This window comes from Leifsonia sp. Root227, from assembly GCF_001428745.1.
Taxonomy (GTDB): Bacteria; Actinomycetota; Actinomycetes; order Actinomycetales; family Microbacteriaceae; genus Leifsonia.
Map to the genome: position 1 here is coordinate 170,783 of NZ_LMIO01000001.1, position 55,729 is coordinate 226,511.

General features: G+C 70.1%; 55 protein-coding genes and 1 pseudogene (2 of these 56 cut by a window edge). 25 read left to right on the plus strand and 31 right to left on the minus strand.

Annotated elements, in window-relative coordinates; translation table 11 throughout:
- Positions 1 to 940: the 3' portion of a nucleoside hydrolase gene (locus tag ASE16_RS00800; protein ID WP_055889370.1), read on the plus strand. 32 nt of this gene lie to the left of the window's left edge; 940 of the gene's 972 nt are visible here — the last part of the coding sequence; the start codon falls outside the window, past its left edge; its stop codon occupies positions 938 to 940.
- Positions 941 to 993: 53 nt separating this feature from the next.
- Here the strand turns inward: ASE16_RS00800 and ASE16_RS00805 are convergent, their stop codons facing one another.
- From ASE16_RS00805 to ASE16_RS00830, 6 genes are read right to left on the minus strand one after another with little or no spacing between them, the layout of a single operon-like run.
- Positions 994 to 1,830 carry an inositol monophosphatase family protein gene (locus ASE16_RS00805; RefSeq protein WP_055889374.1) on the minus strand — a complete coding sequence of 279 codons (837 nt, stop codon included), beginning with the start codon at positions 1,828 to 1,830 and terminating at the stop codon, positions 994 to 996.
- Positions 1,827 to 2,540: a glycerophosphodiester phosphodiesterase gene (locus tag ASE16_RS00810; RefSeq protein WP_055889379.1), complete on the minus strand. Its 714-nt coding sequence runs from the start codon at positions 2,538 to 2,540 to the stop codon at positions 1,827 to 1,829. Before ASE16_RS00810 ends, ASE16_RS00805 begins: the two co-directional genes overlap by 4 nt.
- Positions 2,537 to 3,619: an ABC transporter ATP-binding protein gene (locus ASE16_RS00815; protein ID WP_235500141.1), complete on the minus strand. Its 1,083-nt coding sequence runs from the start codon at positions 3,617 to 3,619 to the stop codon at positions 2,537 to 2,539. The genes ASE16_RS00810 and ASE16_RS00815 overlap by 4 nt, the downstream gene beginning before the upstream one ends.
- Positions 3,620 to 3,630: 11 nt before the next feature.
- A complete protein-coding gene (locus ASE16_RS00820; RefSeq protein WP_055889385.1) occupies positions 3,631 to 4,452 on the minus strand; it encodes an ABC transporter permease in 822 nt (273 codons plus the stop codon).
- Complete coding sequence (locus tag ASE16_RS00825; protein ID WP_055889390.1) at positions 4,452 to 5,399, minus strand: ABC transporter permease; 948 nt, start codon at positions 5,397 to 5,399, stop codon at positions 4,452 to 4,454. The genes ASE16_RS00820 and ASE16_RS00825 overlap by 1 nt, the downstream gene beginning before the upstream one ends.
- Entirely contained in the window at positions 5,399 to 6,550 is a 1,152-nt protein-coding gene (locus ASE16_RS00830) for an extracellular solute-binding protein (RefSeq protein ID WP_055889393.1), read from the minus strand. The genes ASE16_RS00825 and ASE16_RS00830 overlap by 1 nt, the downstream gene beginning before the upstream one ends.
- A gap of 207 nt (positions 6,551 to 6,757) precedes the next feature.
- Here ASE16_RS00830 and ASE16_RS00835 point away from each other — a divergent pair, with 207 nt between their 5' ends.
- Positions 6,758 to 7,534, plus strand: coding sequence for a DeoR/GlpR family DNA-binding transcription regulator (locus ASE16_RS00835; protein ID WP_235500143.1), 777 nt, complete (start codon positions 6,758 to 6,760; stop codon positions 7,532 to 7,534).
- Positions 7,535 to 7,547: 13 nt separating this feature from the next.
- On the opposite strand, the gene ASE16_RS00840 is transcribed toward ASE16_RS00835, so the two are convergent.
- Together ASE16_RS00840 and ASE16_RS00845 are read right to left on the minus strand one after the other, a co-directional pair.
- Positions 7,548 to 8,027 (minus strand): hypothetical protein, encoded by a 480-nt coding sequence (locus ASE16_RS00840; protein WP_055889396.1) that lies wholly within the window; start codon positions 8,025 to 8,027, stop codon positions 7,548 to 7,550.
- 9 nt (positions 8,028 to 8,036) lie between these two features.
- Positions 8,037 to 8,249 (minus strand): hypothetical protein, encoded by a 213-nt coding sequence (locus ASE16_RS00845; protein WP_055889400.1) that lies wholly within the window; start codon positions 8,247 to 8,249, stop codon positions 8,037 to 8,039.
- A gap of 135 nt (positions 8,250 to 8,384) precedes the next feature.
- Between ASE16_RS00845 and ASE16_RS00850 the strand changes: the two genes are divergently transcribed.
- The 6 genes from ASE16_RS00850 to ASE16_RS00875 all read left to right on the plus strand — a co-directional run bounded on the left by ASE16_RS00850 (position 8,385) and on the right by ASE16_RS00875 (position 14,720).
- Complete coding sequence (locus ASE16_RS00850; protein WP_055889403.1) at positions 8,385 to 9,227, plus strand: mechanosensitive ion channel family protein; 843 nt, start codon at positions 8,385 to 8,387, stop codon at positions 9,225 to 9,227.
- Position 9,228: 1 nt separating this feature from the next.
- Positions 9,229 to 9,948, plus strand: coding sequence for a GAP family protein (locus ASE16_RS00855; protein ID WP_055889407.1), 720 nt, complete (start codon positions 9,229 to 9,231; stop codon positions 9,946 to 9,948).
- A 96-nt stretch (positions 9,949 to 10,044) separates the two neighbouring features.
- Complete coding sequence (locus tag ASE16_RS00860) at positions 10,045 to 11,241, plus strand: AI-2E family transporter (protein WP_055889411.1); 1,197 nt, start codon at positions 10,045 to 10,047, stop codon at positions 11,239 to 11,241.
- 113 nt (positions 11,242 to 11,354) lie between these two features.
- The gene (locus ASE16_RS00865; protein WP_055889414.1) at positions 11,355 to 12,122 is read left to right on the plus strand and encodes an SDR family oxidoreductase; all 768 of its coding nucleotides are present in this window, start codon (positions 11,355 to 11,357) and stop codon (positions 12,120 to 12,122) included.
- A 23-nt stretch (positions 12,123 to 12,145) separates the two neighbouring features.
- Entirely contained in the window at positions 12,146 to 13,117 is a 972-nt protein-coding gene (locus ASE16_RS00870) for an RNA polymerase sigma-70 factor (protein WP_235500144.1), read from the plus strand.
- A gap of 88 nt (positions 13,118 to 13,205) precedes the next feature.
- On the plus strand, positions 13,206 to 14,720 hold the full coding sequence (locus tag ASE16_RS00875; protein WP_082581116.1) for a cytochrome b: 1,515 nt from the start codon (positions 13,206 to 13,208) through the stop codon (positions 14,718 to 14,720).
- Here ASE16_RS00875 and ASE16_RS00880 read toward each other — a convergent pair.
- On the minus strand, positions 14,710 to 15,096 hold the full coding sequence (locus tag ASE16_RS00880) for a hypothetical protein (protein WP_157479961.1): 387 nt from the start codon (positions 15,094 to 15,096) through the stop codon (positions 14,710 to 14,712). The two genes, ASE16_RS00875 and ASE16_RS00880, sit on opposite strands and share 11 nt — an antisense overlap.
- Before the next feature lie 52 nt (positions 15,097 to 15,148).
- Here ASE16_RS00880 and ASE16_RS00885 point away from each other — a divergent pair, with 52 nt between their 5' ends.
- Both ASE16_RS00885 and ASE16_RS00890 read left to right on the plus strand, forming a co-directional pair.
- On the plus strand, positions 15,149 to 16,186 hold the full coding sequence (locus ASE16_RS00885; RefSeq protein ID WP_235500159.1) for an alpha/beta fold hydrolase: 1,038 nt from the start codon (positions 15,149 to 15,151) through the stop codon (positions 16,184 to 16,186).
- Positions 16,187 to 16,259: 73 nt separating this feature from the next.
- Positions 16,260 to 16,919 carry a class I SAM-dependent methyltransferase gene (locus tag ASE16_RS00890; protein ID WP_055889422.1) on the plus strand — a complete coding sequence of 220 codons (660 nt, stop codon included), beginning with the start codon at positions 16,260 to 16,262 and terminating at the stop codon, positions 16,917 to 16,919.
- 64 nt (positions 16,920 to 16,983) lie between these two features.
- On the opposite strand, the gene ASE16_RS00895 is transcribed toward ASE16_RS00890, so the two are convergent.
- The 4 genes from ASE16_RS00895 to ASE16_RS00910 form a co-directional block, all read right to left on the minus strand.
- Positions 16,984 to 18,576 carry a SulP family inorganic anion transporter gene (locus ASE16_RS00895; RefSeq protein WP_055889425.1) on the minus strand — a complete coding sequence of 531 codons (1,593 nt, stop codon included), beginning with the start codon at positions 18,574 to 18,576 and terminating at the stop codon, positions 16,984 to 16,986.
- A gap of 9 nt (positions 18,577 to 18,585) precedes the next feature.
- Positions 18,586 to 19,257 carry a GAP family protein gene (locus ASE16_RS00900; protein WP_055889430.1) on the minus strand — a complete coding sequence of 224 codons (672 nt, stop codon included), beginning with the start codon at positions 19,255 to 19,257 and terminating at the stop codon, positions 18,586 to 18,588.
- Between the two features lie 15 nt (positions 19,258 to 19,272).
- Positions 19,273 to 20,904: a SulP family inorganic anion transporter gene (locus ASE16_RS00905; protein WP_235500164.1), complete on the minus strand. Its 1,632-nt coding sequence runs from the start codon at positions 20,902 to 20,904 to the stop codon at positions 19,273 to 19,275.
- Positions 20,905 to 21,050: 146 nt separating this feature from the next.
- Entirely contained in the window at positions 21,051 to 22,439 is a 1,389-nt protein-coding gene (locus tag ASE16_RS00910; RefSeq protein WP_235500172.1) for an APC family permease, read from the minus strand.
- Between the two features lie 386 nt (positions 22,440 to 22,825).
- Between ASE16_RS00910 and ASE16_RS00915 the strand changes: the two genes are divergently transcribed.
- A complete protein-coding gene (locus tag ASE16_RS00915) occupies positions 22,826 to 23,737 on the plus strand; it encodes a formylglycine-generating enzyme family protein (protein ID WP_055891385.1) in 912 nt (303 codons plus the stop codon).
- A gap of 111 nt (positions 23,738 to 23,848) precedes the next feature.
- On the opposite strand, the gene ASE16_RS00920 is transcribed toward ASE16_RS00915, so the two are convergent.
- The 4 genes from ASE16_RS00920 to ASE16_RS00935 form a co-directional block, all read right to left on the minus strand.
- Positions 23,849 to 24,472, minus strand: a complete 624-nt coding sequence (locus ASE16_RS00920) for a response regulator (RefSeq protein ID WP_055889435.1) — start codon at positions 24,470 to 24,472, stop codon at positions 23,849 to 23,851.
- Complete coding sequence (locus ASE16_RS00925) at positions 24,469 to 25,620, minus strand: sensor histidine kinase (protein WP_055889439.1); 1,152 nt, start codon at positions 25,618 to 25,620, stop codon at positions 24,469 to 24,471. Before ASE16_RS00925 ends, ASE16_RS00920 begins: the two co-directional genes overlap by 4 nt.
- A 9-nt stretch (positions 25,621 to 25,629) precedes the next feature.
- On the minus strand, positions 25,630 to 26,073 hold the full coding sequence (locus tag ASE16_RS00930; RefSeq protein WP_055889443.1) for a hypothetical protein: 444 nt from the start codon (positions 26,071 to 26,073) through the stop codon (positions 25,630 to 25,632).
- A 102-nt stretch (positions 26,074 to 26,175) separates the two neighbouring features.
- Positions 26,176 to 27,057, minus strand: coding sequence for an SDR family NAD(P)-dependent oxidoreductase (locus ASE16_RS00935; RefSeq protein ID WP_055889447.1), 882 nt, complete (start codon positions 27,055 to 27,057; stop codon positions 26,176 to 26,178).
- A 59-nt stretch (positions 27,058 to 27,116) separates the two neighbouring features.
- Between ASE16_RS00935 and ASE16_RS00940 the strand changes: the two genes are divergently transcribed.
- Complete coding sequence (locus ASE16_RS00940) at positions 27,117 to 27,782, plus strand: TetR/AcrR family transcriptional regulator (RefSeq protein WP_055889451.1); 666 nt, start codon at positions 27,117 to 27,119, stop codon at positions 27,780 to 27,782.
- Here ASE16_RS00940 and ASE16_RS00945 read toward each other — a convergent pair.
- The 8 genes from ASE16_RS00945 to ASE16_RS00980 all read right to left on the minus strand — a co-directional run bounded on the left by ASE16_RS00945 (position 27,755) and on the right by ASE16_RS00980 (position 34,984).
- Positions 27,755 to 28,168 (minus strand): hypothetical protein, encoded by a 414-nt coding sequence (locus ASE16_RS00945; protein WP_055889455.1) that lies wholly within the window; start codon positions 28,166 to 28,168, stop codon positions 27,755 to 27,757. The two genes, ASE16_RS00940 and ASE16_RS00945, sit on opposite strands and share 28 nt — an antisense overlap.
- 81 nt (positions 28,169 to 28,249) lie before the next feature.
- Positions 28,250 to 29,911 (minus strand): hypothetical protein, encoded by a 1,662-nt coding sequence (locus ASE16_RS00950; protein ID WP_055889458.1) that lies wholly within the window; start codon positions 29,909 to 29,911, stop codon positions 28,250 to 28,252.
- The gene (locus ASE16_RS00955) at positions 29,911 to 30,684 is read right to left on the minus strand and encodes a RibD family protein (RefSeq protein ID WP_082581117.1); all 774 of its coding nucleotides are present in this window, start codon (positions 30,682 to 30,684) and stop codon (positions 29,911 to 29,913) included. Before ASE16_RS00955 ends, ASE16_RS00950 begins: the two co-directional genes overlap by 1 nt.
- Positions 30,681 to 31,733: a lysylphosphatidylglycerol synthase transmembrane domain-containing protein gene (locus tag ASE16_RS00960; RefSeq protein ID WP_157479963.1), complete on the minus strand. Its 1,053-nt coding sequence runs from the start codon at positions 31,731 to 31,733 to the stop codon at positions 30,681 to 30,683. Before ASE16_RS00960 ends, ASE16_RS00955 begins: the two co-directional genes overlap by 4 nt.
- Positions 31,733 to 32,551 (minus strand): hypothetical protein, encoded by an 819-nt coding sequence (locus tag ASE16_RS00965; protein WP_055889461.1) that lies wholly within the window; start codon positions 32,549 to 32,551, stop codon positions 31,733 to 31,735. The genes ASE16_RS00960 and ASE16_RS00965 overlap by 1 nt, the downstream gene beginning before the upstream one ends.
- Entirely contained in the window at positions 32,548 to 33,615 is a 1,068-nt protein-coding gene (locus ASE16_RS00970) for a glycosyltransferase family 4 protein (protein ID WP_200949519.1), read from the minus strand. The genes ASE16_RS00965 and ASE16_RS00970 overlap by 4 nt, the downstream gene beginning before the upstream one ends.
- Positions 33,612 to 34,007 carry a 6-pyruvoyl trahydropterin synthase family protein gene (locus tag ASE16_RS00975; protein ID WP_055889463.1) on the minus strand — a complete coding sequence of 132 codons (396 nt, stop codon included), beginning with the start codon at positions 34,005 to 34,007 and terminating at the stop codon, positions 33,612 to 33,614. The genes ASE16_RS00970 and ASE16_RS00975 overlap by 4 nt, the downstream gene beginning before the upstream one ends.
- The gene (locus ASE16_RS00980) at positions 34,007 to 34,984 is read right to left on the minus strand and encodes a zinc-dependent alcohol dehydrogenase (RefSeq protein WP_235500174.1); all 978 of its coding nucleotides are present in this window, start codon (positions 34,982 to 34,984) and stop codon (positions 34,007 to 34,009) included. The genes ASE16_RS00975 and ASE16_RS00980 overlap by 1 nt, the downstream gene beginning before the upstream one ends.
- A 79-nt stretch (positions 34,985 to 35,063) precedes the next feature.
- Here ASE16_RS00980 and ASE16_RS00985 point away from each other — a divergent pair, with 79 nt between their 5' ends.
- The gene (locus tag ASE16_RS00985) at positions 35,064 to 35,834 is read left to right on the plus strand and encodes a CDP-alcohol phosphatidyltransferase family protein (RefSeq protein ID WP_055889469.1); all 771 of its coding nucleotides are present in this window, start codon (positions 35,064 to 35,066) and stop codon (positions 35,832 to 35,834) included.
- On the opposite strand, the gene ASE16_RS19910 is transcribed toward ASE16_RS00985, so the two are convergent.
- The gene (locus tag ASE16_RS19910) at positions 35,779 to 36,519 is read right to left on the minus strand and encodes a hypothetical protein (protein WP_055889471.1); all 741 of its coding nucleotides are present in this window, start codon (positions 36,517 to 36,519) and stop codon (positions 35,779 to 35,781) included. The genes ASE16_RS00985 and ASE16_RS19910 overlap by 56 nt on opposite strands.
- 79 nt (positions 36,520 to 36,598) lie before the next feature.
- Here ASE16_RS19910 and ASE16_RS00995 point away from each other — a divergent pair, with 79 nt between their 5' ends.
- A complete protein-coding gene (locus ASE16_RS00995; RefSeq protein WP_055889473.1) occupies positions 36,599 to 37,042 on the plus strand; it encodes a MarR family winged helix-turn-helix transcriptional regulator in 444 nt (147 codons plus the stop codon).
- Between the two features lie 95 nt (positions 37,043 to 37,137).
- A complete protein-coding gene (locus ASE16_RS01000; protein ID WP_055889476.1) occupies positions 37,138 to 38,577 on the plus strand; it encodes an MATE family efflux transporter in 1,440 nt (479 codons plus the stop codon).
- On the opposite strand, the gene ASE16_RS01005 is transcribed toward ASE16_RS01000, so the two are convergent.
- Positions 38,499 to 39,536: a DMT family transporter gene (locus ASE16_RS01005; protein WP_055889481.1), complete on the minus strand. Its 1,038-nt coding sequence runs from the start codon at positions 39,534 to 39,536 to the stop codon at positions 38,499 to 38,501. The genes ASE16_RS01000 and ASE16_RS01005 overlap by 79 nt on opposite strands.
- A 70-nt stretch (positions 39,537 to 39,606) precedes the next feature.
- On the opposite strand from ASE16_RS01005, the gene ASE16_RS01010 reads away from it, so the two are divergent.
- Positions 39,607 to 40,170: a CGNR zinc finger domain-containing protein gene (locus tag ASE16_RS01010; RefSeq protein ID WP_082581119.1), complete on the plus strand. Its 564-nt coding sequence runs from the start codon at positions 39,607 to 39,609 to the stop codon at positions 40,168 to 40,170.
- 10 nt (positions 40,171 to 40,180) lie between these two features.
- Here the strand turns inward: ASE16_RS01010 and ASE16_RS01015 are convergent, their stop codons facing one another.
- The 3 genes from ASE16_RS01015 to cls all read right to left on the minus strand — a co-directional run bounded on the left by ASE16_RS01015 (position 40,181) and on the right by cls (position 43,145).
- Positions 40,181 to 41,068, minus strand: coding sequence for a hypothetical protein (locus tag ASE16_RS01015; protein ID WP_055889483.1), 888 nt, complete (start codon positions 41,066 to 41,068; stop codon positions 40,181 to 40,183).
- A gap of 57 nt (positions 41,069 to 41,125) precedes the next feature.
- A complete protein-coding gene (locus tag ASE16_RS01020; protein WP_157479965.1) occupies positions 41,126 to 41,620 on the minus strand; it encodes a hypothetical protein in 495 nt (164 codons plus the stop codon).
- Positions 41,621 to 41,690: 70 nt separating this feature from the next.
- Entirely contained in the window at positions 41,691 to 43,145 is a 1,455-nt protein-coding gene (gene cls / locus ASE16_RS01025) for a cardiolipin synthase (RefSeq protein WP_055889489.1), read from the minus strand.
- A 175-nt stretch (positions 43,146 to 43,320) separates the two neighbouring features.
- Between cls and ASE16_RS19210 the strand changes: the two genes are divergently transcribed.
- From ASE16_RS19210 to ASE16_RS01045, 4 genes and pseudogenes are all read left to right on the plus strand, one after another.
- On the plus strand, positions 43,321 to 45,060 hold the full coding sequence (locus ASE16_RS19210) for a cell wall-binding repeat-containing protein (protein ID WP_235500193.1): 1,740 nt from the start codon (positions 43,321 to 43,323) through the stop codon (positions 45,058 to 45,060).
- Between the two features lie 23 nt (positions 45,061 to 45,083).
- Positions 45,084 to 45,737 (plus strand): annotated as a pseudogene (locus tag ASE16_RS01035) (NADPH-dependent F420 reductase); the annotation flags it as partial.
- Positions 45,738 to 45,857: 120 nt separating this feature from the next.
- Positions 45,858 to 47,315, plus strand: a complete 1,458-nt coding sequence (locus tag ASE16_RS01040; protein ID WP_235500194.1) for an ATP-binding protein — start codon at positions 45,858 to 45,860, stop codon at positions 47,313 to 47,315.
- A 42-nt stretch (positions 47,316 to 47,357) separates the two neighbouring features.
- Entirely contained in the window at positions 47,358 to 48,527 is a 1,170-nt protein-coding gene (locus tag ASE16_RS01045) for a hypothetical protein (RefSeq protein ID WP_235500195.1), read from the plus strand.
- 62 nt (positions 48,528 to 48,589) lie between these two features.
- Here ASE16_RS01045 and ASE16_RS01050 read toward each other — a convergent pair whose 3' ends face one another.
- Positions 48,590 to 50,641, minus strand: coding sequence for a beta-galactosidase (locus ASE16_RS01050; protein WP_055889496.1), 2,052 nt, complete (start codon positions 50,639 to 50,641; stop codon positions 48,590 to 48,592).
- 138 nt (positions 50,642 to 50,779) lie between these two features.
- Between ASE16_RS01050 and ASE16_RS01055 the strand changes: the two genes are divergently transcribed.
- The 5 genes from ASE16_RS01055 to ASE16_RS01075 form a co-directional block, all read left to right on the plus strand.
- Complete coding sequence (locus ASE16_RS01055) at positions 50,780 to 52,081, plus strand: ABC transporter substrate-binding protein (protein ID WP_055889499.1); 1,302 nt, start codon at positions 50,780 to 50,782, stop codon at positions 52,079 to 52,081.
- Positions 52,082 to 52,196: 115 nt separating this feature from the next.
- A complete protein-coding gene (locus ASE16_RS01060; RefSeq protein WP_082581243.1) occupies positions 52,197 to 53,066 on the plus strand; it encodes a carbohydrate ABC transporter permease in 870 nt (289 codons plus the stop codon).
- Between the two features lies 1 nt (position 53,067).
- Entirely contained in the window at positions 53,068 to 53,979 is a 912-nt protein-coding gene (locus ASE16_RS01065) for a carbohydrate ABC transporter permease (RefSeq protein ID WP_082581121.1), read from the plus strand.
- Positions 53,980 to 54,008: 29 nt separating this feature from the next.
- Positions 54,009 to 55,025: a LacI family DNA-binding transcriptional regulator gene (locus tag ASE16_RS01070; RefSeq protein ID WP_055889507.1), complete on the plus strand. Its 1,017-nt coding sequence runs from the start codon at positions 54,009 to 54,011 to the stop codon at positions 55,023 to 55,025.
- A 140-nt stretch (positions 55,026 to 55,165) separates the two neighbouring features.
- On the plus strand, positions 55,166 to 55,729 hold the 5' portion of the coding sequence (locus ASE16_RS01075) for a fatty acid desaturase family protein (protein WP_055889511.1). The gene runs 549 nt beyond the window's last position; the window shows 564 of its 1,113 coding nt (coding positions 1-564); its start codon is at positions 55,166 to 55,168; its stop codon lies off the right edge, out of view.

Below are 55,729 nucleotides of genomic sequence, written 5' to 3' on the forward strand. Positions count from 1 at the left end.
CTACTTCGACTGCGACACCGGCATCGACGACTCGCTCGCCCTGGCGTACCTTCTGGCGTCGCCCGAGATCGACCTCGTCGGCATCGGCACGGTGAGCGGCAACGTGAGCGCGGCTCAAGCCGCAGAGAACACGCTGCGCATCCTCTCGCTCGCCGGTCGTCACGACATCCCGGTCGCCGTCGGCGCCCACGACGCCCTCACCCGCGCGTTCGAGGGCGGCGCGCCCCACGTGCACGGCGCGAACGGGATCGGTGACGTCGAGCTGCCGGCCTCCGGCCTCACCGCGATCGACGAGGACGCCGCCCACCTGCTCGTGCGCCTCTCGCACGAGTACGACGGCCGGCTCGAGGTCATCACGGTCGGGCCGACGACGAACATCGCCCTCGCTCTGCGCCTCGACCCGACCCTGCCGACGCGCGTGGTCGAGCTGACCGCGATGGGCGGAGCGGCGCACGCGTCCGGCAACGTCACCCCGGTCGCCGAGGCCAACATCTGGAATGACCCTGAGGCGGCGGCCGAGCTGCTCGCCGCGCCGTGGCCCGTCGTGCTGGTGCCGCTCGACGTCACGGTCGAGAACACGTTGGAGGAGTCGCACCGCGCGCAGCTCCTCGACTCCGACCGCCCCCTCGCCCGCGCGGTCGGCCAGATGCTCGACTTCTACTTCGACTTCTATGTCGAGCTCTACGGCCACCGCAGCAGCGCGCTGCACGACCCGCTCGCCGCCGCGATCGCGGTCGGCGGCATCACGGCCACCAACGCGCCGCTGGTCGACGTGGTGGTGGATGCGACCCACGGCCCCGGCCGCGGCCAGACGATCTGCGACCTCCGCGGCCAGCGCCTCGGCCCCGTGGACCAGCCGGGAGCCCACGTCCGCGTCGTCCTCGGCACCGACCGCCCGCTCGACGCGCACCTGGTGGGGCGGCTCGTCGGGGCGGAGTGACCCGCTCGCTGTATTGAGATCGCGGGCGATCGGGCGAGCAGGCGATCAGGCGGTCAGGCGGTCACCTCGACCGCCAGCAGCGCCGCCTTCCACGTCCCGTACAGTTCCTCCGCCGCAGCCGGCGCCGCGACCAGCACGCCGCCTCCGGCCGGGAACAGCGTGCTGCGGCCGTCCTGTCCGAGGACCACGGCGCCGGCCTCGTGCGCGATGAGGGTCGCGGCGAGGTGGTCGATCGGGCTGAACCGGTGGATGATCGCCCCGGTTCCGCGTCCGGCGGCCGGGCCGAGCAGGGTGAGGGTGCCGGAGCCCATCACGCGCAGCGTGCAGTACGCGTCGGTCAGGCGGTGCGCGAGCTCGCGCATCCCCGGCCACGCCCTGTGCCCGGCGAGCTCGCTGCCGACCACGCCTCCACCGAGCGAGGACCGGCCAGTGGATGCGCCAGCCTCCACCCGGAGCACGTCCCCGTTCCGGCGTGCGCCCTGACCGGCCACCGCGTCGAAGACGGCGCCGTGCCACGGGTCGGCGACCACGCCGACCAGCGGGCGGTCGTCGATGGCCAGGGCGAGCGAGAAGGCCGTCCACGGGATGCCGTTGGCAAGGTTCGTCGTACCGTCCACCGGGTCGAGGTACCAGGTCGGGTGTCCCGGCACCGCTGCGCCGCCGTACTCCTCGCCGACGAACGCGTGGCCGGGGAAGCGGGCGAGCACCTGTTCGCGCACCCGGAGCTCGATGGACCGGTCCAGTTCGGTGACGAGGTCGGCGGGGTCGGCCTTGGTGGAGATCGAGGTGACCCTGTGCGAACGGGTCTCCTCGGCCGCCCAGGCGCCGAGGTCGAGTGCCAGCGTTCGAGCCGCGAGCAGTTCGTCCGCGTGCAGTTCCCCGGGCGTCATCGCAGCACCTCCGGCATCCCGGCGTTCGTCGCGTGTGCCGCGATCATGGCCTGCAGCCTGTCCAGCCGGTTGGTGGTGATGGTGTCGACGCCGAGCTCGAAGGCGCGGGCGAGGTCGTCCGGGTCGTCCAGCGTCCAGACCGTGACGGGCAGGCCGAGCTCGTGTACGCCGCGGACGAAGGTGTCGTCGGCGATGGGGAACGGGACGTTGACCGTCACCGGCGTCAGCTCGGCGAGCTCGGCCGCCGTCGGCACCCGCAGCGCGCGCCAGGGCAGCCAGATGCGCGCCTGCCGGTCGAGTGAGCGGATCACGCGCATCCCGTCGAGGTCGCCGCACCAGTCGACCAGCACGCCGGATGCGGCGACGACCGCGTGCGCTGGAGCGGCGAACCGGACGTCGTCCATGTCGATCACCAGCCTGCTCCCCGTCCCGGTGAAGAGCGGCAGCACCTCGGCTAGCAGGGGAGGTCGGTCGTCTGCGCCGCCGAAGGAGGCGAGGACGGTCGTCGGCACCTCGTCGATCGGGCGGTGGTCGTTCCACAGCCGCTCGAGGGTCGGGTCGTGCAGCACCACCACGTCGCCGTCGGCCGTCAGCCTCACGTCGATCTCGACTATGTCGGCGCCCTTGGCGATGGCCGAGCGGACGGCGGGGAGGGTGTTCTCGCGGAAGACGGAGGAGTCGCCGCGGTGCGCGGAGGCGTGCGGGATCATGCGACGCCCGCCTCTGCGCGCTCGACCAGCCGGCCGTCGCGGTAGAGCAGCGCGGCCTCGACCGTGGCGAACCCGACGCTCCCGAGGCGGGGAGGCGGGCCGGACACGTACGCGTTCAGCGTGACGTCCTCGCGCCGCAGTCGCAGCTCGTGGAAGTGCCCGTGCGGCACCACCCGCTCGACCACGGCGCGCATCCCTCCCGGGCGGGGCGCCTGGGAGAACGCCACGTCCTCGGGCCGGATGCCGACCACGCCGGTGCCGTCGACCACCCGTGTCCCGTCGAACGACCCGTCGAAGCGGTTGAGCGCGCCGATGAAGGTCGCCACGAACTCCGTCGCCGGGCGCGCATACAGCTCCGTCGGCGTGCTGAACTGCTCGATGCGACCCGCGTTCATCACCGCGACCCTGTCCGAGATCGAGAGCGCCTCCTCCTGGTCGTGCGTGACGATCACGGTGGTGATCCCGAGACGCTGCTGCAGGTCGCGGATGTCCTCGCGCACCTTCACGCGCAGCTTCGCATCCAGATTGCTGAGGGGCTCGTCCAGCAGCAGCACGTCCGGCTCCTGCACCAGGGCGCGGGCGAGCGCGACGCGCTGCTGCTCGCCGCCGGAGATGCGCGGCGGGCGGGAGTCGCGGTGGTGGAGGAGGTTGACCAGGGCGAGCATCGCATCCACCCGGTCGGCGACCTCCGCGCGCGACAGGCGGCGCAGGCGCAGTGGGTACGCGACGTTCTTGGCCACGGTCAGGTGCGGCCAGAGCGCGTAGTTCTGGAACACCATCGCGCTCGGGCGCTTGTCCGGCCCGAGGCGGGTGACGTCGCGGCCGGCCATCGCGATGCTCCCGGCGTCCGGTGAGAGGAACCCGGCGATCATCCGCAGCGTCGTCGTCTTGCCGCAGCCGGACGGCCCGAGCAGGGAGACCAGCTCGCCGCGCTGCACGGCGAGGTCGAGGCTGTCGATGATGGTGCGGCCGCCGAGCACCTTGCTGAGGCCGGAGAGGCGCAGGCCGTCCGGAACGTCGGCAGCGTCGGCGGGGGCCGGCGCATCGGCCACCGCAGTCGCGGGGGAGGGGGAGGTCACGGAGTGCTCCTTCATTTGAGTTGGAAGCCCTCGGCAAGCTGGCCGCCCATCACGTGCTTGCGCACGGCGAGCAGCAGCACCACCGATGGGATGGCGAGCAGGATCGAGAACACGGCAGCGACCTGCTTGGGGAAGTTGAGGACGAGGCTGTACATCTCGGTCGGCATGGTCAGGATGTCCGGCGCGCCGACGAGGTAGGTGCCCTGCGCCTCGTCGAACGCGGCGAGGAACGCCATGACAGCGCCGACCAGGATGCCGGGCAGAGCCATCCGCAGCGTCACAGTGAAGAAGACGCGAGCCCTGGATGCACCGGCGTCGCGCGCCGCCTCCTCCAGTGACCGTGGAACGGCGGAGAACGCAGCGGCGGGGATCCAGGTCATGAACACGATCGTGCCGAGCAACTGCACCACGACGACCCCGGCGATCGTGTTCATCAGGCCGAGCGCGTAATAGAGGGAGGCGAGCGTGGCGAACAGCCCCATGCGCGGGAACGCGTTGGTCGCGAAGAGACCGATCAGGAACAGGCGGCGGCCGGGGAACTCGAACCGGGCGAACGCGTACGCGGCCGGAAGGCAGACGACAGCGGAGACCAGCACGACGATCGGTGTGATGAGCAGCGAGTTCTGGATGGACGCTCCGAGTGACGGATCGCCGAACACGGTCGCCCACCAGCGCAGCGTCCACGAGTCGGGCAGCAGGTGCGGGTACGTCCAGGTGTCCGCGAACGCGTGCGCTCCCAGCCAGACCAGCGGGCCGAGCACGAACACCAGCAGGACGATCGCGAACAACCAGGCACCGGATGCGCGGAGCACGGCGGAGACGGGACGCTGCATCAGATCCTCCCCTCGCGGCGGGCGCTGCGGAAGTTGGCCCAGACGTAGAGCGCGCCGATGCCGGCGGCGGCGATGAACACCACGAACGCCATGACGAGCGACTGCTGCGGCTGGTTGTACGAGGTGAAGTAGCTGGCGAGCGCGACGCCGAGCATCGTGGGCGCGTTGGGCCCGGTGAAGTACGGCACCGTGTACGACCCGATCACTCCGATGGCGGTGAAGGTGACCGCGATGACGATCGGCACGGCGCTCATCGGCAGCAGGATGGTGCGCACGATCCGCACGGTGCCTGCGCCGGCATCCCGTGCCGCCTCGATCAGCGCGTCGGGGACGGACTGCAGCCCCGACACGATCATGAGCACGGCGAACGGCAGGGAGGTCCACGCCGAGCCGATCACGATCGCCGTGGCGGAGTACGCCCAGACCGGGCCGTCGATGCCGACCTGCGCGAGCAGGCTGCGCAGGAAGCCGTCGGCGGAGTAGAAGGTGAGGATCGCCCAGGAGGCGATGACCACCGGGATGAACAGCGGTACGATCGCGACCGCCGACAGCAGCCTGGCCAGCCAGCCACCGCGCAGGCGCAGATAGAGGCCGATCCCTCCGGCGAGCACGAGCACGATCGCTGTGCTGGCGACGGTCACCCCCAGCGTCAGCCCGAGGTCCTGCCAGAACGCCTCCGTGGCGAACACGTCGCCGTACGCGGCGAAGGTCGGCACGGCGCCGTCGGCGTGGTGCACGTTCTGGCCGACCGCGGCGATCACGGAGTTGAGGCCGCCCGTGAAGCCGACGCTGAACGCGAGCGCGAGCACGACGGGAACGCCGACGAACAGGGCGATGACGACGACGGGAGGGAGGGCAAGCAGGAAGCCGGTCACCGCGGTCCGCGGCGCCCGGCGGGCGCTGCGAACCGCGGTGGTGGCCGCCCGGTCGGCGGTGGCGGTGGCCATTACTTGCCTGGGACCTTCTGTGCCCACGCCTTGTTCAGGTCGGCGGCGGTCGTGGCGAAGTATGCCGGACGCAGGTTCGCGATGTCGGCATCCTTGAACAGGTCCTGCACGGAGGAGGGGAGCTTGTCGAGCGCGATCACCGGGTACCCGGAGATGCTGTCGGCCACGAGCGCCTGGGCGTCGGGGGTGAGCAGCCAGGAGACCAGCTTCTCCGCTCCCGCCTTGCGCGGGGAGGCGGAGGGGATCCCGAGGTAGCTCGCACCACCGGTCAGCGACGGGTCGGAGATCTGGGTGTACGCGATGTTCGCGGGGATCTGGCCGTTCTTGTGGCCGGTGACGAACTGGTCGCTCCAGACCGGGGCGATCGAGATCTGGCCGCTGGAGAGGAGGTCGAGCACCTGGTTGTTCCCGTTCGGGTACACGCCCTTCTGGTACACGTACGGGTTGAGGCTCGCGAGGGTCGCGAATCCCTTGTCCCAGTCTCCTTCGACCTCCGGCGCGGAGCCGGTGACCAGCTTGGTGCGGTCGGCGGCGGAGACGTTCTGGTCGAGGACGGTCGTGACGAACGACTGACCGCTGCCGCCGGTGTCCGGCGAGTTGTATGTGAACTTGCCAGGGTTGGCCTTGATCCACGCGAGCAGGTCGTCCAGGGTCTTCGGCGGGGTGGCGACGGTCTTGGTGTCGTATGCGAGGACGACGCTGGAGCCGCGGTACGGGATGCCGCCGTTGCCGCCGGCGGCCACGAGGTCCTTCGGCACGTCCTTGAGGCCAGGGACCTCGGTGCCGGAGACCTTCTCGAGCAGACCGGATGCGGCCACCTGGGAGACGAAGCCGGCGTCGACGAGGTCGTAGCCAGGGTCCTTCTTCTGGATGGTCGCCGCGGTGAGCTTGGCGACGGTCTGCTGGTCGTGCAGGCCGTGCAGATCGAAGTCGACGGAGACGCTGTATCCGGGGTTGGCCTTCTCGAACGCCGGGATGAGCGTCTTCTGCCAGAGGTCCTGGATGTTGGTGTCTGCGCTGAGGAAGACGGTGAGCTTCTTGTCTGCGCCGTCCGTTGACGACGCGGCCGAACTGCTCTGCGCGCAGCCGGTGAGGGCGAGTCCGACCGCAGCGATGGCTGCGACGGAGGCGATCAGGCGAGGGGATTTCACGGAGCACTCCTGGAGGGAAGGGTGTCGGGGGAGCGTTCGCGCCGATGATCGGGGCGAACGGTTTTCACGCTAACCGGGCTGCGCGTTCCTGGCGATAGCTGCGCGTTAGGTTTCAAATGAGCGCTAGGGACTGTTCATACGGCGTTAATATGAGCGCAAATGAGCACCGCGAGACTGTGGGTGTTCACATCTGCGAAAGGGTCGAGAATGCTGACACATCAGCGAGAGGCGGCGATCGTCGAACGGCTCCACGCCGTGGGGAGCGTGACCGTCGAAGAGCTCTCACGGCTGCTCGTGGTCAGCGGCACCACCATCCGGCGCGACCTGGAACGCCTGGAACTCGCGGGGCGGCTCCGGCGCGTGCATGGAGGAGCGACCGTCCCGCTCAGCGAGGAGTCAGCGACCGGCGGCGACCTCGACGACGACACCCGCGAGAAGGAGGCGATCGCAATCGCGACCGCCGCACTCATCGCGGACGGCGACGTGGTGCTGCTGGACATCGGCATCACCACCCTGCGCCTTGCCAGGCACCTGCGCGGACGGCCGGTGACCGTGATCACGAACAGCCTGGCCGTGCTCGACGCCCTGCGAGACGACGACACCATCTCGCTCGTCCTGCTCGGCGGGATGGTCGGCTCGAAGCCCAGAACGCTGGTCGGGCCGCTCACCGAGGAGTCGCTCGCGCTCGTCCGCGCCGACATCGCCGTGATCAGCAGCACAGGAGTCAAGCCGGACGGGGCCGTGGTCACCGACCTCACGCAGGAGGCGAGCATCAAGGGCAGGATGCGTCAGGCCGCAGACCGCGCGATCCTGGTCGCGACCGCATCCAAGTTCCCCGGCAGCGGCTCGTACCGGATCGCCTCGATCGTCGACTTCGACACCGTCGTCACCACGGCGGGGGCGGACGCCGCGACACTGGACCTCGCGGTGCAGGGAGGACGGCGGGTGGTGGTCGCGCCGCAGGGGGACACGCGCACCGTGTGAGGGTGCCGTCGAGTCACTCCGCACCGGCGACATAGAACGGATACGTCCCGGCGATCACCCCGTCCGCCTCCACCTGCCAGCGGTAGAGGCGGCCGGGCGGGAAGTGCAGGCCGTTGGGGAAGTTCGCCGCGAGGACGTGCATCGGCGGCAGGTGGCCGTCGGGGAGGTCGATGGGCGTCATCGTGGCGAACGTGGCCGACTGGGTGATCCGGACCTCGCTCGGCCGTCCGGAGGCGTCGTCGAGCCGCACGCTGGTGCCGTCCGGTGCGGTGAGCACCAGCTCGACGATCACCGGATGCGCTGGCACGTCCGCGAGGCTGAGCGTCACCCACACGGCGAAGGGAGACGATGCCGACGTCCCGGACTCGTGGCTGAGCACGCGGATGCCCGCCCCGACGAGGTTGGCCTTGCCGTTCGCGTCGATGTTGACGTAGTCCGCTATCGTCATGGCGACGATCGTGTCGGCGGGATGCGTCGACTCTGACGGTTCCATGACTCGCAGCTAGCGCCACATGGCGAACTGCAACCACTGGTCCCGGCGCAGCCGGCGCTGCTCACCGGAGGTGTCGACGATCCACTCGTCGTGGGTGCTGGCGACGTAGGTCGCGAGCACCGTCTCCGGGCACCACCCCTCATCCGTCTGAGCCCAGCGCACGAGATGGATGTCTTCGCCCTTTTTCGGCGCGTTGCCGAGGGGGATCTCGAATGTGGCCATCAGTGCTCCGTCCGATCGGTTCGGGGGTTCTGCTACTGCGCTTGATTGAATGGTAGAGGGCTCGTTCTATCTCCTCTAGTGGGGGTTTTCGAGGACACTAGACGCTCGCTGCGGACGCGGGCTAGGTTCGTGTCCATGACGGCGGCGGCACCGAGCGGGGCGGATGCGGCGGGTTTCCTCTCCGGCCTGGACACCTGGGACATCGTCTTCGCGCTGCTCGCCGTCGTCGCAGGGGTCGTGCTCGGCATCGTCGCCAAACGCGGTGCAACGGTCCTGCTGCGGAAGCTGCCTGGCGTCACGGACGATGTGCGGGCCAGGATCGCCCGCTCGGTCAGGCTCGTGATCATCCTGCTCGGTGTCGGGGTGGCGATCGCGTTCCTCGGCGCGCCCATCCAACCGGTGATCGCACTGGCGATCATCGTCGCCGTGATCGCCGTCCTCGCACTGCGAGGCGTGTCGGAGAACTTCGCCGCCGGGGTCATCCTGCAGACGCGCCGACCGTTCGTCGTCGGGGACAGAGTGACGATCCAGGGCTACACCGGCACCGTCCACGAACTGAACGGGCGGTCGGTGACCGTGCGCACCCTCGACGGCCGGACCGTGCACATCCCGAACAGCGTGGTGCTCAGCGGCCCGTTCGTCAACGAGTCGGAGACCGGAGAGCAGCGCAGCGAACTGCAGGTCAGGATCGCCAACGCGGATGGGAACGAGAGCGTCGACGACGAGACGGCGCAGCGCATCCGGTCGGTCTGCCACGACACGGACGGCGTGCACCACCGCGAGGCCGTGCAGGTGCTCACCACCGCCGTCGAGCCGACCAGGACGGTGTACGCCGTACGGTTCTGGCACCATCCGTCGCACGGGCCGCAGGTGCGGTCGGCGGTCATCGACGCCCTCGCGGCGGCGTTCGCGGACAGGCGGGTCGTGATCACGTCCGCCCTGCCGGACACGCCGCTGACGCCGCCAGGGGAGCTGTGACATGGGCCAGCTTCTGCTCTCCCTCGTGCCGCTCGGCTTCGGGATCCTGCTCAGTCCACTCGCGATCATGGCGCTCATCGCGATCCTCGTCTCGCGTCGCGCGAGGATCAACGGCGTCATGTTCGCGCTGGGCTGGGCGGTGGGCATCGGCCTCGTGCTCGCGATCAGCTACCTGGTGTTCGGTGCGCTCGAAGTCCACGAGAAGTCGGTGCCGCCGGTCTGGGTTCCCGTCGTGCGCATCCTGCTCGCGGTCATCCTGCTGGTCAGCGCGATCTGGGTGTACCGCAGAGGCAAGGCGCACATCGTGGCGATGGCGGCGGCGCGCACCCCGGCCGATGTGACCAGGGCAGCCCCGCAGCTGCCCGGCTGGCTGCGCACGGTCGAGAACTTCACGGTTCCTCGTGCGTTCGTCCTCGGTCTCGGGCTGTTCGTCCTGAACCCGGTCGACGCCTCGTGCGCGGTCATCGCCGGGCTTGACGTCCGGCTGGCGCTGACGGCGCCGGAGTCGATCTGGACCCTGGTGATCTTCGGGGTCGTCGGGGCGCTGCCGATCATCGTGCCCGCCGTGCTCGTGCTCGTGCGGGGGAAGGCGGTCGAGCCGCTGCTCGCCCGCGTCCGCACCTGGGTCGCGGGGAACACGCACGTGCTCAACGCTGCGCTCCTGCTGGTGATCGCGGTGCTGCAACTGCAGAAGGGCCTCTCCGAACTGCTCAGCTACTAACGGGCGTGGCCGTCCGCTCCTAGACACCCGGGCAGCACCGCAATAGCCTCCAAGCACGCAGCTTTCTTCACCGTCGATGCCGGGAGGGAGAGTCAGATGAGCGAACGTCGCGCGTGGTGGCCGTTCCACCGGCGTCCGCGCGCCCCGGAAGCAGCCCCGCCCGCCGACGCCGACGCCGATCAGCAGGACAACCCATCGGGACGCGGGGTGCGTATCCTGCTCGGCCTGGCCTGCGCGGTGGTGATCGCTGTCGGGATGCACGCGATCGGCAGCATCCTCGCCCCGACGCTGCTCGCGCTCGTGCTCGTGATCTGCGCGCAGCCCGTGCGGGTGTGGCTCACCAGGCACGGAACCCCCGCCGGCGTCGCGACGGGGGCGGTCGCGCTGACCACGTTCGCGTTGCTCGCCGCCTTCGCGGGCCTGTTGCTCCTGGCTCTCGCCGACTTCATCGGGATGCTGCCCGCGTATCAGGCCCAGCTCGCGGAGTTCGGCGCCCAGATCGGCGCGTGGCTGCAGAGCATCGGGATCGGGCCGGACGAGGTGAAGGCGGTGACGGCCGGGTTCGACCCCGCCCACTTCCTCGACTTCTTCACCGGGCTGCTCGGCGGAGCGTTCGGCCTCGTGTCGTTCGGGGTGGTCGTGCTGACCATGCTCATCCTGATGCCGGCCGACGCCGCATACGCGCCGACCCTGCTCCGTCAGCTCCAGCCGAAGAAGCCCAACCTCGTGTACGCGCTGTCGGCGTTCGCGCGGAACGTCCGCCGCTACATGGTGGTGACGACGGTGCTCGGCATCGTGCAGGGCGTGATCAACGGCATCGCGCTCTGGCTGCTGGGGGTGCCTGCCGCCCTGCTCTGGGCGATCCTCGCCTTCCTGTGCAGTTACATCCCGAACGTCGGCTACTTCATCGCGATCGTGCCGCCGCTGCTGTTCGGCTACCTCACCGGCGGCTGGGGAACGGTGATCGCGATCATCGTCATCTACGGGGTCATCAACGCCGTCGTCCAGTCGGTCGTGCAGCCGAAGGTCGTCGGAAACGCGGTCGCGCTGAGTCAGACGCTGACCTTCTTCTCCGTGCTCTTCTGGGCGGTGGTCCTCGGGCCGATCGGGGCGATCCTCGCCATCCCGCTCACCCTGCTCGGCCGCGCCGTGCTCGTCGACGCCGATCCGCGCGCCCGCATCTGGCGGGCGGCCATCGGAGATCTGGGCGAGACCCGCCAGCTGATGAAGGCGGATGCGGAGCAGCGGAAGAGCGAGAAGCGTGCGAAGGACGCCGGGCACGCTGCCGAGTGACCGGACGCGTCCGGTGACCGGACGGTGACCAGACTCATCCCGACGCGGCCGCTGTCACAAACCTCCTGGCTGCCCGGTCTGAGCTTCTGAAACCATCCAGCGAAAGGATAGTCATGAAGTTCGTGGTCATCGGCGGCACAGGACAGATCGGAACGCCGCTCGTCGAGCTGCTGCGTCAGGCAGGGCACGACGTCGTCGCGGCGTCGCCGTCGACAGGAGTGAACAGCGTCACGGGAGAGGGGCTCGCGGATGCGCTTGCCGGCGCGGACGTCGTGCTCGACATCCCCAACTCGCCCTCCTTCGAGGACGCGGCCGTGCTCGACTTCTTCCAGCGCTCGACCGCCAACCTGGTCGAAGCGCAGAAGGAGGCGGGCGTCGGGCATCACATCGTGCTGTCGATCGTCGGCGCCGACCGGATGCACGACATCGGCTACATGCGAGCCAAGGTCGCGCAGGAGCGGCTCGTCAGGGAGAGCGGCCTGCCGTTCACGATCGTGCGGGCGACGCAGTTCTTCGAGTTCATCCCACGGCTGGCGGAGGGCGCAGCAGACGGCGACACCATCCGGCTGTCCCCTGTGCTCATGCAGCCCATCGCCGCCGCGGACGTGTCCGCGGCGCTCGCCGACATCGCAACGCAGGCGCCGACGAACGACGTCATCGAGCTGGCTGGTCCCGAGCAGCTCCGCCTGGCCGAGCTCGGCCGGCGCGTGCTGGAAGCGCGCGGCGATGCCCGCACTGTCGTCGCGGACGAGTCCGCCGGCTACTTCGGCGGCACGGTGACAGACACCTCGCTGGTGCCGGGGAACGACGAGGCGATCACCGCGCTCCGGATCGCGCCGACCAGGTTCGAGGACTGGCTGCGCGCATCCGGATCGCTCTGACCGGCCGGAGGACGCCTGTCGTCATGAGTGCGGCGACCATCCAGGCGTACCCCGCTCCCGCCCGGCCGGTCGCCGGGCGGGAGTACCATCGGTGGATGCGCGACGAGCCGACCGCCGGCGCCGAACTCGACGAGGCGGCCGACACGTTCCTCCAGGTGCGGCCCCGGCTGTTCGGGATCGCGTATCGCGTGCTCGGCAGCGCATCGGACGCCGAGGACGTGGTGCAGGAGGCGTGGCTGCGCTGGCAGAGGTACGACCGCTCCACCGTCGACGACCCGCGCGCCTTCCTCGCCACCACGACGACGCGGCTCGCCATCAACGTCGCCCAGTCGGCCCGCGCCAGGCGCGAGACGTACATCGGCCCGTGGCTGCCGGAACCGGTCGACACCAGCGCGGACCCGACCCTGGGCGCGGAACGTGACGAGGCGCTCGGCTTCGCGGTCATGCTGCTGATGGAGAAGCTGACGCCCACGGAGCGTGCGGCGTATGTGCTGCGCGAGGCGTTCGACTACCCGTTCTCGCAGATCGCGGAGATCATCCAGACCAGCGAGGCGAACACGCGCCAGCTGGCCAGCCGGGCGCGCAAGCACCTCGCGGCGGAACGGCAGGCGAAGCCCGTCGACCCTGCGGAGCAGCGGCGCCTGCTCGACACGTTCCTGGCGGCGGCGCAGACCGGCGACCTCACGGAGCTCGAGAGCATGTTCGCCGCCGACGTCGTCAGCTACGCGGACGGCGGCGGGATCGTGCGCGCATCCCGCATCCCTGTGCGGGGAAGAGAGACCGTGGCCAAGTACATCCGCGCGTTCGCGCCCCGGTTCTGGGTCGGGGTGTCGCTTCGTCCTGTCGAGACCAACGGCGAGCCGGCGGTCGCGCTGGTCCGCGACGGCGCGATCTTCGCCGTGGTGGCCCTCTCCTCCAGCGCAGAAGGAATCGACCGACTGCTCTGGATGATGAACCCCCAGAAGCTCGCGCGCGTCGCGTCCGTTTCCGCCTGACGGTCACATTCGAGCCAACTGTCACATTCGCGCCGTCTCCACGGTCTTACTAGTGAGACTGGAGGTCGTCGTGCGAAGGATTCTCGGTGTGGGTGGCGGTTCTTCCGCCAGGACGAAAGGGTCGCTGACCGACCGTGCGGCGTCGGCCATCGCGACCAGGACCGCGTTCGGCCGTCGGCTCACGGCGCTCGCCGCGGAGCTCAGGCAGCGGCACATCGCGCTGCACTGGACGAACCTGTTCGGCGTCGTCTCGCTCGCCTGCGTGGTCGTGGTGTTCCTCAGCGGGGTGTTCCTGATGTTCTTCTACGCGCCATCGAGCACGCAGGTCGTCTATTCGGGCGCATACACGCCGCTCGACGGGGCGACGATGTCGAAGGCGATGCGATCGACCCTGGCCATCTCGTTCGAGGCTCCGGGCGGCCTGCTGATGCGGCAGGTGCACCACTGGGCGGCACTCCTGCTGCCGGCGTCGCTCATCCTGCAGCTGCTGACCACGTTCTTCACCGGTGCGTTCCGGCGGCCGCGGCGGCTGAGCTGGGTGCTGCTGTTCCTTCTCCTGATCGTCTCCCTGGCCGGCGGCTGGAGCGGATACGCGCTGCCGGACGACATGCTCTCCGGCACCGGACTGCGCATCGTGGAGGGAATCGTGCTCGGGATCCCCGTGATCGGCACGTGGGCATCGACACTGCTGTTCGGTGGCGAGTTCCCCGGACAGATCATCGAGCACCTGTACCCGATCCACGTGCTGATCGTGCCAGCGGCCCTGATCGCGCTGCTGGTGTGGCGCATCCGGATCGGCTACGTGCAGCGTCCGGCGCAGTTCGCCGCGCCTGGCGCGACCGAGCGGAACGTGGTGGGGGTGCCCGTGCTGCCGAACGCCGCCGTCCGCGCCGGCGGGCTGTTCACGATCGTCGCGGCGCTGCTGTTCCTGGTCGCGGCGACGGTGACAGTGAGTCCGATCTGGCTCTACGGTCCGTCGTCGGCCGGCGACGCGTCGTCGGGCAGCCAGCCGGACTGGTACACCGGCTTTCTGGACGGGGCGCTGCGCCTCGTTCCTCCCGGCTGGGAGTTCGTCTGGCTCGGCCGCACCTGGACGTTGGCCATCCTGGTGCCCCTCGGCGTCATCGGCGGGTATCTCCTCGCCGTGCTGCTCTACCCGTTCGTGGAGGAACGGATCACGGGGGACAGGCGGGAGCACCACATCCTGGATCGCCCGAGGAACACCCCGACGCGCACCGGCATCGGGGTCGCCGGGATCGTGTTCTACGGCGTGCTCTGGGGCGCAGCGAGCGCCGACCTGATCGCGACGCACTTCCATGTCGGCATCGAGACGGTCGTCCTGACGTTCCAGCTAGCTGTGCTGCTCGGGCCGCTCGCCGCGTTCGCGATCACGCGCAGAGTCTGCCTCGGCCTGCAGAAGAAGGACGTCGGACTCCTGCTGCACGGCGTCGAGACCGGGCGCATCGTGCGGCTGCCTGGCGGCGAGTACGTCGAGATCCATCGGCAGCTCGACGAGTTCGAACGCTGGCGGCTGGTGAACCCGGGCGACGGTGCGCCGCTGCGGGAGCACGCGGACGAACGAGGCCGCGCGCTCAGACGGTGAGGCCGTGCCGCAGCGCCAGCGGATGCAGCCGGATCCAGACGACGCTGACGAGCGCGCCGGCGAAGTCGATCGTCATCGCCGCGGTCGGCTCGCCGTCCGCGATCAGCAGGAGACCGGACTGACCGTTGACCTGGCGCTCGACCACGTCCAGCCCCGGCTTCCGGCCGAGGCCGTGCAGCAGCAGGGCGACCGCGTCGAACGTGCCGGTCACCATCCGCAGCGCAGGCTGCTCGTCGTCGCCCCCGTCGACAACGACGGCGACATCCGGGGCGAGCATCGACTCCAGCCTCGCGGCATCGCGGGAGACGGCCGCGCTGCGGAAGTCCCGGACGGCGCGGTGGTGCAAAGGGCGGGGAAGCCACGCGGTGATCTTCATACCCTTAAGACCGCGCGAGCGAGGGAAATGTGACGAGGGCCACAATGGTGCCATGCAGCAACGCATGCAGCAGCGCATCGGAAAGCTGACGACGGCCGACGGCGCCATCGTGGCGTACGCGTCGGTGGGCTCAGGGCGGCCGCTGCTGTACGTCTCCGGCTGGCTCAGCCACCTCGAACTGAGCTGGGAGCTGCCGGAGGAGCGAGCCCTCTACGAAGGGCTCGCCGAGGGGTGCAGGCTCGTCCGCTACGACCGGCTGGGATGCGGGCTGTCCGCACCCACAGATCGCCCGCCGTCGCTGGAGTGCGAACTGGAGCAGGTCGCGACGCTCGCGGCGGCGCTCGGACCGGAGCCGTTCGACCTGATGGGCGTCTCGCTCGGCGCGCCGGTCGCGGCGGCGTGGGCTGCCGCGCATCCGGAGACCGTGCGGAGGCTGGTGCTCTACGGCGGCTGGGCGACAGGCTCGGCCATCGCGTCGCCCGAGGTGCGCGACGGCGTGCTCGGCCTGGTCGAGTCGCACTGGGGGCTCGGCTCCGATGTGCTCACCGACATCTTCGCGCCGGATGCGCCGGCCGGCTCCCGGGCGGCGTTCGGCCGGTACCAGCGGGCGTCGTCCGATGCGGCGACCGCTCGCTCCCTCCTCGAGCTCAGCTACCGGCTCGACGTCTCCGGCGTTCTCGCCGGGGTGCGCGCGCCAACGCTGGTCGTGCACAGGGAGCACGACAGGGCGGCCCCGGTCGCGCAGGCGGCGGCGCTCGCCGACGGCATCGCCGGGGCGCAGCTCATCGTCCTGCCAGGACGGTCCCACCTGCCCTGGGCGGGAGACAGGCACGCGCTCGTGACGACGGTGCGGCGCTTCCTCGGGCTGCGCGCATCCCGGACGGGCGCCGGCAGGTTGACCGCCAGGCAGGCCGAGGTCGCAGCCCTGGTCAGCGCCGGCTGCACGAACCGCGAGATCGGCGAGCGACTGGGCATCGACGAGCGGTCGGCGGAGGGCCATGTGGAGCGCATCCGGTTGCGGCTCGGATTCCGGTCGAGGGCGCAGATCGCGGCCTGGTACGCCGCGGCGCACGACCGGGCGGCGGACTGAGCGCGGCGAACCGCGCGCGAACTGAGGTAGTTCCACGCCTGACCGCCTCCATCGCGCCGGGCACGCTGGAGGCATGACCGAAACGAACACCACCACCCCGACCCCCTTCGAGCAGCACGCGGGTCGAGGCCGCTTCAACGCGTCCTTCTTCCACGTCATGGGGCCGTACCTGGAGCGCAGCCTCCGCGATCACAAGTCGCGCGTCTTCGCCGGCCTGCCCGCTGAGGTGGTCGAGCTCGGCTCCGGGGTGGGCGCGAACCTCCGATACCTTCCGCACGGCGCGACCCTGGTCGCTGTCGAGCCGAACCGCGCCATGCACGGCAGGCTGCGGGATGCGGCACGTCGCCAGGGCGTGCGCCTCGACCTGCGTGAGCGCACAGCAGAGTCGACGGGCCTCGCGGACGGAAGTGTCGACACCGTGATCTCATCGCTGGTGCTGTGCTCTGTGCACGATCCGGACGCGGCGCTCGCCGAGGTGAGGCGCATCCTGCGGCCGGGCGGCACGTTCCGGTTCGTCGAGCACGTCGCCGCGGAGGAAGGCACGCCGACGCGGGCGGCGCAGCGGCTGTTCCGGCGCCCCTGGGGCTGGACGTTCGAGGGATGCTCGTGCGAGCGCGACCTGGAGGGAACGGTTCGGGCGGCCGGGTTCGCGGCCGTCGAGGTCGAGCGCTACCGGCTGCACACGCCCTTCCTGCCGTTCAACACGCAGATCGCCGGCACGGCGACGGCGTGACGGTGCGCATCCACAGTTCTCCCCAGGCCACGCCGTACGTCACGGCTCCTCGTGGCAGCGCCGATCAGGCGGCGCGGCCGGTTTCGCGCAGGGTCTGGAACCAGTCGGTGCGTTCGAGGACGGCGAGGACCGCGGGCGCGAAGCCGGTGAGCGTGAGCGCGATGCCGCGGCCGGCGAGTTCGCGGTCGAGGTCGCGGAGGCCGTCGATGACGGTCACCGAGATCTCCCGCAGCACCGAGCAGTCAAGCGTCACGCGGTGCGTGCCAGGGGCCGCATCCACCGCCTGTAGGATCGCCTGCTCCGTGCCCAGCGTGCTCCCGGTGTACAGCGGGGCGAGCAGCGTCACGTCGAGCTGTTCCTCCGTCGGCGACAGCACCCGGATGCGCGGCCTGTTCAGCGCTGACAGCAGCAGGATCAGGGTCAGCACCACCCCGACCACCACGGCTTGCAGCAGCCCGGCGACCAGCCCGACCGTCATCGTCACGATGGCGACGGCGAAGTCGCGGCGGCTGATCCGCCACAGCAAGCCGAGGCTGCGCACGTCGATCAGGCCGAACACCGCGACGAACACCAGCGAGGCGAGCGTCGCCTGCGGGAGGAGACTCACGACAGGGCCGAGCCACAGCCCGACCAGGAGCGCGAGCGCCGCCGTCACCAGGCCGCTGATCTGCGAGCGTGCCCCAGCTGCCCGGTTGACCGCGCTCTGCGAGAAGCCGCCGGCGGCCGGCAGGGTCTGGAAGAAGCCGCCGACCAGGTTGGCTGCCGCGTCGGCCAGGAGCTCCTGGTTGTTGTCGATCGCCCTGTCGCCCGCGTCGCGGATGCCTCTGGCGACGGCCGTGGTCTCGAGGAACGCCATCACGGCGATGGCGAACGCGCCGGGGATGAGGGCGAGGATGTGCTGGAACGACGGCAGCGCAGGGAGCGGGACGCCCTGCGTGACGGGGGCGATACGGTCCACGCCCGCGTCCGGAAGCCCGGCGAACGCGCTGAGCAGGATCCCGGCGACCACGACGATCAGCGGGCCGGGGATGCGCGGGGCGAAGCGCTTGACGATGAACAGCGTCGCGACGGAGCCGACGGACAGCAGCACGGTGGCGAGGTTGGCCTGCGGCACCGCCTCGACCACGGCGACGAACGAGCGGATGAACCCGCTGCCCGTCGTCGTCTCGGAGACGCCGAGCAGTTTCGGAAGCTGGCCGAGCGCGACGGTCGCGCCCACGCCCACCTGGATACCGAGCAGGGTCGGCTTGTTGATGATCTCCACCAGCGATCCGAGCCGCAGCAGCCTGGCCACCCCGAGGATCGCGCCGACGAGCAGGGTCAGCGTGACCAGGTCGCGCGGGATGTCGTCCGAGCCGGAGACAACTCCGGCCGACACGAGGGTGGTCGCGGTGAGCGTGGCGATCGTCGAGGTGGTCGAGACGCTCATCGCGCGCGAGCCGCCGAGCAGCGCGTACACGATCATCGGCACGATGCAGGTGTAGAGGCCCGCCTGCACCGGCAGGTTCGCGATGGTCGCGTACGCCATCGCCTGCGGCACGACGACCGCCCCGGCCGAGATCCCGGCGAGCACGTCGCGGCCGATCCACGACCGCTGGTAACCGGAGAGCGTCGGCAGCAGCCACAGCCGCGATCTGCCCGTCGGGGTGGTCGTCACGGGATGCGCCTAGAAGCTTCCGATGCCCTTGCCGACCACCGAGACGCCGATGACGAGCAGCAGAACGGCCATGACGGTGGCGTTGTTGTGCACCAGCCAGCCGCGCAGGGCGTCGAGGGGCCCGCGCATCCGGTCGGAGGCGACGAGGTAGGCGATCACCGGGGCGCCGACGGAGACGGCGGCGATCACGGTGAAGATCGCGATGGCGAGGATGGTGAAGCCGACGGACAGGGTGGCGGAGCCGATGCTGACCCCGGCGCTGACGGCCAGCAGCAGGTTCTTCGGGTTCACGGCCGCCAGGATGAAGCCCAGCGCGAACCCGCGGCCGGTGTTCATCGAGTCGATGGCGCTCATCCACTTGGGCAGGGCCGGCTCTTCGCCGTGCTTCGGCCGCGACCGCCACTGACGGACGGCGAGCAGGAGCAGCAGCACGCCGAGGATGAGCTGGATGACGCCGACGATCGGCTGCGACGCGTCCGGGTCCTTCTCCGGCAGCACGGCGGAGAGCAGGACGAACACGGTCACGGCGACCAGGATGCCGACGATCCAGCCGAGCAGGAAGCCCACGCCCGTGCTCTTCGCCCTGGGCGAGAGCAGCATCAGGATGGCCGCGATGATCGGGATGGGGCTGATCGCGATTCCGATCGCCATCGGGAGGATGGCTCCGATCACCTGGGTCATGGTCGTCTCCTTCTGTCAGGCGTCTGCATGGCTGGCGTCTCCGTGCCCGCGGGGCGGCGGGAGCGTGGCGAGGGCGTCCCTGTTCGTGTCGTAGACGGTGACGCCGTCGAGCAGGCCGAGGTGCCGCATCCGGTCGGCGAGCCCTGGGCGGAGCCTGGTGAGGCCGAGATCGAGGTGGCGCGATGTCAGCCACGCGTGCAGGCCGGTGAACGCCTCGGCGCCTGTCACGTCCACATCCGTCACCGCCTCCATGTCGAGGACGACGTGCTCGACGCCCTCGACCGAGTCCACCGCGCGCCGCACCGCCTTTCCGAAGGTCTCGGCGTTGGCGAAGAACAGCGGTGCCGCCAGCCGGACCACGACGACGCCAGGTGCTGTCGCCGTGCCGGGCTCCGCGGCGTCGAGCAGGGAGCTCTGCGGGTCGCCGTCGGCGGCGAGCGTGTCGATGGCCGGGGCTGCCGCACGGCGGGTGACGTTGATCACCGCGAGCACGAAGGCGACGACGATGCCGGCGATGGACCCGACGAACAACGTCACCAGGAAGCAGACGGCGCCGATGGCGAACTCGAACCTGTCCTGCCGCCACAGCTTCGCGAAGTCGGCGATCCCGAGCAGCGGAACGACGGCGACCGCGACGATCGCGCCGATGGCGGGCGACGGGATGTGCTCCAGCAGGGCCGTGCCGAAGAGCAGCAGGGCGAGGGTGCCGACCGCGGTGACGATGGTCGGAAGCTGCGTGCGCGATCCTGCCTGGTCCATCGCGGCCGTGCGTGAGGTGGACGACCCGACGGTGAAGCCGCCCGCCACGCCCGCGGCGATGTTGGCCGCGCCGAACGCGAACAGGTCCCTGTCCGGTTTCGTCGGGTATCCGCGCTTCTCGCCGTACGACCGGGAGACCAGCAGGCCCTCGCCCATGGTCACGACCGTCAGCGCGATGGCGGACGGGATGAGGGCCAGCCACATCGACCAGTCGATCACCGGCCAGGTCAGCTTCGGCGGTCCGGCGTCGACGGGACCGAGCACGGAGACGCCCGCCTTCTCCGCGCCGCTGAGCACGACGACGATGGTCGCGACCACCAGCACCACCAGCGCCCACGGCACCGCCCGCGCCAGCACCCGGCCGACCAGCAGGATGACCAGCGCGCCGAGCGAGATGAGCAGCGACCACGGGTTGAGGTTCCCGAGCCCGGTGAACAGGCCGACCAGCTTGTCGACGAACTCACCACCGGAGTCGATCTTGACCCCGAGCATCTTCGCCACCTGCGACACCAGGATGTCGAGCGCGAGGCCGCCGACGAATCCGACGAGGATCGGCTTCGACAGGAAGTCGGCGAGGAAGCCGAGCTTGAAGAACGAGCACAGCAGGAACAGGACGCCGCAGATGAGAGCCTGGGCGAGCGCGAGCGTGATGTAGTCGGCGCTGCCTGCGACGGCGAGGCCGCCGATCGAGGATGCGACGAGCGCGGCGGCGGCGGCATCCGGAGACGCGACGAGCTGCCGGGACGACACGAGCAGCGCCCACACGATGCCGGGGAGCACGAGCGCATACAACCCTGCGGTGGCCGGCAGCCCCGCGATCTGCGCGTACCCGATGTTCAGCGGGACGGCGATGGCCAGCAGGGTGACGCCCGAGACGAGCTCACGCACGGTGTTGCGTCCAGTGAGCCCGGCGAGTGGTCGTGTCGAAATGTCGATCCCCTCCAATGCACGCAACACGGCGAGTGTGCTCGAAGGCTAACCATCGCCGGCATTCCGCGTCTAGGGGTGCCTCGCGCGGCGCGTCGGGATCGCGGCTAGGGCTGCGGTGCTCCCTCGCGGGTGATGATCGCCGCCTCCCCGTCCTCTTCGAGCTTCACGCCGAGGCGTCTCCGGAAGGCGCGGGTGAGGACCAGCAGGGTGATGACCCCGACCGTCAGCCAGATGAGGCCGTACGTCAGCGCATCCACGTGGAGGTTGGCCCAGAGCACTCCGGTGAGCACCATCCCGATCGCGGGCAGCACGATGTTGCGCAGGATCTGCTTGGCGCCGTGCCGCTCTCCACGCCGGATCGCGAAGTGGATGATGACTGTCGCGTTCACCACGGTGAAGGCGATCAGTGCGCCGAAGTTGATCATCGACGACACGAACTCCAGCGTGAACGCCGCCGCGAGGAGCGACACCGCGCCGACCAGCAGCACGGCGGTGGCCGGCGTGCGGAACCGCGGGTGGATGTACGACAGACCCCGCGAGAGACGTCCGTTGCCGTTCCTGGCCATCACGTAGATCATGCGCGACACGCTCGCGTGCGACGCCAGGCTGGAGGCGACCGCTGCGGCGACCGCGGCCGAGATGAACAGGATCTGGAAGAGCAGGCCGCCGGTCTTCAGTGCGATCTCGGGGAGCGTGTCGTCGGTGAAGCTGAAGCCCGCGAGGGTGGGGAAGCGCGACTGGGCGAACCAGGCGGCCGTGAAGAAGATCGCGCCGCCGATCATCAGCGCGAGCACGATCGCCTTCGGCACCGTGCGGCTGTCTTTTGCCTCCTCGGTGTACATGGTGATCGCGTCGAAACCGATGAACGAGAAGCAGACGACCGTCGCACCGCCGATCACCGCGGCCAAGTGCACGCCGGAGTGGAACAGCGGCGTCAGGCTGAACGCGGTCCCGTTGCCGGCGCCCGAGCTCAGCGCAGTCCAGGTCAGTGCGACGAACACGCCGATCAAGACGATCTGGAAGACGACCAGGATGCCGTTGACCCGCGAGGTGGACGACATGCTGAACAGGTTCATCGCCGTGATGGCCGCGACGTAGCCGACCACCCAGATCCAGCCGGGCACCTGCGGGAAGAACGACTCAAGGTAGAGCCGCACGATCAACGCGTTCACGAGCGGCAGCAGCAGGTAGTCGAGCAGCGACGACCAGCCAACCAGGAAGCCGACGTTCGGGTGGATGGTCTCCGACGCGTATGTGTACGCGGACCCCGCAGACGGGAACACCCTGGTCATACGGCCGTAGCTCACGGCGGTGAACACCATCGCCACGAGCGCGAACAGGTAGGCGGACGGGACGACGCCGTTCGTCTCGCCGGTCACGATGCCGAAGGTGTCGAACACCGTCATCGGAGTCATGTAGCCGAGGCCGAGACCGACGATCGCCCACAGGCCGAGGGATCGTCGCAACGCGGTGGGTGCGGGGGTGGATGACACGCGAGCTCCTTTGCTGCAGACAAGCCGTGTCATCGTAAGCCGTTCCGCGACGAAATCCGAATCGAGAGGTGCGGATTACGTCGCATAACAAGGAAATCGGGTACTGAAAGCGTGGTGATCAGCGGTATCGAGTGTCGAAACCGTCCGTTACCGCGCGGGGCACGGAGGCCGGGGAGCTCCGCGACCGCTCCCTGCAGGAGGCTCCCGGTTCGAGTTCGAGGGCGGTACCATCACGAAAGTCGTCTTCGAGATCGCGGACGACGCATCCATCGACGTCGAGTCGCACGACGCGGCTGCGATGGCACGCGACTGAGAAGGACGGAGCCCACCGGATGCCAGACCCGACGGTGAGCGCGCACCCGACGGTGGGCGCGCATCCGACCACGATGGTGCCGATTCCTGCCGGTTCGTTCCGGATGGGCTCCGCCGAGTTCTATCCGGACGAGCAGCCGGTGCACGAACGCACGGTCGATGCATTCCTGATCGACGCGCATCCGGTGACGAACGAGCAGTTCGCCGCGTTCGTCGACGACACCGGTTACGTCACCGTGGCAGAGCGCCCGCTGGACCCTGCCGATTTTCCTGGAGCCGACCCGGCCGATCTCGTGCCGGGCGGGATGGTGTTCACGCCGACCGCCGGTCCCGTCGACCTGCGCGACTGGCGGCAGTGGTGGCGCTGGGGCGCAGGGGCGTACTGGCGTTTCCCGTTCGGCAGGGAAGCGTTCGACGCGGTCGTCTCTCGTCCAGCGCATCCGGTGGTGCAGGTGAGCTTCGAGGACGCCTCAGCGTACGCGGCATGGGCGGGCCGCCGCCTGCCGACCGAGGTCGAGTTCGAGTACGCGGCCCGCGGCGGCCTCGACGGCGCGCGCTTCAGCTGGGGCGACGACGAACGGCCGGACGGCGCGCTCATGGTCAACCGCTGGCAGGGCAGCTTCCCGTACAGCAACACGGGAGCATCGGGTTTTGTCGGCACATCGCCGGTGATGACCTTCCCCGCGAACGGCTACGGCCTCTTCGACACGACGGGCAACGTCTGGGAGTGGACGACCGACTACTACACGCCCCGCCACCTGCCCCCGGACGCGGCGGCTGCGGCAGTGGATGCGGGCGCCCGCCCCAGTCTCCTCGGCCCGGCAGGCGCGGAACCGGGGTCGGCCACCCCGCGCCGCGTGCTGAAGGGCGGCTCCCACCTGTGCTCGCCCGACTACTGCCTCCGCTATCGGCCGGCGGCTCGCTCGCCGGAGTCGGAGGACTCGGCGACGACGCACATCGGATTCAGGTGCGCTGCGGACGCTTAGGGCAGCGGGGTGGTGTGGCGCAGAAGGTTCCTGTCGCGAACATGGAAACCTGTCGACGCGATCAAGCCTCGACGTCGGCGGGCTTTACGTACTCGGTCTCAGAGCCGTGGCTTACAGCAGCCCCCGCCTGAACCCCTCCGCCACGGCTGCCGCCCTGTCGCCCACGCCGAGCTTGGCGTAGACGCTGAGCAGGTGGGTCTTCACGGTCGCCTCGCTCACGTGCATCCGCGTTCCGGCCTCGCGGTTGGTCGCGCCGTCGGCGACCAGGGCGAGCACCTGCAGCTCGCGCGGGGTGAGCAGGCTCGCCTCCGGGGTGCGCACGCGGTCGACCAGCCGGGATGCGACGGACGGCGCAAGTGCTGAGTGCCCCTTCGCGGCGGCGTGGACGGCTCTGACCAGCTCGTCGCGCGGCACGTCTTTGAGCAGGTAGCCGGTCGCGCCCGCCTCGATCGCCGGCAGGACGTCCGCATCGGAGTCGTAGGTGGTCAACACGACGATCCGGCACGGCACGCCGAGGCGCAGGAGCTCGCGGATCGCGCTGACCCCGTCCGTGCCCGGCATGCGGAGGTCCATCAGCACGACGTCCGGCTGCAGCGCGCGGGCGAGACGGACAGCCTCTGCGCCATCCGACGCCTCGCCGACCACCTCGATGTCCTGGTCGGAGGAGACCATGCCGACGATCCCGTCCCTCACCACGGGATGGTCATCGGCCACGAGGAGGCGCACGGGGGTCATCGCGGCACCTCCGCCCGGATGGAGGTGCCGCGGCCGGGGTGGGAGTCGACGATCAGTTCGCCCGCGAGGGCGGTGATGCGCTCGCGCATGGCGATGAGCCCATAGCCGCCGCCTTGGTCGGCGGTGGGCGGGGCGTCCGCGGCCGCCGCGTCCGCGCCCGCGGCCCCGCCGAGCCGCGGTTCCGCGTCGAACCCGCGGCCGTCGTCCCGCACCTCCAGCCGCACCCCGCGCTGGTCGTGCGCGAGGGTGAGCGCGACACTGTGCGCATCCGCGTGGCGTTCGACGTTGGCGAGGGCCTTCTGCGCGGTGCGCAGCAGAGCGACCTCCGCATCCACTGCCAGCGGGCGGGCGGCACCAGTGGTGCGGACGTCGACCGGGATGCCCGTGCGCCGCGACCAGCGTCGTGCCGTCTCGCGGATCGCCTCCGGCAGTCCCGCCGTGTCCAGGGCGGCCGGCCGCAGCGCCTGGACGGAGCGCCGCGCTTCGGCGAGGCCATCGCGGGCGAGCGAGAGGGCGGCGTCGGTGTGGCGGTCGCGTGCCGTGTCGTCCGCGGCGTGCTCCGCCGCCTGCAGCTGGGTGACGATCCCGGCGAACCCTTGCGCGAGGGTGTCGTGGATCTCCCGCGCGAGCCTGGCCCGTTCCGCCTCGGTGGCCGTCACTTCGAGCTGTTTCTGCGACAGCCTCAGCCCCCAGGAGAGCCCGCACATCGCCACGATGTTGAGCGCCACCACGAGCAGCCTGCCGATCGTGCCGGCCGCGTTGTCGCTGAAACCGGATGCCTGCGCCAGCCCGGCGACGACAGCGGTGGCGCCGACGGCGACGAGCTCCCACGGCCACGGGACGAGGGAGTACGCGATCGAGAAGGTCGAGATCGTCAGGAACGCGAACCAGCCCTGGTAGAGCACGAGCGCCAGGTTGATCAGGATGAGGCACGGCATCAGTAGCGAGATCGCCGCCGAGCGTCCGCGCCAGGGCGTCGGCAGGTCGCGCAGCACCAGCACCAGCACTGCGTACCCGGCGCAGAGCACGAGCTCCGGGATCAGGTGCCGGGGGTCGGACCACTGCATCCCGAGTGCGAAGGCGACGAGCATCCCGAGCACCAGATACGGGGCGACCGCGAGCACGGTCCGCCAGCGCGGGTCGATCATAGGCCGACCCTACGCGCTCTGCGGGAAGTGCCGCCCCATGCGCGGCCGGTTGAGCAGAATGGCCGCCGGCAGCACGAGGAGACCGCACAGCGCCTGCTCGATCCGCACCCAGTCCGGCAGGAAGCCGGGGATCGACACGATGACGATCACGGCGACCAGCACGATCGGGCTGATGATCCGGATGCGCACCCAGGCTGCACGCGACCCCCGCGACGCGCTGCGCGCGATCAGCAGCATGACGACCCCGCTGGCGAACACCAGCGAGCAGCGGATCCAGACGGCGGTGTCGACGGCGATCCCCATCACGCTCTGCGCGATGAGCACGGCGATCATCGCGAGACTGACCGCGGTGAATGCGGCCAGGAGCACGAGAACGGGACGGAAGGCCGCGCGGCGGGCCGCTGCGGTCTCGGGACGGACGGCGGACCGTGGGGCGGTGTTTGCGTTTGTCATGCCTCCAGCGTCGCGAGCGGGAGCGCCCGCCGGATCAACCGGTCGGCTGGACCTGGCCGCCGATCAGTGGATGCTGCCCGGCAGCGGCGGACGTACCGCCCATCACACCGCATCCACCGGGAACTCCGCCGGGTACGGCTCCCCGAAGTCCGCCGACCTGCTCACCGCCGACCAGGCGAGGTCGTCGGAGAGCAGGCGGCGGTCGTGGGCGACGCTCATCTCGGTCGCGGTGACGCCGAGGGGGAGGTGGTCTGGGATGTTCGCGCGCTTGGCGACGGTCACCAGGATCTCGGCGGCGCGCACAGGGTCGCCTGCCGGACCGGAGGTGGTCTGCCGCATCCGCTTGTTCATCGCGCCGACCGTGCTCTCGTACTGTTCCGGCACGTCGCGAACCTCCATCGACGAGCCCGCCCAGTCCGTGGCGAACCCGCTCGGCTCGACCACGAGCACCTTCACACCGAAGGGGGCGGTCTCGACGCGGAGCACGCGGCTGAAGCCGTCGATCGCGAACTTGGCCGCCTGGTATGAGGCGATTCCGGGGGAGCCTCCGACACGGCCGCCGACCGACGAGAACTGGATGACCAGTCCTCCGCCCTGCGCCCGCAGGACGGGGATGGCCGCCTTGGAGACGTTGTAGACGCCCCAGAAGTTCGTCTCGAACTGGGTGCGGAAGTCGGCGTCGTCCGTCGTCTCGATCGGGGAGACGTTCGCGTAGCCGGCGTTGTTGACGATGACGTCGACAGAGCCGAAGCGGTCTCTGGCGGTGTCGAGCGCAGCCCGGGCCTGGACGGCGTCGGTGACGTCGAGCTGCAGGGGGCGGATGCGGTCGCCGTAGGTGGCGACGAGGTCGTCGAGCTGCTCCGGGCGGCGGGCCGTCGCCGCCACGCGGTCACCGGCCTCGAGGGCGGCGACGGCGAGGGCGCGGCCGAAGCCGCGGGAGGATCCGGTGATGAACCAGGTCTGGGTCGTGGGGTTCTGTGTCATGGGGTTAATGAAACATCGTTTCTTTAACTAATGCAACTCGGTTGCGGTAAACTCTCGGCGTGACCACAACCGAACCAGCAGCGGGCACGTTCCGGCGCGCCAGATCCCCCGAGGCGAAGGCCGCGCGGGAACAGGCGATCCTGGATGCGGCGCGAGCCCTCGCAGCCGAGCGCGGCATCCGAGAGGTCACGCTCACCGACATCGCCGACGCGGTCGGGATGCACAAGTCGGCCATGCTGCGCTACTTCGAGACCAGGGAAGAGATCTTCCTGCGCCTGACCGCCGACGGGTGGCGCGAGTGGACGCCTGTCGTGTGCGCCAGGGTGCGCGCGGCGAGCGGAACCTCCGCCGTCGCCGCATCCTTCGCGTCGTCGCTCGCCGAACGAGGCGCGTTCTGCGACCTGCTCGCCCAGGCGCCCATGAACCTCGAGCGCAACGTGTCCGTCGAGGCCGTCCGCGCCTTCAAGCTGACGACCGGGGAGTCGCTCGCGCTGATCGTCGCAGCCGTCAGGGAGACGATCCCCGGCCTGACCCCGGCCGCAGCCGTCGACCTCGTCGCCACCGCCACCTCCCTCGCCGGCACGTTCTGGCAGATCTCCACCCCACCTCCGGAGATCGCCGAGCTCTACCGCACCGACCCTCGGCTCGGGCACGCTCTGGTGGACCTGGAGCCGCGGCTCCGGCGCATCCTGGCCGCTTACCTCGTCGGGGCGGTCGCGGAGTAGCCGCGCGTACCGCGAAGCGCGCTCACCGTCGTCGCAGCGAGCACCACCACCCCGATCGCCTCCACGATCACCGTCTCCGGCACCAGCGTGAAGTCCCACGACTCTGTGATGCCGAACAGCCCGACGGTCAGCGCGAGGAGCAGAGCGGCGAGGCTCGCGATCACGAAGAGCAGGCTGAGCACCGTCGCGAGGGCGAGAAGTCTGCCGCGGAGGAAGAGCATCCCGAGTGCCAGGACGATGCCGGCGATGCCGTTCAGCACGAAGAGAACGCCGAGCAGACCGCCGACGCCGTCGAAGATCAGGAAGATGTGGATGGCGGCGATCACGAGGAGCACGATCGCGCTGATGATGCGCAGGGCCCTGAGGGCCGTTCCGCTGTCGTTCATGGGTGTACCTGCTTCCGGTGAGTGCTGGTGGATGGGGACCACAGGGAGAACACGAAGGGGATGCGTGGAAGGTTCACGAGGTCACCCTCCGTACGCCGAGAAGAACCGGTTGCGGAACGCATCCATCCGCCAGACCGGCGCCGTCGGCGACGGAAGCATCGTCGGCTGCCAGCCCCACGACGCGATGCGCTGCGTCACGGCGGGGTCTTTGGCGATGATGCTCACCGGCACGTCGTGGTTGGCGCCTGCACCGCTGACGACGCTCGCCGGCTGGTGGTCGCCGAGGACGACCATCACGAGGTTCGGGTCGTCGAACGTCGTGAGGAACGAGAACAGCGAGCCCATCGTGTACTGGATCGACTGGCCGTAGAGCTCCTGGACGTGCTGCCGGCTCTGCCAGACCGTGCTGGGCGGAAGGCCCTGCGCCGGCTGGGAATCGTAGATCGAGCCGTCGCCGATGGCTTCCCACGGCACGGGATGCGGGAGCGGCGTCCACGGGGTGTGCGACGAGACGAAGTCGATCTCCGCCATCAGCGGGGCGTGGGGACGGGCGAGCTCGTGTTGCTGGAAGTAGGAGAGCGTGTACTGGTCCGGCACCCTGGCATAGCTGAACTTCGGTCCCTGGTATCCCACGTTGGTCGCGTTGAGCTGCGTGCCGTAGTGGTAGAACGAGCTGCCGACCGGCCACGGCTTGGTGTCGGAGGGGACGTCGCTGATGGTGCGCCAGCCCGCGCGGCGGAAGGCGTCGCTGAGGGTGAGCCGGTGACCTGCGGTGACCTGGTCGTACTTCTGCTGCGAGTCGACCCAGAGCCCGGTCTGCAGGGTCGCATGCGCGAGCCAGCTGATGCCGCCGAACGTCGATGAGGTGAGGAAGGCGCTTCGTTCGGAGTACCCGTGGGCGGCGAGCTGGGCGTCGCCGTCGCGGAGCACCGCATCCACCCCCGAGGAGAACGGTGTGCCCTGCACGGCGACCTGTCCGTAGCTCTCCACGAACGCGATGATGACGTCCTTCCCTTTCAGCCCGGTGAGCAGATCGGATGCGGGGAGTTGCGCATACGGGTCCGTCGCGCCCGCCCGGTCGAACGCGGCCTGGTCGCGCTCCGCGGCGGCGGCCTGGTCGACCTTGGCCACCGTCTCGGAGAGCGCGTCGGCCGCGGCGACCGGCTGGCCGGGCACGAGCTGCGCGCCGACAAGGGCGAGGGCGAGCCAACCCGCCGTGACCGCGGAGGCGCCGATCAGGCTGGGCGCCCGGCGCCGCCCGAGGACGGCGGCCAGGTGCAGCAGCGACGCCGAGACCGCGACGGTCGCTCCGATGGCGGCGATGGCGAGCAGCACCACCAGGAGCACGGCGAGGACGGGACCGGTCGAGTCGCTCACCACGCCGTAGCCGTCGGACAGTTCCGGCCAGCCGGTCACCACGTCGAACGTGCGGCCGACCGTGGCGGTGAACGTGCGGTCGAGGGCGGCGCCGACGATCGAGAGCACGATGAGCGTCGCGGCGAGCACGGCGACGATCCGGCGGGCAGGGCGCCAGGGGAGGAGGACGAGCACGACGAGAGCGACGAGGGCGTCGAGCGGGATGCGCAGCAGGGCGAGCGGCGACCAGGATGCGATCAGCCCTGGAGCGAGGGACGCCACGAACACGGTGACGGCGGCGAGGACCGTTCTGATCGTCGCTGCGGCGCGACGGCGCTGGCCGGGGTGCCGGCGGGGGTGCTGGCGCGGGTGCTGGCGGTCGGGCATCATCGCCTCCCCGGAACCGACGGCACGACCTCGGCCGCACGCCCGGTCTGCACCGTCGCCTGACCAGTCGTCCGCGCGGTCGCCACCTCCTCGAACCGGCTGGACAGCGCGTACCGCAGCAGCACCACATCCCCGATGGTGCGGGTCTCCGCCAGGGTGGCCCTGCGCTCGCCCGTCCACGGGAACAGGGCGTCGCCGACGAACCGGGGCGCGCGCCTGTCGCCGACGAAGATGGGCGCGATCGCGAGCTGCAGCTCGTCGGCCAGGTCGCCGGCGAGGAACTGTGTGAGCGTCGTCCCTCCGCCCTCGACCATGAGCCGCCGCGCGCCGCGGTCGCCCAGGTCGCAGAGCACGTCGGCCATCCGCACCTCGTCGCCCAGGGCGATGACGCGTGCCGCAGCGCCCAGCCGTCTCCGGATGCGCCGTTCCTCCCCGCGCGGGCAGTAGACCAGCTTGGTCGTGTCGCCCTCGGTGAAGAAGGCAGAGCGCGGGTCGAGGTCGCCGGAGGCCGTGACGGTCACCTTCCACGGCGAACGCCCGAGCCCCGACTGCGTGCGACGCCCCTGGCGCGCCGCACTGCGGACGAGCAGCCGGGGGTTGTCGAGGCGGATCGTGCGTGCGCCGACCAGGATCGCGTCGCTGTCCGCCCGCACCTGGTCGACCCTGTCGAAGTCCTCTGCGTTGGAGAGGGCCAGCCTGGGCGGGCGCGCTGTGTCGAGGTAGCCGTCGAGCGAGACGGCGCAGCTCAGGGTGACGTACGGGGTGGCTGTCACGGTCGTTTCCTCCTCTGGACGATGGTGGCGAGCATGGTCCCGAGCACGCCGGGCACCAGTGAGACGATCGCGAGCACCCCGAACAGGGTGGCCGCGGAGACCCCGGCCGCCGTGCCGAATCCGGCGACGGCGAAGGCCCAGCCAGCGGCGCCCTCGCGGGGACCCCATCCACCGAGATTGAGGGGGATGGCCGCGGCGAGCAGCACGACGACCGCGAGCACGAGCATCCGCACAGGGGGCACTTCGGCGCCGACCGCTGCTGTCGCGATGGCGAACGTGGCGATGTGGCAGCAGCACACCACGACGGATGCGCCGATCGCCTGGGCTGCGACCGCCGGCGACCCGAGGCCGACGCGCAGCTGCGCCGCCTCCCGCCTCAGCACGTTCCGCACCCTGGCGCTCGCGACGGCCGCGATGGTCGCGGCCAGCACGACCACGGCTGCCCCGATGCCGAGCGCGGGGAACACGACGCCACCGAAGTCCGCCGCTCCCGCGTCGACGCCGCCCGCGGTGGCGCCCGCGGTGCCGAACGCCGCGCCCCCGGCGACGATCACGAGCACGGTGATCGCGACCTGCACCACCTGACCGACCGAGCGCTCCACCGCGACGGCGCGTGCCGCCGTTCCCAGACGCTCCGCGCTGCGGCCGTGGTCGACGGCCCTGTGCACGTCCCCGATCACCCCGCCGGGCAGCACGGTGTTGAGGAACTGCGACCGGTAGTACATGCCGACGGCCCTGGACCACGGCAGGCCGACACCCAGCCGGCGCGCGATCACGGTCCAGCGCCAGGCCGCCGCGGCCGTCGCGATGGCCGCGAGCACGATCGCCGCCCCCACTGTCCCCGCGTCGAGGCTCTGCACGCCGTGCAGGAACGGCCCCGTGCCGACCCGCGCGACGATGGCGGCGAGCACACCCGCGCCCACGACCGCCCGCGCCGTCACGCCGAACCACCGCGACCGCACGACCGCCAGGGCGGGCGCGCGCCACCGGTGGCCGCCGACGACCTGGCCACGCACGGTCGTCGGCGTCGGCGCCACTGTGTCAGCCATCAGCGCGGCCACGCCAGCACATCGAGGTGGTAGACCACGGCCGAAGCGTCGCCGCGGTCGAGCTGGTCGTGCCGGAGAGCCCGATACCCGGCGAGGTCGTCTCCGAGTTCCGGGGACTGCTCCTCCGCCGCGTCCACCCAGCCGTCGAACCACTCGCGCAGGAGCCGCGGCTCGCGGTCGTCGAGCCGCCAGCTCGTGCGGGCCTGCCGCACGTTCCAGCCCGCCTGCTCGAACAGCCCGCGCACGATCGGACCGCCGTAGCGTCCGAGCAGCCTCCTGCCATGCACCTCCCGGCGCTGGTGCGCGTTGAAGGCGTCGCCGACGCGCTTGTCCAGCGCATCCCACGGCCGCAGCTCGACCTCGCCCGTCACACTGAGCGAGACGAACGCCGGCGCTGCCACCTGGATGCACGCATCCACGATGGCGTGCGCCTCCGCCGCGGTGAGCACGTCGAGCAGCGCAGAGGCCGTCACCAGGGACGCCCCGCGCAGATCGTCCGCACTGAGGAGGTCGAGTTCGCCGACCCTGGTGCGGATGGACACGGGCCGGTCGTCGCGGTCGAGCGGGGGAGGCGGGTCGAGGGCGCGGTCGGTGAGGTCGGCGTTCCAGTCGTGGAGCACCCAGGTCTGGCCGCCGGGCAGCATGGGTGCAAGCCAGCGCATCAGCGAGCCGGTGCCGCTGCCGAGATCGTGCACGGTGTACGGGCCGACGCCCAGCAGGGGTGGGATGGCCAGCGCGAGGTCTCCGGAACGCGCCCGCGCGTCCTCGGCCTCGCGCAGCGCCAGCCAGTCGCTGCTGACGTCGAGGATGTCGCTCACGATCGCACCTCGGCTCCGGTCGAGGCTCGTACCGCCTGGGCACGCCTGGTCGGGATGGTCGCTGCGGCCGAGAGCGCCGTCGCCACCGCCTGCGTGGTGGCGGCCCAGCTCGGCAGCGATCCGCGCGCATCCATCGCCGCCGCGCGCAGGTCCTGTCGCCGCGCAGCGTCCGCCCACCACTGGCGCAGCACGAGTCCCAGCGCCCACGGGTCGTCCGGCGGAACGATCATCGCGGCACGGCCGTCCCCGATGGACTCGGAGATGCCGCCGACCCCTGTCGTCAGCACCGGGATGCCGTGCGCCAGCGCGTCGGCGACCGCCATCCCGTAGCTCTCGCTGCGTGACGGCAAGACGGCCAGGTCGGCCTGTGCGTACGCGTCCTGGAGTGCGCGGCCGGTGAGCACGCCGCGGAAGGAGGCACGGTCGGCGATCCCGCCCGCCACCGCCGCTGCCCGCACGGCGGCCGCGAACTCCGGCTCCGTCGCGAGCGATCCGGCGAATGTGCACGACCAGCCGCCGATGTCGGCCGCTCCGGCGAGAGCCGTCACCAGCAGGTCCTGCCCCTTGTGCGGCGCGACCGCGGCGACGCAGAGCAGCCGGGCTCCGGACGCGGAGGGCACGGAGGCGACGGCGGCGTCTGTCCCCGGATGCGCGACCACGATCCTCCGCGGATCGGCCGCGTCCTGCGCGATGAGTTCCGCGCGGGTCCACCTGCTCGTCGCGATGATGCTCACCGCCGACCGCAGCGCGTCGCGCTCGTCGTCGCCGAGCTCGTGCGCGACCATGTGGGCGAGCACGAGCATCCGGAGGCGGGGGCTGTGCGCCACGATCGCCGCCGGTTCGCGGCCGACGAGCAGCCCGTCGACCAGCGCGACGGCGTCGTCGGGGAGCTGCGCGAGCGCGTGCGCCAGGCCGCCATCGGTCTCCGGGACCAGGAGGGTGCTCACGTCCCAGCCGTCCGAGAGCAGGCCGTCGCGGACCCGCTTGTCGTAGACGTTCCCCCCACTCACGCGCTCCGGATCGTCGAGCATGTCTGGGACCACGAAGAAGACGGGCGCACTCACAGCGGCCTCGAATAGCTCGCCCACGCGATGTGGGACTCGTGCAGGGTGACGGAGACGGAGGCGATGCTGTTCGTCCCCAGCCCGCCGTCGGCTGCGCGGGCGGCGAGCCGGTCGGCGATGACCCGGCAGAGCACCTCGGTGGTGGTGTTCGTCCCGGCGAACTCCGGTTCGTCGTCGAGGTTGCGGTAGGTGAGCGAGCCGGTGATCTCGCCGAGCACAGCGGTCACCAGGCCGATGTCGACCACGATGCCGTCCGCATCCACGTCGTCGGCGCCGAACGTTGCGTCCACGATGAACGTGGCGCCGTGCAGCCGCTGGGCGGGGCCGAACACCTCGCCGGTGAAGCTGTGCGCGACCATCATGTGGTCCCGCACGGTGACGGTGTAAGGCATCAGGCGTCCGTCCAATCGATCGTGTGGCAGATGTCGGCGGTGCGACCTCCGGCGAGCGCGGAGAGCACTTGGGGGAGGTCCCGCCACGACGACGCGGACGTGAGCAGCGCGTCGAATGCGGCGTCGTGCAGGAGGTCGAGAGCGAGCGTCAGCCGGTCGCGGGTGGTCCGCCGGTCTCGCCGCCGAAGGGCGACCGCTCCCACTTGGCTCGACCGGATGGTGAGGCGCCTGGCGTGGAAGTCCGCGCCGAGCATGATGCTGACGGGGCGGTCGCCGTACCAGCTCGCCTCGATCACCTCGCCGTCGTCCACGACGGTCTCCAGCGCGAGCCGCAGCCCAGCCTCCGAGCCGCTCGCGTTGACCACGATGTCGCGGTCGCGCGGCGCCTCCTCCGGCAGGGCGAAGCCGACGCCGAGCCGTTCCGCGACCGCGCGCCGCGACGGGTCGGCATCCACCAGCACCACCTCGGCACCGGGGATGCGGTGCGCGAGCCTGGCGACGCTGCAGCCGATCATGCCGGCGCCCACCACCGTGATCCTGTCGCCCAGCAGCGGTGCCGCGTCCCACAGCACGTTCACCGCGGTCTCGACGGCACCGGCGAGCAGCGCCCTCCTGGGCGGCACCCCTTCCGGCACGGGAACGACGGCATCGCCCGGCACCACGAACGCCGACTGGTGCGGGAACAGTGTGAACACGACACGCCCCCGCAACTCGGACGGTCCGCCCTCGACGGTGCCGACGTTCAGGTAGCCGTACTTCACCGGCCACGGGAAGTCGCCGTCCTGGAACGGGGCGCGCATCCTGTCGTGCTCGCTCACCGGCACGTGGCCGCCGAACACCGTCGACTCCGTGCCCTTGCTCACCGCGGTGTGCAGCGTGCGGACGAGCACCTCGCCGTCGCCCGGCTCTCCGACGGGCTCGCTCCGCAGCGACCCGGAGCCGGGACGTTCGGTCCAGAATGCGGTTGCCTCCACCACGTCCCCTCCTCGATGAACCATCTGTGCGCTCGTGGCGTGTTAACGAACAGGTGCCATACAGGGAAGACACGAGGCGAACGTGAAAAGGGTTCAACGAGCAGCAGCGGGATGGGCGGCAGCAGCGGCATGGGCGGCGGCAGGCGCGGTGCTGGCGCTGCTCGCCTGCGCGGCGGCCGACGCGATCACGCCGCTCCCCGCGCTGGGCTGGATCGCCACGGCGACCTACCTGATCGTCTCGAACGCACTGCTCATCGCCGGACTCCGGCGCCGCGGCGCCTCCCGGTTCGGCCAGGCGAACATCGTCACCTCGCTCCGGTCGTCGGTGGTCGGCGCGATCACCGGCCTCGTCGTCGCGTCGGCCTTCGCCGCCGTCCCCGTCCCGCTGCTCGTCGCGCTGATCGTCCCCGCCCTCGCGCTCGACGCGGTCGATGGCTGGGTGGCCCGCCGCACGGGGTCGGCGAGCGAGCTCGGCGCCCGGTTCGACATGGAGGTGGATGCGTTCCTCCTCCTGGTGCTCAGCGCGTACGTCGCGGGGAGCATGGGCCTCTGGGTGCTCGCGATCGGCGCCATGCGCTACCTGTTCGTGCTGGTCGGCTGGGCGGTCCCGTGGATGCGCAGGCAGCTTCCGTACCGCTACTGGCGCAAGGTGGTGACGGCGGTGGCGGGGATCGCGCTGGCGCTCGCCGTCTCCGGTCTGCTGCCCGGCGTGGATGTGGTGCTCGTCGGGGTGGCCCTGCTGCTGTTGCTGGAGTCGTTCGGGCGCGATGTGCTGTGGCTGATCGGGCGGGCGGAGCTCAAGCCTCGCGTGAGCGGCGCAGGCGGGCGCGACTGGTCGCGTCGAGAGGGATGACGCCGGCGCCTCGCCCGCCCCGCGAGAAGACGACCCAGCGCTGGTGGTCGGCGGTCTCCAGCACCCACTGCTGACCGGAGCGGGGGTCCCTGGTCCAGGCGCGCGAGAGGGCGTCGCGGGCTTTGCCGGTGGCGGTGGTCCAGGCGTCGAGGAGTTCGCCGGGCACCGCATCCACGATGGCGGCCTCTCCGTCGAGGAGCCTGGGTTGTGGATGCGCGCCCTGGCCAGGCCGACCGGGGCGCGTCGCCGGGGTGGCCGGGCGGGTGGGCGGCGCGGCCGGCCGCTCCGGCTCGGGCGACTCCTGGGTCGGGGGCGCTTCGTTCGTCTCCGCTCCCGTTTCGTCCGCCGTCTCCTCCTCCGGTGCGGCGAGCGCGGTGGCGAGCTGCTCGTGGAGGTCGGCGATCTGGTCGAGGACCTTGTCGGTGTCTCGAGCGGTCAGCAGGTAGATCATGACCGCGAAGAACAGCGCCCACAGCGTCGCGACGAGGGAGACGATCGTGGTGGCGTCGCCGTCTCCGTCGATCAGGACGACGCCGACGGTCACCACCGCGCCCGCCGCGAACGTCACGGCCGTGACCCGGCCGGGGAACTTCGCGAGGTGGTCGAGGAACCAGTGGTAGAGACGGCTCGTCGCGGACACCCGGCCATCGGTGACGACGATCTCGTCGTCCGTGGGGACAGTCATGGCACGACGCTACTCGGGATCGGAACCGCAAACACTTTGATGGTTGACAGTTAGAATTCAAACAGTTAGAGTTCTGATCATGGAAGCACCAGACAGCATGTTCGAGAGCAGCCTCCAGTTGGTCCGCTGGATCGGCTGGGCGCAGCGTCAGGCAGGCGACGAGTGGATTCGCGCACGCGAGCTCACCCACGAGCAGGCCTTCGCACTCGGCTTTCTCGAACAGAACCCCGGTGCCATCCAGCGAGACATCGCGCAGCTGACCCGCACGAGTGCGGCAAGCGTCTCGAGCCTTCTGCAGGGGCTCGAGAAGCGCGGCCTCATCGAGCGCCGCACCGAGAACGGCAATGAGCGCAGCAAGCGCGTCTACGCCACGGCAGAGGGCGCCGCCCTCATCGCCGGTTTCGAGGAGGCCATGGCCGCCGCCGACGAGACCATCCTCGCCCCGCTGGACGAGGACGAGCGGGAGACGCTGTTCGCCCTGCTCACCAAGATCACCTCCGTACTGCCCCGCCCCACCCGGTAACCCCGGCCTGCCGCCCGGCGGCATCTCCCTCTTCTCCCACCGTCGCTCCGACGTCTCGTCGGCGCGCGCTCCACCCTGCCCGGAAAGGAGCAGTCATGAGCACCACGACTCCCGAAACCACCACCGCCGACGCTGTCGGCACCAACCGCTGGTATCTCTCCTCCGCACCGATCATCCGCGCTCTCGTGCACCTGTGTGTGCCGATGGCGGCAGCGATGATCGTCGGCGCCGTCTACAACGTCATCAACGCGGGCTTCATCGGCTCGCTTCACGACAACGCGCTCCTCGCCGCCGTCACGTTCGGCACGCCCATCCTGGGTCTCGTCATGGCGGTCGGCGGCGTGTTCGGCGTCGGCGGCGGCGCGCTCATCTCGCGGCTGCTCGGCGCGGCGGAGCGCGAGCCGGAGAAGGCGGCCGAGATCAAGCGTGTCTCGTCGTTCGCCGTCTGGGGCGCTGTGATCGCCGGGGTCGTCCTCGGCGCGATCGGCCTGTTGCTGCTCAACCCGCTGGTGACCCTGCTCGGCGCTGATGCGTCAGCGGTCCCTGCGACCAGCGCGTACGTCGCCGTCATGCTCGCCTTCGTGCCCGTGCTCGCCGCGGCGTTCTGTCTTGAGCAACTGGTCAGGGCGGAGGGCGCATCCCGTCAGGTCATGATCGGGCTGATCGGTTCCACGATCGCGAACCTCCTCTTCGACGTGCTGTTCATCCTGATGCTGCACTGGGGCGTCGCCGGCGCGGCGCTCGCGATGGGCCTGTCGAACCTCGGCGTCGTGATCTACTTCGTGGTCTGGCTGCAGCGCAACAGCGAGAACGTCAGCCTCGCGCCGCGCTGGTTCACGCTGTCGCCATCCGTGCTGAAGCCGGTCTTCGGCGTCGGCGTCGGCGAACTGCTGCAGGCGTCGTTCCTGATCGTGACGTCGCTGGTGCTCAACAACCTCGCCGCGGCGTACGGCGACGGGCCGCTCGCGGCGATGGGCGTGGCCGTGCGGATCGCGCAGGTACCGGAGTTCCTGCTGATGGGCGTCACGCTCGGTGTGCTCCCGCTGCTCGCCTATGCGTACGGCAAGGGCGACAGGGCACGACTGTTCTCGGCGCTGCGCGCATCCGGGATCGTGGTTGGCGGCGTCGGGGTGCTGTTCTCGGTGCTCGTCTTCGTGTTCCGCGACCAGGTGTTCACGGCGTTCGTGCCGGACAGGACGGTGTTGGCGATCGGCGTCAGCATCCTCACGGCGCAGCTCGTCGCCATGATCGCGAACGGCTTCGCCGGCCTCATCACGTCGCTTTTCCAGGCGACGGGCAAGGCGCTGGCCGCGACGGTCATGTCCGTGACACAGGGCGTGCTGTTCATCCCGATCGTGCTGCTCGGCAACCTCTGGTTCGGCCTGCCTGGCATCATCTGGGCGCTGACGGTGACAGAGGGCATCGTGTTCCTCGTCGGGATCGTGCTCTGGCTGGCCTACCGGCGCTCGATCGACCGCGGACTCTCCGAAGGCAGCGCCGAGCGGGCGGATGCCGCGCTGGAGGCCGCCGCCTGAGGCACCTGGCCGAGCGGGTCGGCTGGCGCCTCCGCGACCGCCACCTGCTCGGCCTCCGTCCTCTCCGAGCGCACGAACCCGATCCCCACCAGGATCAGTGCGCCGCCGATGAGCTGAAGCAGCCCCAGGCTCTCGCCGAGCAGCAGCCAGGCGTAGAACGTCGCGGCCACGACTTCGAGCAGGCCGGTGAACGATGCGAGGCGCGAGCCGAGGATCTCGGTGGCCGTGATGCTGGCGGCGTACGCGATGGCCGTGGCGAAGACCCCGATCACCAGGATGGGGAGCCACCACGGGGTCTGCTGACCGAACAGCTGCACAGGGGAGAAGCTCACCTGGAACGGCACGAGCCCGGTCGCGCCGACCGCGCCGAGCGCGACACCGCCGATCAGCAGCCCTGACGACGCGAGGGCCACCGGGGGAAGCCCGTCGCTCGGGCGCGCGGCGATCAGATAGAAGGCGGCGCAGCCGACCATCGCGGCGATGGCGAGCGCCAGGCCGAGCGGGTCGATGCCGCCTGAGCCGTCTGGCGAGACCACCATGACGAGCCCGCTGACCGCCACCACGGAGCCGATGATGACCACCAGTTTCGGCGCCCGTCTGGTCCGCGCCCAGGCGAGGACGACCAGCAGCAGCGGGGCGATGTACTCGATCAGGATCGCCGTGCTGACCGGAATGCGCTGGATGGCGGCGAAGTAGAGCAGCTGCGTCGCGGCCACGCCGACCAGCCCCATCCCGAGCACCCGCCAGCGTCCACGCCAGAGCGCCGACCAGCGTCCGCGCAGCAGGAGGATCGCGACGGGGGCGAGCACGATGCCGCCGGTCAGGGCGCGCACCGTGACGGCGGCGGCCGGGCTCCAGCCCGACTCGAGCAGCGGTTTTACGAACGCGCCGGACAGGCCGAAGGTGGCCGCCGAGATGACGGCGATGAGAAGTCCGAGCGAGGTCCGGCTGCGCTTCATGGCGAATCCTGGTCAGGGTCTAGATGGATGATGCTCCTGACGCTAGTCTTGTCGCGAATAAGGAGTCAACTTGCATTTTGCCCCTGACACCGAGGACGCTCTGGTCTTCGCCGTCGCCCTCTGCAACACGGTGCCGACCGCATCCCGAAGCGGAGATGACGAACTGGCGACGGCCGACCAGGTCGCCGACTTCGTGATCGCCCAGCAGTACTCCGGCCGCATCGACAGGAACGCCACCGAACTGCGCGAGGTGCACGAGACCCGCGAGCGCCTCCGCCGCACCTGGTCGCTCGCCCGCGACGACGCAGCCGTCGAGGTCAACGCCATGCTCGCCGACGCGAACGCGCGTCCGTACCTTATGCGTCACGACGGCTTCGACTGGCACCTGCACGCCACCGCTCAGGATGCGCCCCTCGCGGAACGCATCCGGGTGGAGGTCGCGCTCGCCCTCGTCGACGTCATCCGCTCCGGCGAAACGGGCCGCCTCCGCGTCTGTGCCGCCGACGACTGCACCGGCCTGCTGCTCGACCTGTCCCGCAACGGCTCGAAGCGCTTCTGCAGCGTGCGCTGCGGCAACCGGATGAACATGGTCGCCTTCCGCAAGCGACAGGACGGGGAGCAGGCGCAGGGATAGGGAAGAGCCCTCAGGCGTCGCCGCCGAGCCCCAGCTCGCGCCGCCAGTGCGCCAGGAATTCCGCACCGGCGTCGTCGTGGATCGCGTCGCCGATGGTGATCACCTCGTACGGCCGGTCCAGGATGCCGTCCGCCGGCCGCACATCCACATGGGCCACGTCGAAACCGGCGTCGTGCACGTAGTCGGCCATCTTGTAATCGCTGCGCGAGTCGCCGATCGAGCGCCAGCGGCGGGGGAGCGGGCCGAGCCCAGCGAAGTAGTCGAAGGCGCGCTGGGCGCCGCGGTCCTTGTCGAGCAGCACCGACTCGATGTCGGTGGAGATGATCGTCTGGTCGATGCGGAAGGGCAGCTCGCCCCGCGCATCCTGTGCTGTGCGCTCGCCGTAGCTGAGCCCGATGCCGAGGCCGGTGAGCAGTTCGAACGCGTCGTCCTGGAAGCGGGCCTGCGCGTCGGCGTAGGTGTCCGCATCCACGTCGGTGCGCTGCTCGACGGAGATCATTGCGCGCTTCGTCTCGTCGAAGAACATGGTGTCCGCGTAGCGTTCGCGCACCAGGTTCCTGACGCCGTCGACAGCATCCGCACCGAACGCCACCGTCTCGTCGACGGTGACCTCGCCCATCCCGTCACCGGTGATGGGCGCCCACGCGCCGCCCTTCTCGAACACGCCGAACATCCGCGCGCCCTGCTGGTCCAGCGCGTCGCCGAGACCGGCCTCGCGCAGCGGCGTGACCACCTGGTGCCGGATGAAGTCGCCTGAGCGGCCCGTGATGAACGCGATCGGCACCCCGGCCGCAGTCATCGCGACGAGGTCGGTGACGATGCTCCTGATATTGATGGTCCTGGTGACCGGGCTGGCGATGGGGCCGTCGACGTCGAAGAGGAGTCCGAGATTGTGCACACCCCATTGTCGCCGACAGCTGCGGCGGCCGTCAGCGCTTCAGCACGGAGATCGCCCTCAGTGCTTCAGGTCGTTGCGCAGCCCGTCCAGGATGTGGTCGAGCGACGCACGCTTCTGGTCGGTGTCGACCACGCTCGACGGGATGGTCAGCTCCAGGCCGGACCCGTATGTCGCCTTCAGCCGGAACTTTCCCGGCCATTCGCTGAACTCGGTCGGGTCGAACGCCGGGATGCCTCCGGCGATCTCGAGGCGCACCAGGTCTGCCCTGCGCTGCAGTTTCGTCGTGACCGACGCCTCACCGACCGCGCCCCCGCGTGCTTCGCCGACCGCGATCGTGTCCGGCGTGAATGCGCCGACGCGGAACGTGAACCCCAGCTCCGACTGCTCCATCGCCGCACCCAGGTAGACGATCTGGTCGTCGCCGATGGCGAGAGTCAGACCGGTCAGCAGGCGTCCGTACCAGCTCGGTCGTGCGTCGAGCATCGCTTCCAGCCCGGTCTCCCCGGAGATGAGGCGGTGCAAAGCGTCTCTGGTGTCCTCGAGTGTTGCCATGCAAGCAGCGTACGCCGAGGTCGGCCGGTGCCCAATGGATGCGGGGGCATGCCGATCGCGCCCGGCTCCGCTACTGCAGCGCCGAGGTGAGCCGCGCAGCGTTGTCAGCGACGCGTTCCAGCACCGGCCTGGCCCGCCACTCCGCCAGCGTGAGCTCGCGGCTCTGCGCCCGGTAGTGGTCTTCGACCGCGCGCAGCCTGTCCACCGCATCCCGGCCGTGGAGGAGCAGGGACACCTCCATGTTGAGGCTGAACGACCGGATGTCCATGTTGCTCGATCCGACGATGGCCACGTCGTCGTCGATGGAGAAGTGCTTCGAGTGCAGCACGGTGGGCGAGCGGTACAGGAACACCCGGACGCCCGCGCGCAGCAGCGCCTCATAGTACGAGCGCTGCGCGTGGTAGACGAGCGCCTGGTCCCCGACCTCCGACGCGAACAGCTCCACCTGCACCCCGCGCGCGACCGCGGTGGCGAGCGCGAGCATGATCGACTCCTCGGGCACGAAGTACGGGCTGGTGATGCTGATGCGCCGCTCCGCCTTGTGCAGGAGGGCGGCGAACAGCTTGAGGTTGTTCTCTGCATCGAAGCTGGGTCCGCTCGGCAGCACCTGCACGTCGAAGCGGTCTGCTCCGGATGCGACGCTCACCGGCGACTCGTCGAGCGGCAGCAACTCCCCGCTCTCGCTGAACCAGTCGGTGACGAAGACGGCGTCGAGCTCCCGCACGGCGGGCCCGTCCAGTCGCACCATGAGTTCCAGCCAGTGCAGCCCGCGCGCGATGTTCTTCCTCTTGTTGTAGCTGGCGTCCACCAGGTTCTGCGAGCCCGTGAACCCGACCCGCCCGTCCACGACGACCAGCTTGCGGTGGTTGCGGAGGTCGGGGCGCTGCCACTGTCCGCGGAGCGGGCGGAGGGGGAGCATCCCGTGCCAGTGGATGCGGTTCGCGGCGAGGAATCGCATGGTCGCCTTCCTGCCGGGGTTGAGGAATCCCGCCAGATGGTCGGACAGCACGCGCACGTCGACACCGCGCGCTGCCGCGCGGGCGAGCGCGTCGAAGAACGGCGCTGTCGCGTGGTCGCGGACGAGGATGTAGAACTCGACGTGCACGAACCGCTCCGCCGCGTCGATGTCGGCGATCATCGCGTCGAACGACCCGGCGTAGTCCTCGATGAACTCGACCGTGTTCCCTCCGACCATCGGCAGCGCGCCGAGCCGCTCGGTCATGGCGACGACCCCGGGAAGCCACGCCGGCCACTGCTCCCGATGGCCGACCGCGGCCAGGCTCGGCACCCGCTCGCGCATCCTGCCGGTGACGAACGCCTGATCGGCGCGCCGCCGCGCTGGCAGCCTGGTGCGCCCGACCAGCAGGAACGCGATCAGCGCGATCACGGGCAGGAACACCACGGCGAGCAGCCACGCAATGGCGGCGGACGGCCTCCGGTTCGCCGACACGACGACCGCGGCGAGGATCACCAGCACCCCGTGCGCGATCAGCAGCAGGATCGCCAGCACCTCGCCGTCGATCATGCGGCGACGGAGGGGGAGGTGCTGGACGTGCGGGACGTGCGGGGGATCACAGCACGGAGCCTAGCCGGTGGGGTGGATGGACCCCGCACTGGGGTGCTGCGACCGTCGAGCCCTGCCGATAGCGTGTGGGCAACCCGAAGCGCGTCCTCGCGACGCACCACCCGAAGGACCTCCCGTGAGACGCTCGATCCTCGCGGCGGCGGCACTGTTCGCCGTCGTCGCCTCCGCCTGCGTCGTGGCGCAGCCCGCCATCGCCGCGACCGCGAACGGCACGGCAGTGCTCGCCGGGCTGCCGGTCGCCGCACCCGTGCAGACGACCACGTACAACCGCAGTCTGTTCCCCACCTGGGCCGACGCAGACCACGACGGCTGCAACACCCGCGCCGAGGTGCTGCAAGCGCAAACGACCGTGCCCGTCACATACACGACGGCCACCGGCTGCACGGTGGCGACCGGGAACTGGAACTCCTGGTACGACGCCCAGACCTGGAAGCTCGCCTCGGACGTCGACATCGACCACCTGGTTCCTCTGAAGGAGGCGTGGATCTCCGGCGCGTGGGCATGGACAACCGCCCAGCGTCAGGAGTACGCGAACGATCTGAGCATCCCGTACGCGCTGCAGGCCGTGACGGACAACATCAACCAGTCCAAGAGCGACAAGGATCCCGCGGCCTGGATGCCGCCGTCCCCCGCGGCCGCCTGCCAATACGCGCAGGACTGGGTGCTCGTCAAGTACAAGTGGGGACTCGCGGTCGATACCGCAGAGCAGGCCAAGCTCGCTTCGCTCTTCGCGACGGGTGGATGCGGTGCGCAGCAGCTCACCCTCCCGGCCACGGCGGTGACATCCAGCGGTGCGACGGTCCAGCGCATCGCGGGAGCCGACAGGTTCGACACGTCGGTGGCGATCTCGCAGAGCGGGTACCCGTCCGGCTCGTCCGTCGCCTACCTGGCAACGGGCACGAACTACGCCGACGCGCTGTCCGCTGCGCCTGCAGCGGCAGCCCAGGGCGGTCCGCTGCTGCTGACGACGCCTGGCGCACTGCCCGCCTCGGTCGCGTCCGAGCTCGCCAGGCTGAAGCCGACGCGCATCGTGATCGTCGGCGGAACCTCAGTGGTGTCGTCGACGGTCGAGAGGCAGGCGCACAGCTTCGCGACCCAGGTGGATCGCATCGCGGGCTCCGACCGATTCGCCACGTCGCGAGCGGTGAGCGCTGCGGCTTTCCCGTCCGCCACCACGGCGTTCATTGCGACCGGACGAAACTTTCCCGACGCGCTGTCCGCGGCTGCTGCGGCAGGAGCATCCGGGTCCCCTGTCGTGCTGGTGGACGGCGCTGCCGGTGCCGCGGATGGGCAGACTATGACGCTCCTTCGCGGGATGGGGGTCGGGTCCGTGGTCATCGCGGGCGGCACGAGCGCTGTGAGCGCGGGCATCGCGAACACACTGTCGTCGCTGGCGCCAGTGACGAGGCTCTCTGGCGGTGACCGGTATGAGACGTCGAACGCGATCAACGCGAACCGGTTCCCGACGGCTTCCAGGGTGTACTTCGCCACCGGCAGCACCTTCGCAGACGCCCTCGCGGGCGCCGCCCTGGCCGGGCGGGATGGCTCGCCGTTGTTCGTGGTACCGTCCGGCTGCCTTCCGCCGACGACCGCGGCCACGATCGCGACGTACGGCGCGGTCGGACGCGTGCTGCTCGGCGGCCCGAACGCGCTGAGCAACGCGGTCGGCTCCGGGACGGTCTGCGCACCGCCGCCACCGCCTCCTGCGCCGCCGGCGCCCCCTGTGCCGCCGGCGCCTCCCGCCAATCCGGGCAACGGCGCCACCGCACTGTGCAATGACGGCACATACTCGTACGCGGCACATCACCAGGGGGCGTGCTCGCATCACGGCGGCGTTGCTGTCTTTTACAAGTAGAGGAATTTCACCGGAGCAGCCACGTTGCACCCGGCATGACCAACGTAGGAATCATCGGAGCGGGCCACATCGGCACCGCTCTCGCACGCACGTTCATCGAGCACGGGTACACCGTCACCATCGCGAACTCGCGGGGGCCGGAGACGCTCGCGGAGCTCGTCGCCGACCTCGGGCCGTCCGCGACTGCGGCGACCGCGGCGGAGGCAGGTGCCGCAGGCGACTTCGTCGTCGTGACCGTGCCGCTCAGGGCGCTCGGGGACATCCCGGTCGAGCCGCTCGCCGGCAAGATCGTCATCGACACCAACAACTACTACTTCGAGCGCGACGGGCACATCGCCGAGCTCGACGACGGCACCGCCACCGTCAGCGGCCTGCTGCAGGCGCACCTGCCCGAGTCCAGGGTCGCCAAGGGCTTCAACCACATCGGCGCACGCGACATCCAGACCACCGGATCGCCCGCAGGCACCCCGAACCGGCGTGCGCTCGCCACCGCGAGCGACTTCGACGATGCCGCCGCACTCGTCTCCTCCCTCTACGAGGAGTTCGGCTTCGACGCCGTCAACGTCGGGCCGCTGTCGGAGAGCTGGCGCTTCGAGCGCGACCGCCCGGCATACGTCGTTCGCCAGAACCGCGAAGAGCTCGAGGCCAACCTCGCGAAGGCTCCCCGCACCGTCTAGCCGCCGCTCGGTCGAGCCCAGGGCGCCGCTGCAGGATGCGTTTCTGCGGTGAGCGGGCCCTGGGCTCGACCGTGACGCAGGGTCTTGCCGCTGGGGGATGCGCGGCCGTACGCTCAGGGCGTGACCACAGCCCCAGAAGGTGTCGCCACCTCGCTCGACGGCAGGCAGTTCCGCTTCCGCAGTCCGGTGGGCACGCCGTTCGTGCCCGGCGGGTTCGTGACGTTGAGGGACGGCGCGAGCGCCGACGCGACCAGCCGCGGCGGCGACGCTGCCGGCGGCTCCACCGGCGGCTCCACCGGCGGAGAGCAGCTCGGTCAGGTGGACGACCTCGACTTCGACGGAGACGACACCCTCGCCGGCACAGGCAAACTGCTGGGGGAGCGGCGACCGGACGGTTCCCTCGACACAGGCTCCACGCATCCGTTCGCCTGGGCCAGCGTCGACACCGCGGACGACGACGCCGTCGAGCTCGTCTTCCGCGCGGCCAAGGCGACGCTCGACATCGGCTCGCTGATCGGGGTCGCGGATGTGCGTGCGCGGCTGCTCGCGCACCGGTTCAACCGGCACACCTTCTGGTGCGGGCAGAGCGGGTCCGGCAAGACATACGCGCTCGGCGTGCTCCTCGAGCAGCTGCTCGTCGACACCGCGCTTCCGATGGTCATCTTCGACCCGAACGGAGACTTCGTTCGGCTCCGCGAACTGCGCACCGCCGTCGACACAGACGACGAGCGGGAGCTGGCGCGGAAGGACATCAGGGTGCTGCGGCCGGGAGGCGCCGAGAACGCCCTGCTGGCGAGGTTCATCGACTTCCCGATGCGGTCGAAGGCCGCCGTGCTGCGGCTCGACCCGATCGACGACCGCGCGGAGTACAACGCCCTCGTCCACCTCGACGTCAAGACCGAGGCGCAGCGGCCGGAGGGGATCGTCCCGGCGCTCCTCGCCTCGAACGACCCGGCGGCGGAAGAACTCGGCCGGCGCATCGAGAACCTGCGGCTCATCGACTGGGACGTCTGGGCCGAGGGCAGGGATGCGGTCACCGACGTCCTCGACGAGCGACCTGATGCGACCGTCCTCGACCTCGGCGGGTTCGCATACCCGGACGAGCACCTGGTGATCGCGCTCGCCGTGCTCGACGACCTGTGGGCAAAACGCGAGTCCAGGCGTCCACTGCTCATCGTCATCGACGAGGCGCACAACCTCTGCTCACCCGACGACGACCGGCCGCTGCAGCGTGCGGTGCGGGAGCGGATCATCCAGATCGCCGCAGAGGGACGCAAGTTCGGTCTGTGGCTGCTGCTCTCGACGCAGCGGCCGTCGAAGGTGCACCCCAACATCATCTCCCAGTGCGACAACCTCGCCCTGATGCGCATGAGCTCCCCGCTCGATCTGGAGGAGCTCGGCACGATCTTCGGGTTCGCGCCCCCGTCGCTGCTCGCGCACGCGCCCGGCTTCCGCCAGGGCGAAGCGCTCCTCGCCGGCGGGTTCGTGCCGGCGCCGATGCTCGTGAAGGTGCGCGACAGGCTCACAGAGGAGGGCGGCGCGGACGTGCGCGTTCCCCTCCGGTCGCCAGCGCGCTGAGTTCGCAATCCAGACGTTCAGAGCGAGCCGAGAGGGGACCCGTTGTCGACCCAGGAGCCGTCGTCCGCCCCGTTGCCCACCCCGTCGTCGGTCCACGAACCACTTCTCCGCGCCCCGCGAACGCACGACGACCCGCAGCGCGCGCATCCCCTCTCGCGCATCCTGCGGCGGCCGATCGGCACCGTCGAGTCGATCGAGTCGTCCGCGCTGCTCGTCGGCGCCGCCGTGTTCGTCATCGGGGGAGTCGTCGCCCTGTTCGTGTTCTGGAACAGGGACCTGCCGATCTCCGGGCGGGGATCGATCGGCGAGTACGCCGCGATCGGCGGTGCGGTCACGGCAGCGGTCGTGTTCGCGCTCGGGCGCATCCTGGTCGGCGTCCTCCCACAACGGGATGCGGGCGCCCGCCCTCCGCTGCACCTCGCCGTGTTCGATGTGGTCGCGCTCTCCGTCGCGGTCGGCCTGATCGCGCTGCTCGCCTGGACGGCGGTCTCGGACGTGGTCGAGCGCAGTTTCCTCGGCGCCGTCGTGTTCACCCTGCCAGGGGCGGTGCTGGCGGGCGTCGCGTTGGCGCTCACCGCATACGTCGTGTTCCTGACCTCCGTGCAGCTCACCTCGATGCTGCTCTCCCTGGTGCTCGCCGTGTTCCTCGTCGTCGGCGTCTTCACGAGCATGCTGAGCTCGTCCGACCCGCTGTGGTGGCAGAAGAACCTGTCCGCACTCGGGATGACGGACGACCTGTCCGCGTTCGCGTTCAACCTGACGCTGATCGTCGGAGGCGCGATCGTCGTCATCATCGCGCGGGTGGCGACGGCGGGCATCGCGACCCCGGATGCGGCCAGCAGACGCGGCAGGGATCTGGTGCGCTGGGCGTTCGTGCTGATCGGCGTGTTCCTCGGCTGCGTCGGGGTGTTCCCTGTCGACCGGTTCTTCGTCGTGCACAACAGCGTCGCCACCGGGATGGCCGTGGTGTTCGCGGCTCTCGTGGTCGGGCTGCGCTGGTGGGTGCCCGCGATGCCGCGCGTGTTCATCCTGCTCGGCTACGTCTACGTCGGGGTCGTCGTCGTGCTCGCCGTCTTCTTCGCCACCGGCTACTACAACCTCACCGCGGTCGAGCTCGTCGCCGCGATCCTCATCTTCTCCTGGATCATCCTCTTCCTCCGCAACTCCCAAGCGATCGAGCCCAGGCGTTCCCACCCGGAGAACGCGTCATAGCGTCACAGGGTGGAAAGCGCGTCACAGGGTGGAAAGCCTGGGCTCGATGATGTTGGCGCGGGTTACAGCGCGATGATGCGCGGGCTGCGCGCCGGAACGGTGAGCGAACCGGTGACGGCGGCGCCGCTGAGCAGCTCGCGGCCGGACGCGGCGACCGTGAGATCGGCGTCGGTGTGGTTCAGGTACACGCGGTAGCGCGCGCTCCCCGCTGACCGCTCGACGACCTCCAGCCCCTCCGGCGGGCCAGGAATCTCGACGCCTGCTTCGCCCAGCACGCGCGCGACGAGCCCGCGCAGAGTTTCGGCATCCGGGCGGGTCGACACGTACCAGCCGACACCGGCGCCGAACGCGTTCCTGGTCACCGCCGGTTCGCCCGCAGCACGCCCATCGGCGAAGCGCGTGACGACCTCCGCGCCGTCGAGGCGGATGTCGTCCGCCCACACGGTCGCGGTCCCACCGGTGTCGAGCGCCGCCGTCTCGCCGGAGCGGAACGGCAGCAGCTCCTCGATCGTGAGCCCGAGCGGTTCACTCAGCGGGCCGGGGAAACCACCGGGATGCACGGCGTCGAACTCGTCAACCAGTCCGCTGCCGAACGACACCAGCAGGCGGCCTCCGCCGCGCACGTAGTCGGTCAGCGCGCGGCCGCCGCGCGAGGTGACCGCGTACAGGCTCGGCGCGATCAGCGCGTCGTAGCCGGACAGGTCGCCCTCCGGATGCACGAAGTCGACGGTCACGCCGAGCTGCCAGAGCGCGGTGTAGTACGCTTCGATGCGCTCGCGGTGCCGGAGGTCGACCGACGGCCGCCACTCCAGGTCCTGAGCCCAGAACGACTCCCAGTCCCAGAGGATCGCGACGCGCGCATCCACGGTGCTGCCCCGCATCGAGGCGAGGGCGGCGAGGTCGCTGCCGAGCGCCGTCACCTCGCGCCACACGCGGGAGTCCGTGCCGGCGTGCGGCAGCATCGCCGAGTGGAACTTCTCCGCCCCCGACCTGGATGCGCGGAACTGGAAGAACATGATCGCGTCCGCCCCGCGCGCGAAGTGGCTCAGGCTGTTCAGCGCCAGCTCGCCCGGCCGCTTGGCCAGGTTGCGCGGCTGCCAGTTGACCGCGGAGGTCGAGTGCTCCATGAGCATCCACGGGCGTCCGCCTGCAAGGGAGCGGGTGAGGTCGGCATCCAGCGCCAGCAGGATGTGGTTGTCCTCGCGCTCGGCGGTGAGGTAGTGGTCGTTGGAGACGACGTCGACCTCGCGCGCCCACTTCCAATAGTCCATCGACGGGCAGCTCGACGCCATGAAGTTCGTGGTGACAGCGAGCTGCGGCGTGTGCGCCCTGATGATGTCGCGCTCCGCGACGAAGCACTCGAGCAGGGCGTCGGAGGTGAAGCGGGCGAAGTCGAGGCGCTGCGCCGGGTTGGTGACGGTGGCGGCCAGGCGCGGCGCGTCGATCTCCGACCAGTCCTGGTAGCGCTGGCCCCAGAAGGCGGTGCCCCACGCGCTGTTCAGCGCGTCGACCGTGCCGTAGCGGGCGGCGAGCCAGCCGCGGAACGCGGAGACCGAGTGCTCGTCGTACGACTCACCGACGGGAGCTCCGTACTCGTTGTGCACGTGCCACATCGCCAGCGCAGGGTGGTCGGCGTAACGGCGTGCGAGCTGCTCCGTCACGGCGGCGGCCGCTCTGCGGTAGTGCGGCGAGCTCGGCGACGCCATCCCGCGGGAGCCGAAGCCGAGCGGCACGCCGTCGCGGGTGACGGGCCGGGAGTCGGGGTACGCCTTCCAGAACCAGGCGGGCGGGGATGCGGTCGGCGTGCCGAGGTCGACGTCGATGCCCGCCCCGGCCAGGAGATCCATGATCTCGTCGAGCTGTGCGAAGTCGTACTCGCCCTGCCGGGGTTCGATCAGGCCCCAGTTGAAGATGCCGACGCTCACCAGATTCACCCGCGCCTGCTTCATCAGCTCGATGTCTTCGAGCCAGGTCTCCCTGGTCCACTGCTCCGGGTTGTAGTCGCCGCCGTAGCGGAGGTCGGCTGTTCCCCTCGGCCAGCCGAGGCGGGCGGGCTGCGGGGCTGGGGCGGTCTGCGGGGCTGAGGTGGTGGTGGGCTGTGGTGACAGCGTCATTGCTTCTCCTGACTGTGTGCGCTCCCAGGTATAGCACACCGAAATACTCCGGCGTGTTATGGGCTAAATGAATTGACAAGGTACAAACGCATGTGCGTTACTGTAACCGCTCACAGCCGCACTCAACGAGGAGAGATCTTGCGAACATCACTGAGGGTCGGCGCTGTCGCCCTGGCAGCAGCCCTGGCCTTGACCACAGCAGCCTGCAGTTCCAGCGGAAGCGGGGGCGACAGCTCCGGACCCGTCAAGCTCACATACTGGGCCTGGGCGCCCAACATGGACAAGGTGGCCGCGATCTGGAACAAGTCCCACCCGGACATCCAGATCACCGTCAACAAGCAGGACGGCGGAGACGCCGCCGTCACCAAGCTCCTCACCGCGATCAAGGCGGGCAGCGGAGCGCCGGACATCATGCAGGCCGAGTACCAGAAGATCCCCACCCTGGTCTCCGCAGACGCGCTCGTCGACCTGAAGGATCAGGGCGCAGGCGACCTCAAGAAGGAGTTCACCGACGGCACCTGGAACGCCGTCACCCTCGGCGGCGACTCGGTCTACGCCGTCCCGCAGGACTCCGGCCCGATGATGTTCTACTACCGCAAAGACATCTTCGACCAGTACGGCCTCAGCGCCCCGAAGACCTGGGACGAGTACGCACAGGATGCGCGCACCATCCACCAGGCGGACCCCACCAAGTTCCTCGGCACGTTCTCCTCCGGCGACCCCGGATGGTTCGCCGGTCTGTCGCAGCAGGCAGGCGCATCCTGGTGGGGCATCGACGGCAAAGCCTGGAGCGTCGACATCGACTCGGCGGCGACGAAGAAGGTCGCCGACTTCTGGGGCGGCCTCGTGCACGAGGGCGTGATCGACAACAACCCGATGTACACCCCCGCGTGGAACACCGCGCTCAACGACGGCACGCAGGTCGGCTGGGTCAGCTCGGTCTGGGGTCCAGGCGTGCTCGAGGGCAACGCAGCGGACACGAAGGGCAAGTGGGCGGCAGCGCCCCTGCCGAACTGGGATGCGTCGAAGCCGTCCAACGGCAACTGGGGCGGATCGTCGACGGCGGTCACCGCGCAGTCGAAGCACCCTAAGCAGGCGATGGAGTTCATCACCTGGCTGAACACCGACCCTGAGGCCGTCAAAGCGCTCGCGCAGGTCGCGAACATCTACCCGGCCGACGTGAACTCCTCCGCGGCGCTCAGCACTCCTCCGGCGTTCTTCGCAGACCAGGCCGACTTCTGGTCGATCGCAGCGCAGTCGTCGAAGGACGTCTCGGCGTTCACCTACGGCCCGAACGTCAACGTCGCGTACAGCGCGTACACGGACGCGTTCGCCAAGGCCGCGGAGTCGAAGGACCCCGCCCAGTTCGATGCTGCGCTGAACACGATGCAGTCCACGACGAAGAACGACCTGGTCAAGTCGGGTTTCACCGTCAAATGAGCCGACGGCGGACGGGAGGGCTCCCCGCCCTCCCGTCCGCCTGACCTCGCACAGCAAAGGACCAAGCGTGACCACCACCATCACCCGCGCCAAACGCGTCGCCATCCCGTACGCGATGCTCACCCCGGCCATCGTGCTCTTCGCCCTGTTCATGGCCGCTCCCATCCTCTACACCGTCGTGATGTCGTTCCAGACGGTCAAGGTCGAAGGCCTCGGGCTCGGCTCCGGCAGCAAGAAACTGCAGTTCGCCTGGCTCGACAACTACGTGGATGCGGTCACCGACCCCGAGTTCCTGGCCAGCGTCCTCCGCGTCCTCCTCTACGGCGCCATCCTCATCCCGGTGATGCTGGGCCTCGCGCTCGTGTTCGCCCTGCTGCTGGACTCCCGCCGCTCCCGAGCCGTGCGGTTCAGCCGGGTGTCGATCTTCCTGCCGTACGCGGTGCCTGCCGTGATCAGCTCGCTGCTCTGGGGTTTCCTCTACCTCCCGTCCGTCAGCCCGTTCGCCTACGTGCTGAAGGCCGTCGGCATCGCTCCGCCGGACATCCTGAGCTCCGGCCTCGTCATCTTCGCCGTCGCGAACATCGCGCTCTGGGGCGGGGTCGGCTTCAACATGATCGTCATCTACACCGCGCTCCGCGCCATCCCGAGCGACATCTACGAGGCCGCACGGATCGACGGGGCGTCCGAGGTGCAGATCGCCTGGCGCATCAAGGTGCCGATCGTGCTGCCGTCGCTCATCATGACCGGTCTGTTCTCGATCATCGCCACACTGCAGGTGTTCGCGGAGCCGACCACTCTCAAGCCGCTCACCAACTCCATCTCGTCGAGCTGGACCCCCCTGATGAAGGTGTACCGCGACGCGTTCGTCCGCGGCGACATCTACTCCGCGGCGGCGACCAGCGTGCTGATCGCGCTGGGTACCTTCGCCCTCTCGTTCCTTTTCCTGCGGGTCGTTCAGCGGCGCGCCTTCGGTCAGGAGGACTGACATGACCGCCACCATCACACCGCAGGCCGTTCCGTCGCTGGCCCCGCCAGGAGGCAGGGGCAGAGGCCGCGACCGCAGCGCAGCGGAGCGCCCGAGCGCGTTCGGCACGGCTGTGCTGCTGCTCGGCGCCGTCTACTGCCTGCTGCCGGTGCTCTGGGTGATCACCGCATCCACCAAGGACGGCTCCGAGCTGTTCTCCACCTTCACCTTCGCGCCAAGCACGCACCTCTGGGACAACATCGTCGCCCTCACGCAGTACCGCGACGGGCTGTTCTGGCGCTGGATGCTCAACACCGCTCTCTATGCCGGTGTCGGCGCGCTGGTCTCCAGCTACATCTCCGCGCTGAGCGGGTACGTGCTGGCGAAGTTCGAGTTCCCCGGCAAGGGCAAGGTGTTCGCCATCCTCCTGATGGGTGTGCTCGTGCCCGGCGTGATCCTCGCCATCCCGCAGTACTTCCTGCTGGCGCAGATCGGGCTCACGAACACGTACTGGTCCGTGCTGCTTCCGCAGCTCATCAGCCCGTACGGCATCTATCTCGCCCGCATCTACGCGGCGGCGGCCGTGCCGACAGACGTGGTCGAGGCCGCACGCACCGAGGGGGCGGGCGAGATGCGGATCTTCACCAGGATCGCCCTGCCGATGATGGCGCCGGGGCTGGTGACGATCTTCCTGTTCCAGTTCGTCGCCATCTGGAACAACTTCATGCTGCCGTACATCATGCTCGGCAACGACCAGCTGTTCCCGATCACGGTCGGTCTGTCCGGGCTGCTCAACCAGGGCGCCACCGTCCCAGCGCTGTACACGCTGGTCATCACCGGCGCGCTGCTGTCGATCGTGCCGCTGGTGATCCTGTTCCTGCTGCTGCAGCGGTTCTGGAGGGTGGACCTCGCTGCGGGTGCGGTGAAGGCCTGACCGGCCTCGCGCATCCCTAGAATTCAGTCATGGCCACCGACCCGCCCAAGAGGCGACCGACGATCAACGACGTCGCAGACGCGGCAGGGGTGTCGCGCGGAACCGTCTCCCGAGTGCTGAACGGCGGCCACTGGGTGAGCCCGGATGCGCACGCCGCCGTCACCGCGGCGATCAAGAAGACGGGCTACCGCATCAACGCTGCGGCCAGGAGCCTCGCCACCAACCGCGCGCACTCGATCGCGTTCCTGCTGACCGAGCCGCACGACCTGCTGTTCGAGGACCCCAACTTCTCCATTCTGATGCGCGGGGCGGCCGATGCGCTCGCCGAGCGCGACGTGTCGCTCGTGCTGATCATGGCGGCGGCGGAGGACGAGCAGCGCAGGGCGCTCGACTTCATCGCGGCCGGCTCGGTGGACGGGGTGCTCCTGGTGTCGTCGCACAGCGGAGGGCAGGCGTTCGTCTCCGCGATCAACAAGCTCGGCCTCCCAGCGGTCGCCTGCGGCATCCCGCTCGGGTTCGAGCGGAGGATGGGCTACGTCACCGCGGACGACGAGCACGGCGCGCGCACGATGGTGGAGTATCTGCACGACAAGGGCAGAAGGGTCGTCGCGACGATCGCCGGCCCGCAGGACACCTCCGGCGGCCAGCTCAGGCTGGCCGGCTACCGCGCAGCGCTCGGCGACGACGTGGACGAGTCGCTCATCGTCGAGGGCGACTACGGCCGGGCGAGCGGGGCAGCGGCGATGCGCGCCCTGCTCGAACGCCGGCCGGATGTGGATGCGGTCTTCGCGGCCAATGACCGCATGGCCGCGGCCGCCATCGCCGTCATCGAGGAGAGCGGCAGGCGCGTTCCAGAGGACATCGCCGTCGCCGGCTTCGACGACTCGCCGGCGGCCGTCCAGTCCTCGCCGACGATCACCACGATGCGCCAGCCGTTCGGCAGGATCAGCAGGGAGATGGTGCGCATGCTGCTCGAACAGATCGAGGGAGGAGACTTCGCCGCCATCACCGTTCCGACGGAGCTCGTGCCACGCGAATCCGCCTGACGGCATTCCGTGCTGCGAAGCCTGAGGATTCGCCTGGGCCGACCGCGGCTCTCAGGTGGCCCGGGATATGGTTAGGCCATCCGGGCGCGCAGCCCACCACCATATTGGCTGGGAAGTCGATCCGACCGAACGGCCTGCCCATGGTTACGCTCGCCCCTACGTCCGCACCCTCGGCCTCCACGCTCGGCCCCATCCGTCGCACCGGCGCCCGCATCGACGCGGCGCCCCCGGTCACGCAGAGCTTCAAGATCCTGCTGAATACCGTTCGCGACCAGGGACTGCTGCGCAGAGCCCGCCTCTTCTACGCTCTCGTCGCTTCCGGTCTCGTGCTGGCTCTCGGCGGCGCCGTCGCCGGCATGATCCTGCTCGGCGACAGCTGGTTCCAGCTCCTCATCGCCGCGGCCCTCGGTCTGATCTTCACCCAGTTCGCGTTCCTCGCCCACGAGGCGTCGCACCGCCAGATCGCCAACTCCGGCCCGATGAACGACCGCCTCGGCCGGATGCTCGCAACCCTGGTCGTCGGCATCAGCTACTCGTGGTGGATGACCAAGCACACCAGGCATCACGCCAACCCGAACACCATCGGCAAAGACCCGGACATCGAGACGGACACCATCTCGTTCGTCGAGGAGGACGCCGCCAAGGCCAAGGGTCTCATCGCCGCCATCACGCGCAAGCAGGGCTACCTCTTCTTCCCGCTGCTG

Bases quoted from the DNA above. Each gene is read 5' to 3' on its own strand.
- ASE16_RS00900 (WP_055889430.1), bottom strand. From the start codon at position 19,257: ATGACCCAGGTGATCGGAGCCATCCTCCCGATGGCGATCGGAATCGCG.
- ASE16_RS00975 (WP_055889463.1), bottom strand. From the start codon at position 34,007: ATGCCTTACACCGTCACCGTGCGGGACCACATGATGGTCGCGCACAGC.
- ASE16_RS00855 (WP_055889407.1), top strand. From the start codon at position 9,229: ATGGGCCAGCTTCTGCTCTCCCTCGTGCCGCTCGGCTTCGGGATCCTG.
- ASE16_RS00930 (WP_055889443.1), bottom strand. From the start codon at position 26,073: ATGACAAACGCAAACACCGCCCCACGGTCCGCCGTCCGTCCCGAGACC.
- ASE16_RS00825 (WP_055889390.1), bottom strand. From the start codon at position 5,399: ATGGCCACCGCCACCGCCGACCGGGCGGCCACCACCGCGGTTCGCAGC.
- ASE16_RS00935 (WP_055889447.1), bottom strand. From the start codon at position 27,057: ATGACACAGAACCCCACGACCCAGACCTGGTTCATCACCGGATCCTCC.
- ASE16_RS01000 (WP_055889476.1), top strand. From the start codon at position 37,138: ATGAGCACCACGACTCCCGAAACCACCACCGCCGACGCTGTCGGCACC.
- ASE16_RS00945 (WP_055889455.1), bottom strand. From the start codon at position 28,168: ATGAACGACAGCGGAACGGCCCTCAGGGCCCTGCGCATCATCAGCGCG.
- ASE16_RS00810 (WP_055889379.1), bottom strand. From the start codon at position 2,540: ATGATCCCGCACGCCTCCGCGCACCGCGGCGACTCCTCCGTCTTCCGC.
- ASE16_RS01005 (WP_055889481.1), bottom strand. From the start codon at position 39,536: ATGAAGCGCAGCCGGACCTCGCTCGGACTTCTCATCGCCGTCATCTCG.
- ASE16_RS00960 (WP_157479963.1), bottom strand. From the start codon at position 31,733: ATGGCTGACACAGTGGCGCCGACGCCGACGACCGTGCGTGGCCAGGTC.
- ASE16_RS00805 (WP_055889374.1), bottom strand. From the start codon at position 1,830: ATGACGCCCGGGGAACTGCACGCGGACGAACTGCTCGCGGCTCGAACG.
- ASE16_RS19910 (WP_055889471.1), bottom strand. From the start codon at position 36,519: ATGACTGTCCCCACGGACGACGAGATCGTCGTCACCGATGGCCGGGTG.
- ASE16_RS00820 (WP_055889385.1), bottom strand. From the start codon at position 4,452: ATGCAGCGTCCCGTCTCCGCCGTGCTCCGCGCATCCGGTGCCTGGTTG.
- ASE16_RS00890 (WP_055889422.1), top strand. From the start codon at position 16,260: ATGACCGAAACGAACACCACCACCCCGACCCCCTTCGAGCAGCACGCG.
- ASE16_RS00885 (WP_235500159.1), top strand. From the start codon at position 15,149: ATGCAGCAACGCATGCAGCAGCGCATCGGAAAGCTGACGACGGCCGAC.
- ASE16_RS01065 (WP_082581121.1), top strand. From the start codon at position 53,068: ATGACCGCCACCATCACACCGCAGGCCGTTCCGTCGCTGGCCCCGCCA.
- ASE16_RS00865 (WP_055889414.1), top strand. From the start codon at position 11,355: ATGAAGTTCGTGGTCATCGGCGGCACAGGACAGATCGGAACGCCGCTC.
- ASE16_RS01020 (WP_157479965.1), bottom strand. From the start codon at position 41,620: ATGGCAACACTCGAGGACACCAGAGACGCTTTGCACCGCCTCATCTCC.
- ASE16_RS00835 (WP_235500143.1), top strand. From the start codon at position 6,758: ATGCTGACACATCAGCGAGAGGCGGCGATCGTCGAACGGCTCCACGCC.
- ASE16_RS00870 (WP_235500144.1), top strand. From the start codon at position 12,146: ATGAGTGCGGCGACCATCCAGGCGTACCCCGCTCCCGCCCGGCCGGTC.
- ASE16_RS01070 (WP_055889507.1), top strand. From the start codon at position 54,009: ATGGCCACCGACCCGCCCAAGAGGCGACCGACGATCAACGACGTCGCA.
- ASE16_RS00925 (WP_055889439.1), bottom strand. From the start codon at position 25,620: ATGATCGACCCGCGCTGGCGGACCGTGCTCGCGGTCGCCCCGTATCTG.
- ASE16_RS00850 (WP_055889403.1), top strand. From the start codon at position 8,385: ATGACGGCGGCGGCACCGAGCGGGGCGGATGCGGCGGGTTTCCTCTCC.
- ASE16_RS00880 (WP_157479961.1), bottom strand. From the start codon at position 15,096: ATGAAGATCACCGCGTGGCTTCCCCGCCCTTTGCACCACCGCGCCGTC.
- ASE16_RS00915 (WP_055891385.1), top strand. From the start codon at position 22,826: ATGGTGCCGATTCCTGCCGGTTCGTTCCGGATGGGCTCCGCCGAGTTC.
- ASE16_RS00995 (WP_055889473.1), top strand. From the start codon at position 36,599: ATGGAAGCACCAGACAGCATGTTCGAGAGCAGCCTCCAGTTGGTCCGC.
- ASE16_RS00840 (WP_055889396.1), bottom strand. From the start codon at position 8,027: ATGGAACCGTCAGAGTCGACGCATCCCGCCGACACGATCGTCGCCATG.
- ASE16_RS00860 (WP_055889411.1), top strand. From the start codon at position 10,045: ATGAGCGAACGTCGCGCGTGGTGGCCGTTCCACCGGCGTCCGCGCGCC.
- ASE16_RS00845 (WP_055889400.1), bottom strand. From the start codon at position 8,249: ATGGCCACATTCGAGATCCCCCTCGGCAACGCGCCGAAAAAGGGCGAA.
- ASE16_RS00920 (WP_055889435.1), bottom strand. From the start codon at position 24,472: ATGACCCCCGTGCGCCTCCTCGTGGCCGATGACCATCCCGTGGTGAGG.
- cls (WP_055889489.1), bottom strand. From the start codon at position 43,145: ATGATCGACGGCGAGGTGCTGGCGATCCTGCTGCTGATCGCGCACGGG.
- ASE16_RS00950 (WP_055889458.1), bottom strand. From the start codon at position 29,911: ATGCCCGACCGCCAGCACCCGCGCCAGCACCCCCGCCGGCACCCCGGC.
- ASE16_RS01050 (WP_055889496.1), bottom strand. From the start codon at position 50,641: ATGACGCTGTCACCACAGCCCACCACCACCTCAGCCCCGCAGACCGCC.
- ASE16_RS01060 (WP_082581243.1), top strand. From the start codon at position 52,197: ATGCTCACCCCGGCCATCGTGCTCTTCGCCCTGTTCATGGCCGCTCCC.